51 protein-coding genes, 1 tRNA gene and 1 pseudogene (1 of these 53 cut by a window edge) are annotated in these 55,885 nt (G+C 66.2%); 36 read left to right on the top strand and 17 right to left on the bottom strand.

The features are described from left to right. Nucleotides 1-211, bottom strand: the beginning of a protein-coding gene (locus tag AC3WOS_RS07385) for a hypothetical protein (RefSeq protein ID WP_492715235.1). It extends 413 nt beyond the left edge of the window; the window shows 211 of its 624 coding nt (coding positions 1-211); its start codon is at nucleotides 209-211; its stop codon lies off the left edge, out of view. A gap of 203 nt (nucleotides 212-414) precedes the next feature. Continuing rightward, nucleotides 415-1,824 (bottom strand): metallophosphoesterase, encoded by a 1,410-nt coding sequence (locus tag AC3WOS_RS07380; protein WP_492715234.1) that lies wholly within the window; start codon nucleotides 1,822-1,824, stop codon nucleotides 415-417. 128 nt (nucleotides 1,825-1,952) lie between these two features. Here AC3WOS_RS07380 and AC3WOS_RS07375 point away from each other — a divergent pair, with 128 nt between their 5' ends. Continuing rightward, on the top strand, nucleotides 1,953-2,660 hold the full coding sequence (locus AC3WOS_RS07375; RefSeq protein WP_492715233.1) for an HAD family hydrolase: 708 nt from the start codon (nucleotides 1,953-1,955) through the stop codon (nucleotides 2,658-2,660). A gap of 77 nt (nucleotides 2,661-2,737) precedes the next feature. Beyond that, nucleotides 2,738-3,754 carry a heat-inducible transcriptional repressor HrcA gene (gene hrcA, locus AC3WOS_RS07370; RefSeq protein ID WP_492715232.1) on the top strand — a complete coding sequence of 339 codons (1,017 nt, stop codon included), beginning with the start codon at nucleotides 2,738-2,740 and terminating at the stop codon, nucleotides 3,752-3,754. Between the two features lie 87 nt (nucleotides 3,755-3,841). On the opposite strand, the gene fur is transcribed toward hrcA, so the two are convergent. Further along, nucleotides 3,842-4,270, bottom strand: a complete 429-nt coding sequence (gene fur / locus AC3WOS_RS07365) for a ferric iron uptake transcriptional regulator (protein WP_492715231.1) — start codon at nucleotides 4,268-4,270, stop codon at nucleotides 3,842-3,844. 78 nt (nucleotides 4,271-4,348) lie between these two features. Between fur and AC3WOS_RS07360 the strand changes: the two genes are divergently transcribed. Genes AC3WOS_RS07360 through AC3WOS_RS07340 form a run of 5 tightly spaced genes read left to right on the top strand, consistent with a single transcriptional unit; the run spans nucleotide 4,349 to nucleotide 7,286 of the window. Beyond that, nucleotides 4,349-4,918, top strand: a complete 570-nt coding sequence (locus AC3WOS_RS07360; protein ID WP_492715230.1) for an outer membrane protein assembly factor BamE — start codon at nucleotides 4,349-4,351, stop codon at nucleotides 4,916-4,918. A gap of 52 nt (nucleotides 4,919-4,970) precedes the next feature. Continuing rightward, on the top strand, nucleotides 4,971-5,780 hold the full coding sequence (gene dapB / locus AC3WOS_RS07355; protein WP_492715229.1) for a 4-hydroxy-tetrahydrodipicolinate reductase: 810 nt from the start codon (nucleotides 4,971-4,973) through the stop codon (nucleotides 5,778-5,780). A 19-nt stretch (nucleotides 5,781-5,799) separates the two neighbouring features. Further along, the gene (locus AC3WOS_RS07350; RefSeq protein ID WP_492715228.1) at nucleotides 5,800-6,486 is read left to right on the top strand and encodes a MotA/TolQ/ExbB proton channel family protein; all 687 of its coding nucleotides are present in this window, start codon (nucleotides 5,800-5,802) and stop codon (nucleotides 6,484-6,486) included. A 48-nt stretch (nucleotides 6,487-6,534) separates the two neighbouring features. Further along, nucleotides 6,535-6,960, top strand: a complete 426-nt coding sequence (locus AC3WOS_RS07345) for an ExbD/TolR family protein (protein ID WP_492715227.1) — start codon at nucleotides 6,535-6,537, stop codon at nucleotides 6,958-6,960. Continuing rightward, complete coding sequence (locus AC3WOS_RS07340) at nucleotides 6,960-7,286, top strand: barstar family protein (protein ID WP_492715226.1); 327 nt, start codon at nucleotides 6,960-6,962, stop codon at nucleotides 7,284-7,286. The genes AC3WOS_RS07345 and AC3WOS_RS07340 overlap by 1 nt, the downstream gene beginning before the upstream one ends. Before the next feature lie 123 nt (nucleotides 7,287-7,409). Here AC3WOS_RS07340 and map read toward each other — a convergent pair whose 3' ends face one another. From map to AC3WOS_RS07325, 3 genes are all read right to left on the bottom strand, one after another. After that, the gene (gene map / locus AC3WOS_RS07335; protein WP_492715225.1) at nucleotides 7,410-8,210 is read right to left on the bottom strand and encodes a type I methionyl aminopeptidase; all 801 of its coding nucleotides are present in this window, start codon (nucleotides 8,208-8,210) and stop codon (nucleotides 7,410-7,412) included. Beyond that, the gene (locus AC3WOS_RS07330; protein ID WP_492715224.1) at nucleotides 8,197-8,472 is read right to left on the bottom strand and encodes a ParD-like family protein; all 276 of its coding nucleotides are present in this window, start codon (nucleotides 8,470-8,472) and stop codon (nucleotides 8,197-8,199) included. Before AC3WOS_RS07330 ends, map begins: the two co-directional genes overlap by 14 nt. Nucleotides 8,473-8,597: 125 nt before the next feature. Then, a complete protein-coding gene (locus AC3WOS_RS07325) occupies nucleotides 8,598-9,497 on the bottom strand; it encodes a LysR family transcriptional regulator (RefSeq protein WP_492715223.1) in 900 nt (299 codons plus the stop codon). A gap of 79 nt (nucleotides 9,498-9,576) precedes the next feature. Between AC3WOS_RS07325 and AC3WOS_RS07320 the strand changes: the two genes are divergently transcribed. Beyond that, the gene (locus AC3WOS_RS07320) at nucleotides 9,577-10,569 is read left to right on the top strand and encodes a quinone oxidoreductase family protein (RefSeq protein ID WP_492715222.1); all 993 of its coding nucleotides are present in this window, start codon (nucleotides 9,577-9,579) and stop codon (nucleotides 10,567-10,569) included. 13 nt (nucleotides 10,570-10,582) lie between these two features. Here the strand turns inward: AC3WOS_RS07320 and AC3WOS_RS07315 are convergent, their stop codons facing one another. After that, nucleotides 10,583-10,948: a VOC family protein gene (locus tag AC3WOS_RS07315; protein ID WP_492715221.1), complete on the bottom strand. Its 366-nt coding sequence runs from the start codon at nucleotides 10,946-10,948 to the stop codon at nucleotides 10,583-10,585. A 138-nt stretch (nucleotides 10,949-11,086) separates the two neighbouring features. Between AC3WOS_RS07315 and leuS the strand changes: the two genes are divergently transcribed. The 20 genes from leuS to AC3WOS_RS07215 all read left to right on the top strand — a co-directional run bounded on the left by leuS (nucleotide 11,087) and on the right by AC3WOS_RS07215 (nucleotide 38,093). Continuing rightward, entirely contained in the window at nucleotides 11,087-13,729 is a 2,643-nt protein-coding gene (leuS, locus tag AC3WOS_RS07310) for a leucine--tRNA ligase (RefSeq protein ID WP_492715220.1), read from the top strand. Nucleotides 13,730-13,732: 3 nt separating this feature from the next. Then, nucleotides 13,733-14,311 (top strand): LPS-assembly lipoprotein LptE, encoded by a 579-nt coding sequence (locus AC3WOS_RS07305; protein ID WP_492715219.1) that lies wholly within the window; start codon nucleotides 13,733-13,735, stop codon nucleotides 14,309-14,311. Nucleotides 14,312-14,324: 13 nt separating this feature from the next. Continuing rightward, entirely contained in the window at nucleotides 14,325-15,341 is a 1,017-nt protein-coding gene (holA, locus tag AC3WOS_RS07300) for a DNA polymerase III subunit delta (protein ID WP_492715218.1), read from the top strand. Between the two features lie 109 nt (nucleotides 15,342-15,450). Then, nucleotides 15,451-16,716 carry a glutamate-5-semialdehyde dehydrogenase gene (locus tag AC3WOS_RS07295; RefSeq protein ID WP_492715217.1) on the top strand — a complete coding sequence of 422 codons (1,266 nt, stop codon included), beginning with the start codon at nucleotides 15,451-15,453 and terminating at the stop codon, nucleotides 16,714-16,716. Nucleotides 16,717-16,793: 77 nt separating this feature from the next. Further along, nucleotides 16,794-17,222 carry a CopD family protein gene (locus tag AC3WOS_RS07290; protein WP_492715216.1) on the top strand — a complete coding sequence of 143 codons (429 nt, stop codon included), beginning with the start codon at nucleotides 16,794-16,796 and terminating at the stop codon, nucleotides 17,220-17,222. A gap of 92 nt (nucleotides 17,223-17,314) precedes the next feature. After that, a complete protein-coding gene (locus AC3WOS_RS07285) occupies nucleotides 17,315-18,517 on the top strand; it encodes a THUMP domain-containing class I SAM-dependent RNA methyltransferase (protein ID WP_492715215.1) in 1,203 nt (400 codons plus the stop codon). 663 nt (nucleotides 18,518-19,180) lie between these two features. Next, nucleotides 19,181-21,274, top strand: coding sequence for an HDOD domain-containing protein (locus AC3WOS_RS07280; protein ID WP_492715342.1), 2,094 nt, complete (start codon nucleotides 19,181-19,183; stop codon nucleotides 21,272-21,274). A gap of 4 nt (nucleotides 21,275-21,278) precedes the next feature. Then, nucleotides 21,279-23,549: a putative bifunctional diguanylate cyclase/phosphodiesterase gene (locus AC3WOS_RS07275; protein WP_492715213.1), complete on the top strand. Its 2,271-nt coding sequence runs from the start codon at nucleotides 21,279-21,281 to the stop codon at nucleotides 23,547-23,549. Nucleotides 23,550-23,555: 6 nt separating this feature from the next. Continuing rightward, nucleotides 23,556-25,151 carry an SEL1-like repeat protein gene (locus AC3WOS_RS07270; protein WP_492715212.1) on the top strand — a complete coding sequence of 532 codons (1,596 nt, stop codon included), beginning with the start codon at nucleotides 23,556-23,558 and terminating at the stop codon, nucleotides 25,149-25,151. A gap of 102 nt (nucleotides 25,152-25,253) precedes the next feature. Continuing rightward, nucleotides 25,254-26,726 (top strand): flagellin N-terminal helical domain-containing protein, encoded by a 1,473-nt coding sequence (locus tag AC3WOS_RS07265; RefSeq protein WP_492715211.1) that lies wholly within the window; start codon nucleotides 25,254-25,256, stop codon nucleotides 26,724-26,726. A 229-nt stretch (nucleotides 26,727-26,955) separates the two neighbouring features. After that, the gene (locus tag AC3WOS_RS07260) at nucleotides 26,956-28,473 is read left to right on the top strand and encodes a sensor domain-containing diguanylate cyclase (RefSeq protein WP_492715341.1); all 1,518 of its coding nucleotides are present in this window, start codon (nucleotides 26,956-26,958) and stop codon (nucleotides 28,471-28,473) included. Nucleotides 28,474-28,577: 104 nt separating this feature from the next. After that, entirely contained in the window at nucleotides 28,578-29,252 is a 675-nt protein-coding gene (locus AC3WOS_RS07255; protein ID WP_492715340.1) for a CsgG/HfaB family protein, read from the top strand. 10 nt (nucleotides 29,253-29,262) lie between these two features. Continuing rightward, nucleotides 29,263-29,625 carry a DUF4810 domain-containing protein gene (locus AC3WOS_RS07250; protein ID WP_492715209.1) on the top strand — a complete coding sequence of 121 codons (363 nt, stop codon included), beginning with the start codon at nucleotides 29,263-29,265 and terminating at the stop codon, nucleotides 29,623-29,625. Nucleotide 29,626: 1 nt separating this feature from the next. After that, nucleotides 29,627-30,292 (top strand): DUF799 domain-containing protein, encoded by a 666-nt coding sequence (locus AC3WOS_RS07245; protein WP_492715208.1) that lies wholly within the window; start codon nucleotides 29,627-29,629, stop codon nucleotides 30,290-30,292. A 295-nt stretch (nucleotides 30,293-30,587) separates the two neighbouring features. Beyond that, nucleotides 30,588-30,977: a DUF2946 domain-containing protein gene (locus AC3WOS_RS07240; protein ID WP_492715207.1), complete on the top strand. Its 390-nt coding sequence runs from the start codon at nucleotides 30,588-30,590 to the stop codon at nucleotides 30,975-30,977. Nucleotides 30,978-31,099: 122 nt separating this feature from the next. Continuing rightward, nucleotides 31,100-33,298, top strand: coding sequence for a TonB-dependent receptor (locus AC3WOS_RS07235; protein ID WP_492715206.1), 2,199 nt, complete (start codon nucleotides 31,100-31,102; stop codon nucleotides 33,296-33,298). A 196-nt stretch (nucleotides 33,299-33,494) separates the two neighbouring features. Then, complete coding sequence (locus AC3WOS_RS07230; protein WP_492715205.1) at nucleotides 33,495-34,262, top strand: hypothetical protein; 768 nt, start codon at nucleotides 33,495-33,497, stop codon at nucleotides 34,260-34,262. Nucleotides 34,263-34,609: 347 nt separating this feature from the next. Next, nucleotides 34,610-34,683, top strand: a tRNA-Gly gene (locus AC3WOS_RS07225). An 85-nt stretch (nucleotides 34,684-34,768) separates the two neighbouring features. Continuing rightward, the gene (locus AC3WOS_RS07220) at nucleotides 34,769-35,788 is read left to right on the top strand and encodes an ABC transporter substrate-binding protein (protein WP_492715204.1); all 1,020 of its coding nucleotides are present in this window, start codon (nucleotides 34,769-34,771) and stop codon (nucleotides 35,786-35,788) included. A gap of 16 nt (nucleotides 35,789-35,804) precedes the next feature. After that, a complete protein-coding gene (locus AC3WOS_RS07215) occupies nucleotides 35,805-38,093 on the top strand; it encodes a heavy metal translocating P-type ATPase (RefSeq protein WP_492715203.1) in 2,289 nt (762 codons plus the stop codon). 39 nt (nucleotides 38,094-38,132) lie between these two features. On the opposite strand, the gene AC3WOS_RS07210 is transcribed toward AC3WOS_RS07215, so the two are convergent. Further along, nucleotides 38,133-39,023 carry an anti-sigma factor family protein gene (locus tag AC3WOS_RS07210; protein WP_492715202.1) on the bottom strand — a complete coding sequence of 297 codons (891 nt, stop codon included), beginning with the start codon at nucleotides 39,021-39,023 and terminating at the stop codon, nucleotides 38,133-38,135. Between the two features lies 1 nt (nucleotide 39,024). Then, a complete protein-coding gene (locus AC3WOS_RS07205; RefSeq protein WP_492715201.1) occupies nucleotides 39,025-39,582 on the bottom strand; it encodes a sigma-70 family RNA polymerase sigma factor in 558 nt (185 codons plus the stop codon). A gap of 184 nt (nucleotides 39,583-39,766) precedes the next feature. On the opposite strand from AC3WOS_RS07205, the gene AC3WOS_RS07200 reads away from it, so the two are divergent. The 3 genes from AC3WOS_RS07200 to trmB all read left to right on the top strand — a co-directional run bounded on the left by AC3WOS_RS07200 (nucleotide 39,767) and on the right by trmB (nucleotide 41,974). Then, nucleotides 39,767-40,651, top strand: coding sequence for a metallophosphoesterase family protein (locus AC3WOS_RS07200; RefSeq protein ID WP_492715200.1), 885 nt, complete (start codon nucleotides 39,767-39,769; stop codon nucleotides 40,649-40,651). 3 nt (nucleotides 40,652-40,654) lie between these two features. Beyond that, nucleotides 40,655-41,050, top strand: coding sequence for a cupredoxin domain-containing protein (locus tag AC3WOS_RS07195; protein WP_492715199.1), 396 nt, complete (start codon nucleotides 40,655-40,657; stop codon nucleotides 41,048-41,050). Between the two features lie 243 nt (nucleotides 41,051-41,293). Continuing rightward, a complete protein-coding gene (gene trmB / locus AC3WOS_RS07190; RefSeq protein ID WP_492715339.1) occupies nucleotides 41,294-41,974 on the top strand; it encodes a tRNA (guanosine(46)-N7)-methyltransferase TrmB in 681 nt (226 codons plus the stop codon). Nucleotides 41,975-42,038: 64 nt separating this feature from the next. Here trmB and AC3WOS_RS07185 read toward each other — a convergent pair whose 3' ends face one another. Next, a complete protein-coding gene (locus AC3WOS_RS07185) occupies nucleotides 42,039-42,545 on the bottom strand; it encodes a hypothetical protein (RefSeq protein WP_492715198.1) in 507 nt (168 codons plus the stop codon). Between the two features lie 344 nt (nucleotides 42,546-42,889). Here AC3WOS_RS07185 and AC3WOS_RS07180 point away from each other — a divergent pair, with 344 nt between their 5' ends. Continuing rightward, entirely contained in the window at nucleotides 42,890-43,357 is a 468-nt protein-coding gene (locus AC3WOS_RS07180; RefSeq protein WP_492715197.1) for a papain-like cysteine protease family protein, read from the top strand. A 48-nt stretch (nucleotides 43,358-43,405) separates the two neighbouring features. Here the strand turns inward: AC3WOS_RS07180 and recQ are convergent, their stop codons facing one another. Then, on the bottom strand, nucleotides 43,406-45,223 hold the full coding sequence (gene recQ, locus AC3WOS_RS07175) for a DNA helicase RecQ (RefSeq protein ID WP_492715196.1): 1,818 nt from the start codon (nucleotides 45,221-45,223) through the stop codon (nucleotides 43,406-43,408). Nucleotides 45,224-45,243: 20 nt separating this feature from the next. Next, entirely contained in the window at nucleotides 45,244-46,083 is an 840-nt protein-coding gene (locus AC3WOS_RS07170) for an undecaprenyl-diphosphate phosphatase (protein ID WP_492715195.1), read from the bottom strand. A 391-nt stretch (nucleotides 46,084-46,474) separates the two neighbouring features. Here AC3WOS_RS07170 and AC3WOS_RS07165 point away from each other — a divergent pair, with 391 nt between their 5' ends. Next, nucleotides 46,475-46,696 (top strand): hypothetical protein, encoded by a 222-nt coding sequence (locus tag AC3WOS_RS07165; protein ID WP_492715194.1) that lies wholly within the window; start codon nucleotides 46,475-46,477, stop codon nucleotides 46,694-46,696. 309 nt (nucleotides 46,697-47,005) lie between these two features. On the opposite strand, the gene AC3WOS_RS07160 is transcribed toward AC3WOS_RS07165, so the two are convergent. From AC3WOS_RS07160 to AC3WOS_RS07140, 5 genes are all read right to left on the bottom strand, one after another. Beyond that, nucleotides 47,006-47,239: a hypothetical protein gene (locus tag AC3WOS_RS07160; protein WP_492715193.1), complete on the bottom strand. Its 234-nt coding sequence runs from the start codon at nucleotides 47,237-47,239 to the stop codon at nucleotides 47,006-47,008. 148 nt (nucleotides 47,240-47,387) lie between these two features. Continuing rightward, nucleotides 47,388-47,666 carry a YkgJ family cysteine cluster protein gene (locus AC3WOS_RS07155; RefSeq protein WP_492715192.1) on the bottom strand — a complete coding sequence of 93 codons (279 nt, stop codon included), beginning with the start codon at nucleotides 47,664-47,666 and terminating at the stop codon, nucleotides 47,388-47,390. 51 nt (nucleotides 47,667-47,717) lie between these two features. Further along, on the bottom strand, nucleotides 47,718-48,509 hold the full coding sequence (locus tag AC3WOS_RS07150; RefSeq protein WP_492715191.1) for an alpha/beta fold hydrolase: 792 nt from the start codon (nucleotides 48,507-48,509) through the stop codon (nucleotides 47,718-47,720). After that, nucleotides 48,509-49,522 carry a M14 family zinc carboxypeptidase gene (locus AC3WOS_RS07145; protein WP_492715190.1) on the bottom strand — a complete coding sequence of 338 codons (1,014 nt, stop codon included), beginning with the start codon at nucleotides 49,520-49,522 and terminating at the stop codon, nucleotides 48,509-48,511. Before AC3WOS_RS07145 ends, AC3WOS_RS07150 begins: the two co-directional genes overlap by 1 nt. A 96-nt stretch (nucleotides 49,523-49,618) precedes the next feature. Continuing rightward, complete coding sequence (locus tag AC3WOS_RS07140; protein WP_492715189.1) at nucleotides 49,619-50,641, bottom strand: VOC family protein; 1,023 nt, start codon at nucleotides 50,639-50,641, stop codon at nucleotides 49,619-49,621. 234 nt (nucleotides 50,642-50,875) lie between these two features. On the opposite strand from AC3WOS_RS07140, the gene AC3WOS_RS07135 reads away from it, so the two are divergent. The 3 genes and pseudogenes from AC3WOS_RS07135 to AC3WOS_RS07125 all read left to right on the top strand — a co-directional run. Further along, the gene (locus tag AC3WOS_RS07135; RefSeq protein ID WP_492715188.1) at nucleotides 50,876-53,839 is read left to right on the top strand and encodes a molybdopterin-dependent oxidoreductase; all 2,964 of its coding nucleotides are present in this window, start codon (nucleotides 50,876-50,878) and stop codon (nucleotides 53,837-53,839) included. Between the two features lie 15 nt (nucleotides 53,840-53,854). Then, nucleotides 53,855-54,742 carry a 4Fe-4S dicluster domain-containing protein gene (locus AC3WOS_RS07130; RefSeq protein ID WP_492715187.1) on the top strand — a complete coding sequence of 296 codons (888 nt, stop codon included), beginning with the start codon at nucleotides 53,855-53,857 and terminating at the stop codon, nucleotides 54,740-54,742. A gap of 472 nt (nucleotides 54,743-55,214) precedes the next feature. Further along, a pseudogene (locus tag AC3WOS_RS07125) lies at nucleotides 55,215-55,885 on the top strand (hypothetical protein); the annotation flags it as partial.

Genomic DNA, 55,885 nt, shown 5'->3' with positions numbered 1-55,885 from the left:
AGGCGTCGCTTGCAATCAGGTCGGGGAAGGTGAAGCTGGTCAGGGTGGCATCCAGCGTAGCGGTCGAGCTGCCATTCGACAACACCAGGCCCTGCTTGGTCAGGCCGACAATGCTGCCGCCCAGTTGCATGCTGCCGGAACCGCCGCCGCAGCCGGCCAGGGTGGCGCCGCACAATACGGCCAGGCCGGCGCGCAGGTACAAACTTTTCATAAACACACTCTCCAAATCGAATAGGGCAGGGGCGGCATGCCTGGGCAGCGCGCAGGAAGGGCAACCGCGGCCCTGTCAGGGCGTCGCCGCGGCGCAAGGCGCCGGCGGGCAACACAGTGCGCATAGTACACGCGCGGGCCATATTTTAGTGCATTTGGTAACAGCGGCGGCCAAACCCTTGTAACAGCCTGTGTCCGCCGCCGCTAGCGCACCCGCGTGTGCTCGCACACGGAGCGCTTGCCTTGCACCTGGCAGGTATTGCGCACGGCGCCCTGCAGGTCATGCACCTGGACCAGCCACCGGTCCGGTCCGCGCCGTTCCATGGTCATGAAGCCGAAGCCGTCGATCCAGGCGCTGAGCTGTTCGATGACGGCGCCCGGCACCGGGCTGGTGCCCGGCGGCAGCGGATCGGGGATGGGTACGATGTCTTCCGCCGTGCCGGAAAAACCGGAGATGAACTGGCTGGGGTGGGCGCTGCTAAAGCTGACCTGCTGCCACAGGTGGACATGGCCCGACAGCATCAAGTCCACATTGTCGGGCAGCAGCAGCGGGTTGATGGCGCCGAAGCTCTGCACCAGGCCGGCGTCGCCCAGCAGCAGGCGGCGCTTGCCCTCGTCCTTCAGGTCGGCGCCGATGCCCAGCAGCGGGTGGTGGTCGATGCCGATGTTGTGGCGGGCCCGCTGCGCCAGCGCGGCCAGCTTGATGTAGTTGTCGCGGTAATGGGCCAGGCCCGCGTCGCCGGGCTGGAAGCCGCGCCATGTGGTGTTGGCCGTATCGAACACGAGCAGCTGGCTGTCCGCGTCCAGCGGCACGGCGTAGGGATCGCTGTAGTCGCCCAGGTCGTCGTCGGCCGCCCTGTCGCAGTCGCGTCCGGCCAGCAGGGGCCGGGGATCGAGGAAGCGCCACCAGCCCTGGCCGGCCCGGGCGCAGCTTTCATGGTTGCCGCGCGTGACCACCCACGGCGCGGCCCGCAGCAGGGCGGCGCCGGGATGGAACAGGTCGGCCTGCCAGGCATCCCAGCCGTAGCCCCAGGGGCTGCCGGCGCAGCCGTCAATGCCGGGAGGGCAAGCGTTTTCCCGGTAGTGGTAGTCGCCCACGTGGATCACGAGGTCGGGATGCCAGGCGGCGGCCAGCGCGGCCGCGGTGGCGAACGGGTACTGGGCCGCATCGTTGCAGGCCTGGAAACTGTCATCCTTTTTCAGCAGGCGGCAACCCGTGTCGCCCAGCACGACGATGCGCTGCGGATCGGCATGGGGAACGGGCAATGGTTGCCCCAGCACGCTGGCGCTGGACAGCCCGGCCGGCAGTGCCGCCTCGCAGGTACGCACGTCGAACACGGACGGCTTGGACAGCTCCGGCGGCGACACGGTGGGACGCTGAGCGATGGTGGCCGGCGCGGCGCGCAAGGTCATGGGCCGGGCCGCGCCGTCGAGCACAATGGCGGGGCAGGCGGGCGCCTGGGTCAGCACGCGCGCCACGGCCGCGCCATCCTCGCCCAGCACGACGAAGGACGTGAACGGTGTCCCGTCGCCGGACGGCGGCACGGCGGCGCAGGCGGCCAGCAGCAGGGGAACGGCCAACGCGGCCAAGCGGCGGGGGATGGTGAACGACACGGCGACTCCTGATTGATGAAGCGTGAATTTACCATGCCGATACTGGCAAGGGCAGAGCAAGAGCGCCGCGCCAGCACCTGACGCAATTGATGCGACAATAATGCTATCGCCACTGTCCCCGTCCCGTCATGCCCCTGATCCGCCCGCAAGCCCTGCTGTTCGACCTGGACGACACCCTGTGGCCGATCGCCCCCGTCATTGCCCAGGCCGAGCTGAGCTGGCACGCCTGGCTGGCCGAGCACGCGCCCCGCGTGGCCAGCCAGTTCACCATCGCCGCGCTGCGCGAGCGCCGCATGGCCCTGCTGGCGCAGCGTCCCGAGCTGATCGTCGACCTGGCCCGGCTGCGCCGCGTGGGGCTGGAGGAAGCGTTCGCGCTGGCCGGCGAGGATGCGCGCCACATCGACGGCGCCATCCGCCACTTCCTCGACGCCCGCAACGCCGTCACACCCTACGACGATGTGCTGCCGGCCCTGGCGCGGCTGCGCACGCGGCTACGGCTGGGCACCATCACCAACGGCAACGCCGACCTGGAAGCGATCGGCCTGGCCCACCATTTCGAGGCCACGCTGGCCGCGCCCCAGTTCGGCCGCGCCAAGCCGGATCCCGCCATCTTCCTGGCCGGCTGCGCCGCGCTGGGCGTGGCGCCCGAGGCGGCCGTCTACGTGGGCGACGACCTCAGGCTGGACGTGGCCGGCGCCCAGCAGGCCGGGCTGCGGGCCGTCTGGCTCAACCGCAGCGGCAGCGACGCCCACCTGGAACTGGGCATCACGCCGGACGCCATTTGCGCCACGCTCGACGAATTGGAGGACTGGCTGCATCAACTGGCCGCAGAATGATGGCCCAACCCTGCCGCGAGCGTGCATAATAAGCAGGTGACCCAGTTAGTGGCCGGCCCGCGCCGGCATAGAGAAATATGCAACTCGATACCCGCGCCCAAACCCTGCTCAAAGCCCTGATCGAGCGTTACATCGCCGACGGCCAGCCGGTCGGCTCGCGTGCGCTGTCCAAGATTTCCGGCCTCGACCTGTCGCCGGCCACCATCCGCAACATCATGGCCGATCTGGAAGAGCTCGGCTATGTGGCCAGTCCCCACACTTCGGCCGGGCGCGTGCCCACGCCGCGCGGCTACCGCATCTTCGTCGACACCCTGCTGACGGTGCAGCATCTGGACGAGCACGCCGTGGAAGCACGCATGAGCCTGCAGGCGCCCCAGCCCCAGAAAATGATTTCCAACGCGGCCCAGATGCTGTCGTCGCTGTCGCAATTCGCCGGCGTCGTGCTCAGCCCGCGGCGCGAGTCCGTGTTCCAGCAGATCGAATTTCTGCGCCTGTCGGAAAAGCGCATCCTGCTGGTGATCGTCGGCCCCACGGGCGACGTGCAGAACCGGCTGCTGCTGACGGACGCGGACTACACGCCGGCCCAGCTGATCCAGTCGGCCAACTACATCAACCAGAACTATGGCGGGCTGGCGTTCGACGAAGTGCACCACCGGCTGCAGGGCGAGCTGCGCCAGTTGCGTGACGACATGGGCCGGCTGATGCAGGCGGCCGTGGAAGCGGGCAGCGAAGCGATGGCCGACAGCTCGGACGACATGGTCATCGCCGGCGAGCGCAACTTGCTGTCGGTGAGCGACCTGTCCTCGAACATGACGTCGCTGCGCCAGATGTTCGACATGTTCGAGCAGAAGACGGGATTGATGCAGCTGCTTGACGTATCGAGCAAGGCCAGCGGGGTGCAGATCTACATCGGCGGCGAATCGAACCTGGTGCCGATGGACGAGATGAGCGTGGTGACGGCGCCTTACATGGCCAACGGCAAGATCGTCGGCACGCTGGGCGTGATCGGTCCCACGCGGATGGCCTATGAGCGCGTGATCCCCATCGTGGACATCACGGCCAAGCTGCTGTCGAACGCGCTCAGCCACCACTAAAGCAAAACGGGGACGGACTCCGGTTTTAGAAAACCTGGGACGGACTCCGGTTTTGGGAAAACCGGAGTCCGTCCCAGGTTTTTTTTGTCAGTGCTTGTGCGGGCAGGCCGTCTTGACGCAGTTGCCGTAGATGGCCAGCGCGTGCTCGGCGATCTTGAAGCCGCGCTCCTGGGCGATCGTCTGCTGGCGCTGCTCGATTTCAGCGTCGAAGAACTCTTCCACCCGGCCGCAGTCCAAACACACAAGGTGGTCGTGGTGGGAACCTTCATTGAGTTCGAAAATGGCCTTGCCCGTCTCGAAATGGTTGCGATTCAGTAATCCAGCCTGCTCGAACTGGGTCAGCACGCGGTAGACGGTGGCCAAGCCCACATCCATGTTGTCAGCCAGCAAGATTTTGTAGACGTCTTCTGCCGTCAGGTGACGCACGGGGCTGCTCTGAAAAATATCCAGGATCTTAAGGCGGGGCAGGGTCGCTTTCAGGCCGCTGGCCTTGAGGTCGGTAGGATTGTTACTCATGTTTGTTACTCGAATGTGGTTCATGTGCTTTATGATATAGCGTTTTGGCACTTCTGCTCAATCCAATTGAGGACACTTATGCGCGTCACCCAGGCTTTACCGCAGTCTTTGTTGCACCGAATTTCACGCCGCGCACCGCTGCTGGCCGCTGCCGCTTGCGTCGCGCTGGCCGCTGCCGGCTGCGCCAGCCGTACCCCGCTGGGCGAAAAGCTGAGCGAAGCCAAGCAGGAAAGCGCCCCCGTGTCGGCCGACGGCGCCCAGACGACGACCATCACCCAATTCCAGAAGTTCATGTGGTTCTTCTCGCCCTATCGTCCTGATATTCAGCAAGGCAACTTTGTTTCTGAGGAAATGTTGGCGCAACTGAAAATCGGCATGACGCGCGACCAGGTGCGTTTCATCTTCGGCACCTCGCTGGCGTCCGACATCTTCCACGCCGACCGCTGGGATTATCCATTCCGCTTGGCCAAGGGCAATGGCGAAATCACCACCAGCCGCGTGACCGTGTTCTTCAAGGACGGCAAGGTCGACCACTACGAAGGCGGCCATCTGCCCACCGAAAAAGAATACATCGCCCGCATCGCCGGCCCGGCGCCCGTCGTGAACAAGGACGCGCCCGTAGAAGCGAGCCCGGCAGCCAAACAGTAACGAACAGTAAAGCGCAGTAATCGACCCCGTTTTCACCGACAGAGCACACAGCATGAAACCATTGAATATCGCCATCGCCGGCGCCGGCGGCCGCATGGGCCACATCCTGATCGAAGCCATCCTGCAAGCACCGGACGCCCGCCTGGCCGGCGCGCTGGACCGGGCCGGCGGGCCCGGCATCGGGGCCGACGCGGCCGCCTTCCTGGGCCAGCACAGCGGCGTGCTGGTGGAGTCCGACCTGGCCAAGGGCCTGGCCGGCGCCGATTTCCTGATCGACTTCACCCGCCCGGAAGGCACGCTGGCCCACCTGGCCTATTGCGCCGAGCACGGCATCAAGATGATCATCGGCACCACCGGCTTCGATGAAGCGGGCAAGGCCGCCATCGCCGCCGCCGCCCAGAAGACGGCCATCGTGTTCGCCCCCAACATGAGCGTGGGCGTGAACGTCACGCTCAAGCTGCTGCAGCAGGCCGCCAAGGCGCTGGCCGTGGGCTACGACATCGAAGTGATCGAAGCGCACCACCGCCACAAGGTGGACGCGCCGTCCGGCACGGCCCTCAAGATGGGCGAAGTGATCGCCGAGGCCCTGGGCCGCGACCTGAAGGATTGCGCCGTCTACGCGCGTGAAGGCGTGACGGGCGAGCGCGATCCGTCCTCCATCGGTTTTGCCACCATCCGCGGCGGCGACATCGTGGGCGACCACACCGTGCTGTTCGCCGGCACGGGCGAGCGCATCGAGATCAGCCACAAATCCAGCAGCCGCGTCACCTATGCCCACGGCGCCCTGCGCGCGGCCAGCTTCCTGGCCGACAAGGCGACCGGTCTGTACGACATGAACGACGTGCTGTCGCTCAACGACTGACCGGGGAACCGCCGCGCCGATGACGCCCAACCTCGACCATACCTTCAGCCTGGCGCGTTACTGGGAGCAGGGCGACGCCGTCAGCCACGCCGTGGCTTATTTGCTGCTGGCCATGTCGCTGGCAAGCTGGTTCTGCATTCTGGCCAAGGGTTACGCGGCCTGGCGCATCCGCCGCAGCGCGCCGGCCGTGCCGGCGTTCTGGGACGCGCCCACCATGCACGACGGCGTGGCCGCCCTGACCCAGGCCGATCCCGAGCAAGTGTTCGCGCCGCTGGCGCAGCTGGGCGCGGCCCAGCTGAAAGTGGCGGGCCGGCCTTCATTGGGCGGCGAGATGGGCCATGCGGAACAGGTCACGCGCGTGCTGCGCGCGGCCGTCCAGCGCGCCACGGCCAGGCTGGAAGCGGGCTTGACGCTGCTGGCCTCGATCGGTTCCACCGCGCCCTTCGTGGGCTTGCTGGGCACCGTGTGGGGCATTTACCATGCGCTGGCGGCCGTCTCCACGGCCGGCACGGTGCAGATCGACAAGGTGGCCGGCCCCGTTGGCGAGGCGCTGGTCATGACGGCCATCGGCCTCACGGTTGCCATTCCCGCCGTACTGGCCTATAACGGCTTTAACCGGGTCAACCGCCTCACGCTGGCCGAGCTGGACGCCTTCGCCTTCGACCTGCATGCCTATCTGACCACGGGCGAGCGGGCCCGCACGTAAAACCGGGGCCGGCCCGTCCGGCCCTATTGAACCACGCCAGGAGTAGCGATGGCCTTTGGCTCATTCAACCACCACCGCCAGCAAGGCCCGATGGCCGACATCAACGTCACGCCCATGGTGGACGTGATGCTGGTGCTGCTGGTGATTTTCATCATCAGCGCGCCCATGTTCACGCACGCCGTCAAGCTCGACTTGCCGCGGGCCCAGGCCCAGGCCAATCCGCAGCAGCCGGCCAGCGTGTCGCTGGCGATCGACGCCAAAGGCCAGGTCTACTGGAACGACGAGGCCGTGGCGCCGACGGCGCTGGCGGCCCGCTTGGCCGAGGCCAGCAAGCTGGACCCGCAGCCGGAGTTGCAGCTGCGGGCCGACAAGAACACCCGCTACGAAGTGGTGGCCCAGGTGATGGCCGCCGCCCAGACGGCCGGCCTGGGCAAGCTGGGTTTCGTCACCGAACCTCCGAAAGAGAAAAAATAATGGCTACCGCAGAAATCAATGGCGCCGCGATCGTCGACTTCACCAGCTTCCACCGCGAATGCCAGGCCGCGCTGGGCTTCCCCGACAGCTACACCCACACCATGGACGGCTGGGTCGACTGCCTGAGCTACCTGCGCGACGAGGATGGCATGACGCGCTTTCGCCTGAAGCCGAACGAAATGCTGGAACTGGTCATCAAGGACGCCGCCACCATGGGCGCCCAGGTGCCCGACATCATGGAAGAAATCACCTACTGCGTGGCCGGCATCAACGAGCGCTACGAGGACTACGGCGAGAAGCCGGCGCTCAAGCTGGTGCTGCGCTAGGCGCGGCACGCGCAATACCCGCAATACACGCAACACCGGCGGCATGCGCTGGCGGCGCTCGTCGCACATAGCGCACATGGCGCGCATGCCGCGTGCGAGGCGCATGGCGCGCCCGCAGCCAGCTTATCCCGCCTGCCCGGCCAGTTCGGCCGGCGCCAGCGTCAGCACCTCATAGCCGCTGGCCGTCACCACCACCATGTGTTCCCACTGGGCCGACAGCGAGCCGTCGCGCGTTTCCACGGTCCAGCCGTCGTCCAGCTCCACGGTCGCGGCGCGGCCGGCGTTGACCATCGGCTCGATGGTAAACAGCATGCCCGGCTTGAGTACCATGCCGGTGGCCGGCTTGCCGTAGTGGCGCACTTCCGGATCTTCGTGGTACACCAGGCCGATGCCGTGGCCGCAATAGTCGCGCACCACGGAAAAGCCGGCCTTCTCGGCCACGGTCTGGATCGCATGGCCCACGTCGCCCAGGGTGGCGCCCGGACGCACGGCGCGGATGCCGGCCCACATGGCGTTGTAGGTCACGTCCACCAGCCGCTTGGCGGCCTTGGACGGCGTGCCCACGTAGTACATGCGGCTGGTGTCGCCATGCCAGCCGTCGCGGATCACGGCCACGTCGATGTTGATGATGTCGCCGTCCTTGAGCACTTCGTCCGGCGTGGGTATGCCGTGGCACACCACCTGGTTGACGGAGGTGCACACGGTGGCGGGAAAGCCGCTGTAGCCCACGTTGGCCGGTATGGCTTGCTGCACCTTGACGATGTACTCATTGCACAGCCGGTCCAGCTCGGCCGTGCTGACGCCGGGCTGCACGTGCGGTTCTATCATGGTCAGCACGTCGGCTGCCAGCCGGGCCGCCACGCGGGCCTGTTCGATCTGCTCCGGCGTCTTGACCAGGATGGCGAGGGATTTACGCTTGTTCATGCGCGCCTCCCAGTACGGCGATGGCGGCGGCCAGGGCCGGGCTGTCGGCGCCGTCGTCGGCGCGCGGCAGCGTCACGCCGCCCTCTTGCGCGGCCCGCAGCAGCAGGTGGCAGATGTCGCTGTAGCGCAGGTCGGGATTGGTTTCGGCCAGCAGGCCGATGCGCAGCCAGTGCTCGGCCTGCGCGTTGATGGAGCGGTTCAGGGCGCCGCTGGCGATGCGCAGGTTTTCGTGCATCTGGCTGGAAATCTTCACTATGCCCATGGGGGAATGCCTTTATACGTTTTATATACGAAACGTATATTATCACGGCGGCGCCGGATGTGCACAGGCCGCGCGCACATCGGGCGTCTTGCGTTGCGCGCAACGGGACCGAGGCGCGCCGGCGTTCAGCTGCCCGCCAGCAGCGCCTGCTCGCTGGCGATCAGCGCGGCCACCATGTCGGCCACCACCCGCACCCGCGGCGAGCGCCGCACGTCGGGATGCATGACCAGCCAGATCTGGCGCGGCGTCGGATGGCTGGGCGCGGCCAGCGCCACCAGGCCTTCGTCGACGCGTCCGATGAAGTGGGGCAGGGCGGCGATGCCCAGCCCGGCGCGGGCGGCCTGCCACAGTGCCGTCATGTCGTTGCTGCGCAGGACGAAGCGGCGTCCCGCCGCCACCGATTCCAGCCACTGCTGGTGCGGCACCAGGCGCAGGCTGTCGTCGTAGCCGAGAAATTCCCACTGCGCCGGCGCGCGCTGCGCGTAATGGGGCGCCGCGTACATGCCGTAGCCCAGCGTGCCCAGCGCCCGTGCCACCAGCCCCGGCGCGCTGGGACGCGAAAGGCGCAGCGCCAGGTCGGCCTCGCCGCGCGCCAGGTTGACCTCGCGCGTCTCGCCCATCACTTCCAGGTCGATGCCGGGCCAGTCCTGGCGCCGTGCGGCCAGCCGCGGCACCAGGAAATGGGCCGCCATGGCCGGCGGCACGGATAGCCGCACCGTGCCCTGCAGCGACGACACGCCCAGCGCCACGCGGGCGAAGGCCAGCGCCTCGTCTTCCAGCCGGCGGGCCTGGGTCGTCAGGGTTTCCCCTTCCGGCGTCAGGGCCCAGCCCCGCGGCAGGCGGTCGAACAGGCGCACGGCCAGCGTGTGTTCCAGCGCTTCCACCCGGCGCGCCACCGTGGAGTGTTCCACGCCCAGCTTGCGGGCGGCGGCCGACAGGCTGCCCAGCCGCGCCAGTGCCAGGAAATGGCGCACGTCGTCCCACTGCAGGGCGCTCGTCGTGACTGCTTGTTTTTGCACAGACATTGTGTAATTTTTGAGAATTGTGGGTGATTTGTGCCCAGTGTAACCTGATCCTGTCCTCTCAACTTCAAAGGAGAATTGCATGGACCAGGAAATGACAGGCAAGGCAGCCCAGGTGCTGATCCACGGTTACGGCGACGCCAGCGTGCTGGAGCACCGCAGCGTGATCTTGCCGCCGCCGGGCACGGGCGAGATCCGGGTGCGCCACACGGCCATCGGCGTCAATTTCGTCGACATCTACCACCGCAGCGGCCTGTATCCGCTGCCGGCCCTGCCGGGCGTGCTGGGGGTGGAGGCGGCCGGCGTGGTGGAGGCGCTCGGGGCCGGCGTGCAGGGACTGGCCGTGGGCCAGCGCATCGCCTACGCGGGGCCGCCGGCCGGCGCCTACAGCACGGCGCGCAACTTGCCGGCCGCGCAGGCCATCGCCTTGCCGGACGAGGTGGACGACGACACGGCGGCCGCGCTGCTGCTGCGCGGGATCACGGCCTATATGCTGTTCCATTACGTGCGGCCGCTGAAGGCTGGCGACACGGTGTTGGTGCAGGCCGCCGCCGGCGGGCTGGGCCTGGTGTTGGTGCAGTGGGCCAAGGCGCTGGGCGCCACCGTGTACGGCACTGTCAGCAGCGCCGCCAAGGCCGCGCTGGCGCGCGAGCATGGGCTGGACCACGCCATCAACTACCGCGAGCGTTCCGTGCTGGACGCGGTATGGGAGTTGACGGGCGGACGCGGCGTCGATTACGCCATCGATGGCATCGGCGGCCAGACGCTGGCCGATACGGCGCGCAGCGTGCGCCAGTTCGGCATGGTGGCCAGCGTGGGCCAGGTGAGCGGCGACGGCCAGCTCGACCAGTCATTGCTGGGCGGCGGCCGCAACGTGGCGTTCGCGCGGCCCAGCGTGTTCGGCTTGATGGCCGATGCGCAGCGCTACCGCGAAGGCGCGGCGGCCACGCTGGCGCAGCTGCGGGGCGGCCTGAGGGCCACGGTGGCCGAGGTGCTGCCGCTGGCGCAGGCGGCCGAGGCCCAGCGCCGGCTGGAGACGGGCGCCAACACGGGCGCCATCGTGCTGCGGCCCTGAGCGTTGGTGACGGTCAGCGCACGGCCTGCAGGTCGAAGTGGGGGTTCTGGATCAGGCCCAGCACGTTGCCGAACGGGTCGTTCAGCTCGGCCACCCTGATGCCGTCGCCCACGTCCTGCACGGCCGCGTGGACGGTGGCGCCCAGCGCGAGCAGGCGCGCCACTTCCGTTTCGATATCGTCCACGCCCCAGTAAGCCTTGCCGCCGGTGGGGCCGGGCTGGCCGTCCGGCACCAGGCCCAGTTCAAAGCCGCCCACGGCAAAGCCCACATAGAACGGCTGGTCGAAGTAGGGCGCCACGCCGGCGGCCTGGGCGTACCAGGCCTTGCCCTGTTCCAGGTCGGGCGTGGGGTAGATGACGGTGCGTAATCCTTTGAGCATGATTGCCTCCTGAGTGATATTGCAAAAATCTTATCATGCCACGTCCATGCCGCAGCGGGCGGCCGGCAGAGCACACGCTCAGCCGGGCCGTGAACCAGTATAATGTTCGGTTCATATTCACTTCTGGCCGCACACATCATGCAAGATAAATATAGTCCCGCCGACGTCGAAAAAGCTGCCCAATCCCACTGGAAGGCGATCGACGCCTATAAAGCAGTCGAAAACGACCCCCGTTTCCCCAAAGGCAAGTACTACGCTTGCTCGATGTTGCCTTACCCTTCGGGCAAGCTGCACATGGGGCACGTGCGCAACTATACGATCAACGACGTGATGTACCGCTACCTGCGCATGAACGGCTACAACGTGCTCATGCCCATGGGCTGGGATGCCTTCGGCATGCCGGCCGAGAATGCGGCCATGGCCAACAACGTGCCGCCGGCCCAGTGGACCTACTCCAACATCGCCCACATGCGCGAGCAGATGGAGTCCATGGGCCTGGCCATCGACTGGTCGCGCGAAATGACGGCCTGCAAGCCCGAGTACTACAAGTGGAACCAGTGGATGTTCCTCAAGATGCTGGAAAAAGGCATCATCTACAAGAAGACCGGTACCGTGAACTGGGACCCGATCGACCAGACCGTGCTGGCCAACGAGCAGGTGGTCGACGGCCGCGGCTGGCGTTCCGGCGCGCTGATCGAAAAGCGCGAAATCCCCATGTACTACGCCCGCATCACGGACTACGCCGATGAGCTGCTGGAATACGTGGACACCAAGCTGCCCGGCTGGCCCGAGCGCGTGCGCACCATGCAGACCAACTGGATCGGCAAGTCGACCGGCGTGCGCTTCGCCTTCCCGCACCAGATCAAGGATGCCGCCGGCGCCCTGATCGGCGACGGCAAGATGTACGTGTTCACCACCCGTCCCGACACGGTGATGGGCGTGACCTTCTGCGCCGTGGCCGCCGAGCACCCGCTGGCCGTGCACGCCGCCCAGACCAACGCCGCGCTGGCCGCCTTCAACGCCGAATGCAAGCTCGGTTCCGTGATCGAGGCCGACATGGCCACCATGGAGAAGAAGGGCATGCCGACCGGCCTGTTCGTCACCCATCCGCTGACGGGCGCCCAGGTGGAAGTCTGGGTCGGCAACTACGTGCTGATGACCTACGGCGACGGCGCCGTGATGGGCGTGCCGGCCCACGACGAGCGCGATTTCGCGTTCGCCAAGAAATACGCGCTGCCGATCAAGCAGGTGATCCGCGCCGAAGGCAAGGAGTTCTCGACCGACGCCTGGCAGGAATGGTACGGCGACAAGGATATCTCCATCGTCTGCAACTCGGCCCAGTTCGATGGCCTGAACTACGCCGACGCGGTGGAAGCGGTGGCCGCCGCCATGGCCGAAAAAGGCCTGGGCGAGAAGAAGGTCACGTTCCGCCTGCGCGACTGGGGCGTATCGCGCCAGCGCTACTGGGGCACGCCGATCCCCATGATCCACTGCGACGACTGCGGCTCGGTGCCGGTGCCGGAAAAGGACCTGCCCGTGGTGCTGCCGGAAGACTGCGTGCCGGACGGCAGCGGCAACCCGCTCAACAAGCATGAAGCCTTCCTCAAGTGCGACTGCCCCCAGTGCGGCAAGCCGGCCCGCCGCGAGACCGACACCATGGATACCTTCGTCGATTCGTCGTGGTACTACATGCGCTATACCTCGCCCGGCTCGAACGAGTCCATGGTCGACGCCCGCAACGATTACTGGATGCCGATGGACCAGTACATCGGCGGCATCGAGCACGCCGTGATGCACCTGCTGTACGCCCGCTTCTGGACCAAGATCATGCGCGACTTCGGCCTGGTCAAGTTCGACGAGCCGTTCGTCAACCTGCTGACCCAGGGCATGGTGCTCAACGAGACCTACTACCGCGAAGACGCGGCCGGCAAGAAGACCTGGTTCAACCCGGCCGACATCGACCTGACGCTGGACGACAAGGGCCGCCCGCAAGGCGCCGTCCTGAAGACGGACGGCCAGCCGGTGCACATCGGCGGCACCGAGAAGATGTCCAAGTCGAAGAACAACGGTATCGACCCGCAAGCCCAGATCGAGCAGTACGGCGCCGACACGGCCCGCCTGTTCACCATGTTCGCCTCGCCGCCGGAGCAGACGCTGGAATGGTCGGGCAGCGGCGTGGAAGGCGCCAACCGCTTCCTGCGCCGCGTGTGGGCCTATGGCTACGCGCAGGCCGCCCGCATCGGTGCCGCGCTGGCCGCGCCAGCCGCGCCGGCCGCCACCGAGCCGCAGAAAACCCTGCGCCGCGAACTGCACAAGATCCTGCAGCAGGCCGATTATGACCTCAAGCGCATCCAGTACAACACCGTGGTGTCGGCCTGCATGAAGATGCTCAACACGATGGAGTCGGCCAAGCTGGACGACAGCGCCGAGTCGAACGCGCTGGTGGCCGAAGGCTTCTCCATCTTCCTGCGCCTGCTCAATCCCGTGGCGCCCCACATCACCCACGTGCTGTGGCAAGAGCTGGGCTACGGCAAGGTGCACGGCGACCTGCTCAACGCGCCATGGCCGCAGGTCGACCCGGCCGCGCTGGAACAGGCCGAGATCGAGATGATGATCCAGGTGAACGGCAAGCTGCGTGGCAGCGTCACCGTGCCCAAGACGGCCGACAAGGCGGCCATCGAGGCCGCTGCGCTGGCCAACGAGGCGGTGCAGAAGTTCATCGAAGGCACGCCGAAGAAGGTCATCGTCGTGCCCGGCAAGCTGATCAACATCGTGGTGTAAGCGATGACTGCCACCTCTCCCGTGTTGTGGCGGCGCTGGGGCGCGCTGCTGGCGCTGTCCCTGTCGCTGACGGCCTGCGGCTTCCACCTGCGCGGGGAGGGTGGCCATTACACGCTGCCGTTCCCGTCGCTGTACGTGGGCTTGCCCGATTCGTCGCCGCTGGCGATCGACTTGAAGCGCAACATCCGCGCCAACGGCGGCACCACCGTGGCGGCCAGCGCCAAGGATGCGGACGGCGTGATCGAAGTGTTGAGCGATCCGGAAAAGACGCGCAGCAAGTCCATCCTGTCGCTCAACAACAATGGCCGGGTGCGCGAATACCTGCTGGCCTACACCATCGTATTCCGCGTGCACGACCGCCAGGGCAACGAGCTGCTGGGACCGACCACGATCGCGCTGAACCGCCCCATCACCTTCAACGAAACCCAGTTGCTGGCCAAGGAGCGCGAGGAGCAGCTGCTGTACAAGGACATGCAGACCGACCTGGTGCAGCAGATGATGCGCCGCCTGGCGGCCATCAAGCCGGTGCCGATGTCGGTGGCGCCGGCGCAGCCGGTGTCTGCGCCGGCCGGCCAGCAGTAAGCAGGGGACGCTTATGCAATTGCGGTTAGAGGCGCTGGACGGCCACCTGGGCAAGCAGCTGGCGCAGCTGTACGTGATCACCAGCGACGAGCATCTGCTGGCGCTGGAGGCGGCCGACAAGATCCGCCGCACCGCGCGTGCGCAAGGTTATTCCGAGCGCGACGTGCTGACGGTGGAGCGCACCTTCAAGTGGGGCGAACTGCTGGCGGCCAACCAGGCCCTGTCGCTGTTCGGCGACAAGAAGCTGATCGAGCTGCGCATCCCCACCGGCAAGCCGGGCAAGGATGGCGGCGCGGCGCTGCAAAGCTATGTGAAGGACCTCAGTCCGGACAACCTGACGCTGATTACCCTGCCCAAGCTGGACTGGCAGACGCAGAAGGCGGCCTGGGTGGCGAGCCTGCAGCAGGCCGCCGTCTACATCGACATTCCCCAGGTGGAGCGGCCGCAGCTGCCCAACTGGATAGGCCAGCGCCTGGCCGCGCAAGGCCAGAGCGCCGACCGCCAGAGCATCGAGTTCATTGCCGACCGGGTCGAGGGCAACCTGCTGGCGGCGCACCAGGAGATCCAGAAACTGGGCCTGCTGCACGAGCCGGGCCGCCTGAGCTACGAGCAGGTGCACGACGCCGTGCTCAATGTGGCGCGCTACGACGTGTTCAAGCTGAGCGAGGCGATGCTGGCCGGCGATCCGGCCCGCCTGGTACGCATGCTGGAAGGCCTGAAGGGCGAGGGCGAGGCCCTGCCGCTGGTTTTGTGGGCCGTGTCCGAGGAAATCCGGACGCTGTTAAAATTGAAAGCGGGGATGGCCCAGGGCCGCCCGCTGGGCGCATTGCTCAAGGAATACCGCATCTGGGGCCCGCGCGAGCGCATGATGGACCCGGCCCTGCGGCGCATTTCGCTGCCCACGCTGGAGGCGGCCATGAAGGATGCGGCGCAGGTGGACAAGATGATCAAGGGCCTGCGGGCCAAGGCGTTCTCCGGCGACGCCTGGGACGCCATGCTGCAGCTGGCGCTGAAGGTGGCGCGCGGCTAGTGCCGCCGCTGCAGTTATTGCGCCGGATGCGCCGGATGCGCTGGATGTGCCATGGCACACCGGCGGCATGCCGCATCGACGAATTTGTGACCGTACCAATGGGATGACTATGGATATCAAGCAGTACATGGAACAAGTGGGCCAGCAGGCGCGCGCAGCATCGCGCGCCATGGCCCGTGCCGACAGCGCCACCCGCAACCGCGCGCTGCTGTTGATCGCCGAGGCGATCGAGCGCGACGCGGCCCAGCTGCGCGCCGCCAACCAGCTGGACCTGGACGCGGCCCGCGCCGCCGGCCTGGCGCCGGCCATGGTGGACCGCCTGACGCTGTCCGAGTCCGCCATCGCCACCATGGTCGAAGGCCTGCGCCAGATCGTCGCGCTGCCCGACCCCATCGGCGAAATCTCGGGCATGAAGTTCCGCCCGTCCGGCATCCAGGTGGGCCAGATGCGCGTGCCGCTGGGCGTGATCGGCATCATCTACGAAGCGCGTCCCAACGTCACCGTGGACGCGGCCGGCCTGTGCATCAAGAGCGGCAACGCCACCATCCTGCGCGGCGGTTCGGAAGCGATCAACTGCAACCGCGCCCTGGCCAAGCTGGTCAAGGAAGGCTTGCTGGGCGCCGGCCTGCCGGAGAACGGCGTGCAGGTGGTCGACACCACCGACCGCGCCGCCGTGGGCGCCATGATCACCATGCCGCAGTACGTGGACGTGATCGTGCCGCGCGGCGGCAAGGGCCTGATCGCGCGCCTGATGGAAGAGGCGACGGTGCCCATGATTAAGCACCTGGACGGCATCTGCCACGTCTACATCGACGCCAAGGCCGACCTGCAGAAGGCGCTCGACATCGCCTTTAACGCCAAGTGCCAGCGCTACGGCACCTGCAACACCATGGAAACGCTGCTGGTGGCGCGCGCCATCGCGCCGCGCGTGCTGCCGGAACTGGCCAAGCTGTACGCCACCAAGCAGGTCGAGCTGCGCTGCGATCCGGAAGCGATGGCGATCCTGGCCGGCTACCCGCACCTGGCAGCCGCCACCGAGGAAGACTGGCAGACCGAATACCTGGCCGCCATCCTGTCGGTCAAGGTGGTCGAGGGCATCGACGAGGCGATGGATCACATCAACCGCTACTCGTCCAAGCACACCGAGTCCATCATCACCGAGGACTACACGGACGCCATGCGCTTCCTGCGCGAAGTCGATTCCGCCTCCGTGATGGTGAACGCCTCGACCCGTTTCGCGGACGGCTTCGAATACGGCCTGGGCGCCGAAATCGGCATCTCCAACGACAAGCTGCACGCGCGCGGCCCGGTCGGCCTGGAAGGCCTGACGTCGCTCAAGTACGTGGTGTTCGGCCACGGCGAAGTGCGCAAGTAAGAGTGCGACAATAAGACCCAACCGCCGGGCGGCAGCAAGCGCGCCGCCCGCCGCCCCATCAACCGCACAGGAGTCCCATGCTCTGGATTAAAGCGCTGCACATCTTCTTCGTCATTTCCTGGTTCGCCGGGATCTTTTACCTGCCGCGCATCTTCGTCAACCTGGCGCAGGAATCGGAGACGGTGGCCACCGAGCGTATGCTGATGATGGCGCGCAAGCTGTACCGCTTCATGACCATGCTGATGGTGCCGGCCGTCGTATTCGGCATGATCCTGCTGTACCTGCAGTATGCGGGCCCGGACGGCTTCCGCATTCCCGGCTGGATGCATGCCAAGCTGGCGCTGGTGGCGCTGGTGCTCGGCTACCACCATGCCTGCGGTTCGCTGTTGAAGAAGTTCGAGAACGGCGCCAACAAGCGCAGCCACGTCTGGTACCGCTGGTTCAACGAGGTGCCGGTGCTGGTGCTGCTGGCGATCGTGATGCTGGTGGTGGTCAAGCCGTTCTGACGGCGATAGAAGTAAGCAGTAGTTTTTTTGCAGCAAACGTAGCATCCGCAGTAAACGGTATGTTGATTTTTAACGGATAAAAGGTACACCTTATGACTTCCTATTTTTGCCCATGCCCGCGCGGCATGGAAGCGGCGTTGGCCGAAGAACTGGGCGAAATCGCCCAGCAAAGCCCCACCCTCAAGGTGCACAACCAGGTGCCCGGCGGCGTGCACTGCTCGGGCGACCTGTTTGACGCCTACCGCATCAACCTGCACTCGCGCATCGCTTCGCGCGTGCTGATGCGCATGGCCGTCATCGGCTACCAGAACGAAAACGATATCTACGACCTGGTGCTGGCCCAGCCCTGGGAAGACTGGTTCACCTACGACCACACGATCCGGGTCGACGTCACGGCCGTCAAGTCGCCTTTGAAGAGCCTGGAATTCACCACGCTCAAGATCAAGGACGCCATCTGCGACCGCTTCCGCGACCAGTTCGACAAGCGTCCTTCGGTCGACACCAAGACGCCGGACATGCGCATCGTCGGCTTCCTCGACGCGCGCCAGTTCATCATCTACCTCGACACCTCGGGCGAGGCGCTGTTCAAGCGCGGCTGGCGCGAGGAGACGGGCGACGCGCCGCTGCGCGAGAACCTGGCCGCCGGCCTGCTGCGCGTGTCGGGCTGGAAGCCGGGCGTGCCGCTGTTCGACCCCATGTGCGGCTCCGGCACCATCCTGTGCGAAGCGGCGCAGATGGTGCAGGGCATCCCGCCCGGCGCGCGCCGCCGTTTCGCCTTCGAGGCCTTCAACGGCTTCGATCCGGCGCCATGGCAGGCCATGAAGGCGGCCATCAAGCCCAATCCCCTGCCGGACACGCCGACCATCTTCGGCAGCGACATCTCGGGCGACATGGTGGCCATGACGCGCCACAACCTGCGCTGCGCCGGCATCCTGTTCGAGGTGCCGCTCAAGCAGATCGAGGCGCAGGAAGTGAAGGCGCCCACCGAGCAGCCGGGCATCGTGCTGACCAACCCGCCGTACGGCGAGCGTATCGGCGTGCGCGGTGACAGCTCGCTGCCCGAGGATGAACTGGCCGTGAGCTTCTATTCGGCGCTGGGCACCACGCTCAAGCAGCGCTTCGCCGGCTGGACCGTGTTCCTGTTCACGGCCGACCTCAAGCTGCCGCGCATGCTGCGCCTGAAAGAGGCGCGCAAGACGCCGTTCTTCAACGGCGCGCTGGAATGCCGCCTGTTCCGCTTCGACATGGTGGCCGGCTACAACCGGCGTGAAGAAGCCAAGCCGAAGACGGTTTAACCCCGGGGCGGGGCACCCGGCCCCGCCGTTGCGCTGGATTGCCGGCGGCGGGCGCAATGTCCGCCGCAAATATGTGCTGTTGCCGCAACAATCGGGGCGTGATGGTGCGGCGCAGCGCTAGCTGCGCAGGGCGCATTTGCGGCTTTGTCCAGATCACGGCATGGCTTTTTCGCGACACCTGCCGCCAGCCCACCGGCCCGCCATGCCGCCCCCTGTTTTCCCGCCTTGCCCGCCCTGCGGCACTGCTGCCACCAGCCAAATCCTGCCATTTTCAACATGTTTCGCCATGCCGCGATCTGCCGAACAGAGGGGTTTTAGTATGGCTACTCTTGCATTATGGTTGACGTCTCGCTATTAGCGGAGCATGCTACTACGCCAAACGGATCGATTAATATTTACGTCAGGAAACCAGTGCGGTTGAGCAGGAATTTTTATTGCTGACAAGTTATATTTTGTGAACTTTATGATAATATAACTTTCAGCAATATGGATGGCCGCCTCATAAGGGTGGCCGCAGGTGACGCAAAAGCAAAACAAAAACCGTGTGGCGTTGTACCCGAGAACGCCGCTCCCATTCGACGTCCATTGGCGGCAATGCTTGATACGATGCATCAATCAGACCAGGATATTCGCAATCGCTTGCTGATTGCCCGTCTGCCGGCCATGCCGCAGATACTCATCAAGTTGATCGAGCACTTGCAGGCCGACGACGCCGGCATGCCGGAGCTGGCCGCCCTGATCGCCAAGGACGCCGGCATGACGAGCAAGATCCTGACCGTCGCCAACAGCTCGGCCTACCACCGCAACTCGCGCGCCGTGGGCCTGGAGCAGTCGCTGGTGTCGCTGGGCACGGACATGATCAAGACGCTGGTCATCAGCGAATCGGTATTCCAGACCTTCAACAGCTTCCCCCATTCCGGCAGCACCGACCTGCGCAGCTTCTGGAAAAACTCGCTGACGACAGCCGTGCTGGCGCGCGACATCGCCCGCCAGATGGACTATCCCCACGTGGAAGAAGCCTACCTGGCCGGCCTGCTGCACAACGTGGGCCGGCTGGCCCTGCTGGCCACGGCGCCCAAGGAATACGCCTACAACTTCATGGCGCGCGACGACGAGGACCTGTGCGCCGTCGAGCAGCGCACGCTGCAGATCACGCACTCGGAAGCGGGCGCCTGGCTGATCGAGCGCTGGCACCTGGACTCCTTCCTGGCCGACAGCGTGCTGTATCACCATGAACCGATCGCGCGCCTGGAATCGGCCCATCCCCTGATCCGCATCGTGCGCCTGGCCCACCTGCTGGGCTGCCACCGCGAGGAGGAAGGCCAGGAGCTGGACGACGCGGCCCAGCTGTGCGGCCTCGATGGCGGCACGCTGGAGCAGGTGGCCAAGACGGCCGCCCGCCAGGTGGAAAAGTCGGCCGACCACCTGGGCATCGACCTGGCCGGCGCCGACGACGTGGCCACGCCGCCCGCCTACGCACCGCCGCCCGTGCTGGACCCGGTGCAGCAGCGCCTGTCCGAGGAAGTGCGCAACATGGTGCTGGTGTCCGAGATGGGCCAGACCTTCGCCCGCCAGCACGGCGAGGCGAGCCTGCTCGATTCGATGACGCGTTCGGCGCGCATCCTGTTCGATTTCGATACCACCGTGGTGCTGCTGGAAAACCCCACCGGCCACGCGCTGGTGGGCATGGCCGGCGGCGAGCAGCAGCGCCTGGCCGAGTTCTCCATCGCGCTCGGCAAGCCGGGCCTGGTGGCGCAGTCGGCCAACGACCGCAAGCTGGCCTACCTGGGCCGGCAGGACGCGGGCCTGAGCCTGGCCGAGGAGCAGCTGTTCCGCATCCTCGGCACCGAGAGCCTGGTGTGCCTGCCGCTGGTGGCCAACCAGCGCTGCCTCGGTGTGCTGATCGGCGGCGCGGCCAGCTGGCAGATGCCGGGCTTCCAGAAGCGCGAACGCTTCCTGCAGTCGTTCGGCACCCAGGCCGCCGCCGCGCTGGAGACGGCCATCAGCGAGCGCGGTCACGCCAAGCGCCAGATCGCCCACGTGGCCGAGGAATACCGCGAAGCGTCGCGCCGCGTGGTGCACGAAGTGAACAACCCGCTGTCCATCATCAAGAACTACCTGTCCGTGTTGGACGGCAAGCTGGCCAAGCGCGAGCCGGTGGTGGGCGAGATGTCGATCCTGAACGAGGAAATCGACCGTGTGGGCCAGCTGATCAACGGCCTGGCCGACCTGCAGCCGACCGAATCGTCGCGCGTGACGGACGTGGCGCGCGTGGTGGACGACGTGCTGCGCCTGTTCCGCGCCACCGATTTCGTGCCGGCCTCCGTGCAGATCGTGGTGCGCATGCAGGAGCAGCCGGCCGAGATCGACGGCGACGCCGACATGCTCAAGCAAATCCTCGTCAACCTGGTCAAGAACGCCGTCGAGGCGCTGCCCGACGGCGGCAAGATCGAGATCGCCAACCGCGGCTATGTCAACCGCGAACGCCGGCTGTACCTGGAACTGGTGGTGTCCGACAGCGGCCCGGGCCTGTCGCAGGAAGTGCTGGCCAACCTGTTCTCCGTGGTCCGCAGCAGCAAGGATGGCGCCAACCATGGCCTGGGCCTGTCCATCGTGCACGGCCTGGTCAAGAAGATGCAGGGCCAGATCACCTGCCGCTCCGGCAACACGGGCACCGCTTTTGAAATTCTGCTGCCCGCCCGTGGCAGCACCAGTCAAGTCGCCGGCGTGAACTCGCGGGCGATGGATTCCGTTTAAGGCCATGATGAACCTGCCTCCAGACAGCGCCGCCGCTGCCATCGACCCCAACCCGGCCACCGCCCAGATGGCCGTGGCCCTGGCCGGCGACAACTGGCCGCGCCTGCTGCTGGTGGACGACGAACCGCGCCTGCTGTCGTCGCTGTACGAACTGCTGCGCGACCGCGACTACCATCTGGTGACGGCCACCTGCGGCAGCGAAGCGCTGGCCCAGCTCAACAAGCTCAAGTTCGACCTGGTGCTGCTCGACCTGCGCCTGCCCGACATGAGCGGCCACGAGATCATGGACTTCATCAACGCCAAGGGCATAGACGGCGACGTGATCGTGATGAGCGGCGACGTGGGCATCGAGGCCGCCATCGGCGCCTTGAAGCGGGGCGCCTACGACTATCTGCGCAAGCCTTACAGCCGCGAGGAACTGCTCAAGACGGTGGAGAACGCGCTGCAGCAGCGCAAGCTGGCGCAGGACAATGCGCGCATCGCCTCCAAGCTGGAAAACTCGGAGAAGATGTACCGCTACCTGGTCGACAGCTCGCCCGACATCATCTACACCCTGAACCACGAGGGCAAGTTCACCTTCGTCAACGACCGCGCCCAGCAGCTGCTGGGCTTTACGCGCGATGAACTGATCGGCAGGCATTACTCGATCCTGGTGCACGACGAAGACCAGGAGCGGGCCCGCTACGTGTTCAACGAGCGCCGGGTGGACGAGCGGGCTTCGCGCAACGTCGAGCTGCGCCTCAAGTGCAACACGGGCAGCGGCGTCGAGCGCACCTTCAACAACACCCTGATGACGATCTCGCTCAATGCGATCGGCATGCACGTTCCCGACCAGGACATCAAGCAGCGCGAGTTCTTCGGCACCTACGGCGTGGCACGCGACATCACGGACCGCAAGCGGGCCGAGGAAGTGATTTCCTACCAGGCCTACCACGACATCCTGACCGACCTGCCCAACCGCATGCTGTTCAAGGACCGCCTGGGCCTGGCCGTGATCCAGGCCAAGCGCAAGCTGACGGAACTGGCCGTGATGTTCGTCGACCTGGACCGCTTCAAGCTGGTCAACGACACGCTGGGCCACGTCAAGGGCGACGAGCTGCTGCAGCAGGTGGCGCTGCGCCTGAAGGATTGCCTGCGCCGGGGCGACACGCTGGCGCGCCAGGGCGGCGACGAATTCACCATCGTGCTGCCCGAGCTGCGCGACCGCCAGGACGCCAAGTCCATCGCCGACAAGTTCCTGGAAAGCCTGCACAAGCCGTTCGACCTCGACGGGCATGAAGTGCACATCTCGGCCTCGATCGGCATCGCCATCTACCCCAGCGACGGCGAGACCATCGACGAACTGCTGCGCCACGCCGACATCGCCATGTACCAGGTCAAGGCGCTGGGCAAGAACGGCCACAGCTTCTATCACAACTCCATGCTCGACGTGTCGCACCAGAAGATCGCGCTCGAACAGAGCCTGCGCAAGGCGCTCGAGCAGAACGAGCTGGAAATGTACTACCAGCCGCAGGTGGACGTGGCCACCGGCCGCATCATCGGCGCCGAAGGCCTGATGCGCTGGAACCACCCGCAGCGCGGCCTGCTGTCGGCCGGCGAGTTCCTGCCGTTCGCCGAGGAGAACGGCCTGATGCTGCCGATCTCGGACTGGATGCTGGGCGCCCTGTGCCGCGACCTGCTGCTGTGGAACGCGGCCGGCGGCGACGCCATCCGCCTGTCGCTGAACCTGTCGCCCCAATACCTGGACCGGGGCGACTTTTTCGAGAAGATGCGCGGCGCGCTGACCCGCTACGGCATTTCGCCGGCCCAGATCGAAGTGGAGATCACGGAGAACATCTGCATCCGCAATCCGCAGTACGCCATCGAACAGTTGAACAAGCTGTGCCAGCTGGGCGTGTCGGTGGCGATCGACGATTTCGGCACCGGTTACTCCTCGCTGTCGTACCTGCACCGCTTCCCCATCCACACCATCAAGATCGACCAGTCCTTCGTCAAGGAGATCCACGACGAGCAGGGCCACTATCCGGTGATCCTGGCCATCATCTCGATCGCGCGCGGGCTGGGCCTGCACCTGGTGGCCGAGGGCGTGGAGACGGAGGTGCAGGCGCGCTATCTGGAAGCGAACGGCTGCACCACCATGCAGGGCTATCTGTACCACCGGCCCATCTCGCTGTCGCACTTCATCCACGTGCTGCAGGAGCAGAACCGCCTGAGCGTCTCGCCCAGCGTCGCCCCCATGATGCAGGCGCCGGCCATGATCGCCATCCAGGCCTGATCCACTATGCAGAAATACCGCCCGACCGAGGCCGACGCTTCCGCCGGCAGCACCTACACCGCCGAATACCTGCGGGTGCGGGCGCTGGCCGAACGGGGCGTGGCCAATGCCCAGCACAGCCTGGGCTTCATGTACTTCAACGGCCAGGGCGTGGAGCAGAGCTATGAGCTGGCCGTGGCCTGGTATCGCCAGGCCGCCAACGCGGGGCTGGAGCATGCCCAGTACAACCTGGGCGTGATGTACCAGAAGGGCCAGGGCGTGGAGCAGGATTACCTGGAGGCGGCGCGCTGGTACCAGCTGGCGGCCGAACAGGGCTACGCGGCGGCCCAGTACAACCTGGGCTGGCTGTACGCCAAGGGCCAAGGCATCGCGCAGGACAGCGCCCAGGCCATGCACTGGTTCAGCAAGGCGGCCGACCAGGGCGACGCCGGGGCCCAGAACAACCTGGGCATGATGTACGACACGGGCAAGGGCGTGCCGCAGGACTTTCGCCAGGCCATCTACTGGTACCGCAAGGCGGCCGAGCAGGGTTATGCCCGCGCCCAGTTCAATCTTGGCCTGCGCTATGACAATGGCCAGGGCGTGCCGCAGGACGTGGGCCAGGCCATGGCATGGTTCCGCAAGGCGGCCGACCAGGGCTACGCGCCGGCCCAGTTCAACCTGGCGCTGCGCTTCGACAAGGGCGACGGCATCGCCCAGGACAGCCAGAAGGCCATCCTGTGGTACCGCCGCGCGGCCGAACAGGAGCACGCCAGCTCCCAGTTCAACCTGGGCCTGATCTACGACAACGGCCAGGGCGTGCCGCGCGACGAGAGCAAGGCGCTGGACTGGTACCGCAAGGCGGCCGAGCAGGGCCACGCGGCGGCCCAGAACAACCTGGGCCTGCGCTACGACCACGGCCAGGGCGTGGACCAGGATTACGAACAGGCCCAGTTCTGGTACCGGAAGGCGGCCGAGCAGGGCTTCCCGGCCGCCCAATATCACCTGGCCATGCTGTACGACTGCGGTCATGGCGTGCTGCTGGACGCGCAGGAAGCCATCTTCTGGTATCGCAAGGCGGCCGACCAGGGCCACCTGCGGGCCCAGTTCGACCTCGGCCTGCGCTACGAGAACGGGCAAGGCGTGCCGCAGGACTTGCGCAAGGCGCTGTCCTGGTATCGCCGCGCCGCCGAGCAGGATTACGCGGCGGCCCAGTACATGCTGGGCCGGCTGCACGACAGCGACGACGGTCCCGCGCCCGACTGCGTGCAGGCCAGCGACTGGTACCGCAAGGCGGCCGAACAGGGCCACACGCTGGCCCAGTTCGCGCTGGCGCTGCGCTACGACACGGGGCATGGCCTGGCCCGCGACTATGCCCAGGCCCAGCACTGGTATCTGCAGGCGGCCCGCCAGGGGCACACCCGGGCCCAGCTCAACCTGGGTCTGATGCTGCTGGCCGGCCAGGGAGCGCCGGCCGACGCGGCCCAGGCCTGGATGTGGCTGTCGATGGCGGAGCGGGCCGGCGCACCGGCCGCCGCCAAATACCGCCAGGCCGCCGCCGCCCGCCTGGACCCGGCCGGCCTGGCCCGCGCCCGCGAACAGCTGGAGCTGCTGCCCGGCTGACCCCACGCTAAAGAGTTTGCTGTTTCCTGCCGTTAATTACGCGACAACCACGAAACCCCTGACGGCTCGCGGCGCTTGCGCGCGGCGGCCATATGCCCATCCATGCAGATCAACAGCAATCTGTCGGCCCTGTTTGCCCAGCGCAGTTATGCGCGGGCAGGGACGGCGCTGGGCACCACCTTGGAGCGGCTGGCCAGCGGGCAGCGCGTCAATTCGGCGCGCGACGACGCGGCCGGACTGGCCATCGGCGCGCGCCTGACGGCCGGCGTGCGCGGTGCGCAGCGGGCGGCCCAGAACGTCAACGACGGCATCGCCCTGCTGCAGGTGGCCGACGGTGCCATGGATCAGATCGTGAACAATTACCAGCGCATCCGCGAACTGGCGGTTCAGGCCGCCAACGATACCAACAGCGTGCTCGATCGCAAAGCCATCCAGCAAGAGGCCGACGCCCTGGTGAAGTCGAATCTCGACATTGCCAGCCGGGCAACGTACAACCAGTTGAACCTGCTGGACGGTTCCTACCGGACCCAGTTGCAGGTGGGGGGGCAGGCCGGCGACGTGATCAACGTGGACATCCCCGCCGCCTACCGCACCGGCCTGGAGGGGGCGGTGCAGGTCGACGTGCCGGAGCAGCAGGTCAAGCTGAGCGGCCAGGTGGCGACGGCCCTGCAAGCGGGCGACCTCACCCTGAACGGCACGGCCGTGGGGGCGGCCGTGGCCGGCGGCGCGCCGGGCCAGGGCGCCGCCAGCGCCTGGGCCGCGGCGGCCGCCATCAACGCCGCCACCGGCAACCTGGCACCGCCGGCGCAGAGCGTAACGGCCAGCGCCGTCACCACCGTCACGGGCAACGTGGCCGGCAGCGCCAATATCCCGGCCGGCGGGGTGTCGATCAACGGCGTGGGCCTGGGCCCCATCACGGGCGCCAACGCCGGCGCGCTGGCCGCCAGCGCGGCGGCCGCCATCGCGGGCGCGGCCGGCGCCACAGGCGTGACGGCCAGCGTCAGCGGCGGTACGCTGACACTGACGGCGGCCGACGGCCGCGACATCACCATCGCCTCCGCCGGCGGTCCGTACGCGGGCCTGCTGGGCCTGGCCAATGTCACCAATGCCGGCACCCTCACCGTGCAGGACGCGGCCAGCGGCAGCGCCCACAGCCTGCTGGTCGGGGGCGCCAATCCTGCCGCCGTGGGCTTGACGGCCGGCGCCCATGGTTCCACCACGACCGGCAACACGGTCACCGTGCTGGAATCGGCCGACGCCGGCGGCGACCCGCCGCTCGACCTGTCCAGTTTTTCCGGCGCCACCAGCGCCCTCGATTTCATCGACAGCAAGCTCGACAGCAGCAACGCCATCCGCGCCCAGCTCGGCGCGCTGGAGAACCGCCTGCAGCTGGCCTATGACGGCGCCATCGGCACCGGCACCAATCTGGCGGCGGCCCGTTCGCGCATCCTCGACACCGACTACGCCAGCGAGACGGCGCAGCTGACCCGCAGCCAGATCCTGCAACAGGCCGCCGCCTCCATGGTGGCGCAGGCCAACGCCACGCCGCAGCAGGCCCTGTTGCTGTTGCGCTAGGCGCCGCGGTCCGGGCCGGCCTGCGCGCCGCCTGTGCGCTGCCGCCACCCCGCCGGCGATGCGGCGCACGTGACTATTCGTGAGTATCCTGGCCGCGAAAGCGGACATACTGATGCAAGCGTCCAAGTGCTCACGGCGCCTACTTCGGGTGACTTCTATGATGCCAAGCAACTTGTCGGAACCTCAGTTCGGTTTGCCATCCCCCAGACTGCCGTTCCGCTTGCCGCTCATGTTGCTGGCCAGCGCCTTTGTCGTGCTGGTGTGCGTATCGTTGATCGCGGTGCAGGCCTGGCTCACGGTACGGGCCCGTACCGTGAAGTTGGACGAGTCCAGCGTGGCCGCGGCCAACCTGGCCGAAGCGGTGGCACAGCACGCCTACGATACGATCAAGGAGGCCGATACCGCCCTGGTCGGGCTGGTGGAGCGGCTCGAACACGACGGCCAACCGGAGCCGACACTGGCCCGCCTGCACCAACTGTTGGTGCATCGCGTCGCCGAACTGACGCAGCTGCATGGCATATTCGTCTATGGCGCCGACGGGAGCTGGCTGGTCAATTCCCAACCGACCCTGCAGCGCAACCTGAACAACGCGGACCGGGCCTATTTCATCCATCACCGCGAGCATGCGGACCGCAACGTGTACATCGGCCCGCCAGTGCGCAGCAAATCCACCGGGGACTGGATCATCACGGTCTCGCGCCGCTACAACCGGCCGGACGGCTCCTTTGGCGGGGTGGTGCTGGCCACGATCAGCATGGATTACTTCCTGCAGTACTTCCAGCGCTTCAAGATCGGGCACGACGGCGCCATCTTCCTGGCACTGGACAACGGCATCATGCTGGTAAGGCGCCCCTACAATGAAATATCGCTGGGCCGGGATATTTCCAAATTGCCCTTGTTCCACGACTATTTGCCGCGCGGGCCGGTGGGCACCGTCATGTTCACATCGGCGCAGGACGGTATTACCCGCATCAACAGCTATCGGCGCCTGGAGCATTACCCGCTGGTGGTCTCCGCCGCGCTGTCGAAGGACGAGGTGCTGGCCCAATGGCGCTCCGATGCCTATCTGCACAGCAGTGCCGTGCTGGTGGTGACGGCAGGGTTGGGGCTGCTCGGTTTCCGCCTCGTGCGCCAGATCCGGTTGCGGATGCAGGCGGAGGCCGAGCTGGTAAAGGCGCGCAATTCGCTCGAGACCCTCAATCAAACGCTGGAGCGGCTGGCCATGCAGGATGGCTTGACGGGATTGGCCAATCGCCGCCAGTTCGACCTGTCGCTGAAAGATGAGTTCAGCCGGGCGATGCGCAGCGCCAGTTCGCTGGCGCTGATCATGATCGATGTCGACTGCTTCAAGCAATACAACGACATTTACGGCCACGCGGCCGGCGATGAATGCTTGAAGGCGATAGGGAAAGTGGTGGCCGAAAAGCAATACCGGCCGGGCGATGTCGTGGCCCGCTACGGTGGTGAGGAACTGGTGGTGCTGTTGCCCGGCACCGATGTGGCCGGCGCGCTGGTGGTGGCCGAACACATCCGGGCGGCGATCGAGGATCTGGAACTGAACCATACCGGCAACGCCGCCGGCCACGTGACGGTCAGCGCCGGGGTCGAAGCGTTCGCCCCCGTGCGCCATGAGAGCGAGCCCGTCGACCTGATCAAGGCGGCCGATTCCGCCCTGTACCAGGCCAAGTCGCGGGGCCGCAACCGGGTCTATGCCACGGTGATTGATCTGGATCTGCATCCGGCTTGATTTTGCTCATAGAAATATTTCTTAGTGGAATTATTATTTATTTCTGGCATTGTTTCCCCTATATAATAGTTACACTATTTATATTTCGGGGGATCACGATGAAGATGAAGCAAGCAGGTGCGCTGGCGGCAGCGGCGTTGATGGTGGCGGCGCTGGCCGGATGTGCGACGGAAAGCTCGCAGGCGGTGGCGGTGCCCACGGTGGCCAGCGCGGCGCGGCCTTACACGGGCGTCCGTACGCTGGTGGCCGTCGGCAAGTTCGACAACCGCTCCAGCTTCATGCGCGGCATCTTCTCGGACGGCGTGGACCGTCTGGGCGGCCAGGCCAAGACCATCCTGATCGCCCACCTGCAGCAGACCAACCGCTTCAACGTGCTGGATCGCGACAACCTGCAGGAACTGAAGCAGGAAGCGGACTTCAAGAAGCAGGGCCAGGCCATCAAGGGCGCCGACTTCGTCGTCACGGGCGACGTGACCGAATTCGGCCGCAAGGAAGTGGGCGACCACCAGCTGTTCGGCATCATGGGCCGCGGCAAGACCCAGGTGGCCTATGCCAAGGTCACGCTCAACATCGTCAATATCGCCACCTCGGAAGTGGTGTACTCGACCCAGGGCGCGGGCGAATACAGCCTGTCCAACCGTGAAATCCTCGGCTTTGGCGGCACCGCCAGCTACGACGCCACGCTCAACGGCAAGGTGCTGGACCTGGCCATGCGCGAAGCGGTGGACCATCTGGTGGCCGGCGTGGAAGCGGGCGCCATGTCCGCCCATAAGCAATAAGGTGGGCGCCATGAAGCAAACCATGTTCAAGCCGCTGGCCGCGGCCCTGGCCGCCGCCGCCATCCTGAGCGGCTGCGCCTCGGCGCCCAAGACCATGTACCAGTGGGGCGGCTATCAGCCCCAGGTCTACGAGCACTTCAAGGGCGGCAGCCCGGACCAGCAGATCGCCGTGCTGGAGAAGGATTTGCAGACCATCGGCGCCAAGGGCAATATGCCGCCGCCGGGCTACCACGCCCATCTGGGCCTGCTGTACGCGCTGGCCGGCCGCCAGGACCAGGTGGCCACCGAGTTCGAGACGGAAAAGAAGCTGTTCCCGGAATCGGCCGCCTACATGGACTTCCTGCTGAAAAAAGCCAAGAAAGACGAGAAATAAGATGCTGAAACGAGTGATGAAACTGGCCGCCTGCCTGATGCCGGCCATGCTGGCCGTGGGCTGCGCGACGCACCAGGCCAAGCCCTACGACTACACGGCCTTCAAGGCGGCCAAGCCCCGTTCCATCGTGGTGCTGCCGCCGCTGAACACGTCGCCGGAAGTGACGGCCGGCTACACCGTCCTGTCGCAGGTGACCTATCCGCTGGCCGAGGCGGGCTACTACGTGCTGCCGGTGGCGCTGGTGGACGAGACCTTCAAGCAGAACGGCCTGAGCACGGCGGCCGACATCCACGCCGTCGACACGCAGAAGCTGCGCAGCATCTTCGGCGCCGACGCCGCGCTGTACGTGACGGTCACCAATTTCGGCGCCAGCTACACGGTGCTCGACAGCGTGGTGACGGTGGCGGCCAACGCCAGGCTGGTGGACCTGAAGACGGGCGCGACGCTGTGGACGGGCCAGGCTTCGGCCACCAACAACGAAGGCAACAACAACAACAGCGGCGGCCTGGTCGGCGCGCTGGTGGCGGCGGCCGTCAAGCAGATCATCAACAGCACGACGGATGCATCCTATCCCGTGGCCAACGTGGCCAGCCAGCGCCTGCTGGCGGCGGGGCAGAACAACGGCCTGCTGTATGGTCCCCGTTCGGCCCATTATACGCTGCAGTAAGTAAGCGCAGCAGCGGCGCCGGCCAGCGTGCCGGCGGCGCGTCGTCGCGGGCGCACGGCATCGTAATGCGGCCGTCCGCCTGCACGGCTTCGCCGCCGCCTGCACGGCGTCTCCCCGCCTGAGATCGGCTCCTGCCGTCGTCTGTTTCCTCCGCCTCCCCACGAAGTAACCTCCACCTCTTTCGTCCGTCCGCCTGGCATAGCTGCGGCAGATCAAGAAAGCCCTGGCACCCAACCGGCAATTGTTGACCGCGAGCAACTAAGACGGCGATAATTGTCAGATGTATATGAAACGGATGACACGGCACCTGGCCGCCTGGATTGCTGGCATGGCGATCCTGTTCGCCGTGCTGGCGCCCGCCGTGGGCTCGGCATTGTCGGCGCCGGCGCGCGACGGCGCGGGCGGCGGCTGGGCCGACGTCTGCCGCGCCGGCGGCGCCCGGGCCATGGCCGGGCCGGCCGGCGACGACGGGGCCTACCCGGCTCCCGTCCCGGCCATGCTGTCGCACCTGGAGCACTGCCCCTACTGCGGCAGTCACGGCCAGGGGCCGGCGCTGCCGCCACCGGCCGCCATCCTGATGGCCGTGCCTCGCGCACGGCCCGTTCACTTTCCCCGTTACCACTCAGTGCCGCGCGCCTTGCCGGTCTGGCCCGGCGCCCGCTCGCGCGCGCCGCCGCGCCACTAGTCCCCGGGCGGCCCGCCGCCGCCCGCCGTGTCCCCCGTCCGTTGCCGCCGCGCGGCGCCGCCCGACCTTGTTGGCGGCGCCGGCGTGCCGCTGCGCGCCTCAACATTTGCAAGGAAACAGCTGTGAAACGTACCGTTCTTTTTTGCGCCATCTCGGCGCTCCCCTATGCCGCCCTGGCCGACGAACTGCCGCTGGCCACCGTGATCATCACTGCCAAGGGCAGTGAAACGCCGGGCATGACCGCCGTGCCCGCCGGCGCCCTGCGCGCCCAGCAGGCCGCCACCAGCGACACGGCCAGCCTGCTGCGCGACGTGCCCGGCGTGAGCCTGTACGGCGCGGGCGGCGCCTCCAGCCTGCCCGTCATCCGCGGCCTGGCCGACGACCGCCTGCGCATCAAGGTCGATGGCATGGACTTGATCGCCTCCTGCCCCAACCACATGAACCCGGCCCTGTCCTACCTCGACCCCAGCAACGTGGCTCGGCTCAAAGTCTATGCCGGCATGACGCCCGTCAGCGTGGGCGGCGACAGCATCGGCGGCGCCATCGTGGCCGACACGCCGGCGCCCGTCTTCGCCGCCCCCGGCGCCGCCACCCTGGTCAAGGGCGAAGTGGGCGGCTTCTACCGCAGCAATGGCGACGCCACGGGCAGCAACTTGTCGGCCACGGTCGCCGGCGAAGCGCTGAGCGTGAGCTACGCCGGCTCGACGGCCAGGTCGCACAACTACCGGGCCGGCGGCGCCTTCCGCACCCAGGCCGCAACGGGCCGCGCCGGTCACGCGCTGGCGCTGGACGAAGTGGGTTCCAGCGCCTACGACACCCGCAACCACACGCTGGGCGTGGCCTGGCGCGGCGCCGGCCAGCTGCTGGAAGCGAAATTCGGCTACCAGGACTTGCCTGAGCAGCTCTATCCTAACCAGCGCATGGACATGCTGCAAAACACCCAGCGCCGCCTGAACCTGCGCTATACGGGCGAGTTCGGCTGGGGCGCGCTGGAGGCGCGGCTGTACCAGGAGAACGTCGAGCACTTCATGGACTTCGGCCCCGACAAGCAGCTGCTGTACGGCGGCCTGCCCGGCATGCCCATGCACACGGATGGCAAGACCACGGGCGGCCGGCTGGGCGCCACCATCGACCTGGACGGACGCGACCAGGCGCGCGCGGGCGTGGAATGGCAGCGCTACCGGCTCGACGACTGGTGGCCGGCCGTGCCGGGCAGCATGGGCATGGGGCCCAACACATTCTGGAACATCCACAACGGCGAGCGCGAACGCAAGGCCGTCTACGCGGAATGGGAAAAGCAGTGGCAGCCGCAGTGGACCGGGCTGCTGGGCGTGCGTTATGAACACGTGACGACCGATGCCGGCCCCGTGCACGGCTACAACCAGGCCGACTTCGGCGCGCCGCTGCCGGCGATGGACATGATGAACCAGGGCCGCGATGCGGCCGCCTTCAACGGCGCGTCGCGCGCCCGGACCGACCATAACTGGGACCTGGCGGCGCTGGGCCACTACCGCCCCGGCGCCGGCCAGGAGGTCGAATTCGGCCTGGCCCGCAAGGTGCGTTCGCCCAACCTGTACGAGCGCTACAGCTGGTCCAGCGCCGGCATGATGGCCGTCATGAACAACTATGTGGGCGACGGCAACGGCTACCTGGGCGACGTCCACCTCAAGCCCGAGACGGCCTACACGGCCAGCGTGGCGCTGGGCTGGAATGGGGCCGAACGCAGCTGGGAATTCCGGGTGGCGCCGTACTACACCCAGGTGCGCGACTATATCGACGCCGTGCCGGCCGGCCGCTACAGCGTCAACCGCTACAACGTGCTGCAGTATGCCAACCAGTCGGCCCGGCTGTACGGCGTGGACGTGTCCGGCCATATGCCGCTGGCGGCCACGGGCGCGGGCAGGTTCGGCCTCAAGGGATTGCTGAGCTACACGGATGGCCGCAACCGCGACACGGACAGCGGCCTGTACAACATCATGCCGCTCAACGGCAAGCTCACTCTCACCCATCAGCTGCAGGGCTGGGACAACAGCGCGGAACTGGTGATGGTGCGCGCCAAGCATCAGGTGTCGGCGGTGCGCAATGAGCTCGCCACGCCCGGCTACGCGCTGCTGCACCTGCGCACCAGCTACGGCTGGCAGCGGGCCAGCATCGATGTGGGCGTGGAGAACGTGTTCGACCGGCGCTACTTCCTGCCGCTGGGCGGCGCCTATCTGGGCCAGGGCAACACCATGAGCATCAACCCGGCCCTCATGCCGTGGGGGACGGCCGTGCCCGGCGCGGGCCGCTCCGTGTATGCGGGGTTCAAGCTGAAGTTCTGATGGCGGGGCTGGCGGTGGCGGTGCCACCGCTGCTTGGATGGCCCGGGGCTCGACGGCAGCATAGTGCTTGCATTGAATGTCGAGCATAGCAAAGGCCTTGCGTCCCGGGACGGCGCGCTTGCTGACGCACGAGGGGATTAGGCATAAGATATAGGCTACTTCATTGTCAAATTCGCTGTTTTCTCCTTATTAACTCGTGAACCCAATTGACCAGCTCCGTTTCTCAGTGCGCGATCTCATCAACGATGTTGAGGTTGGGCCGGCGCACGTTCCGTTAGCGCTGCTGGGGGAGTTCCAAAAGGATGTAGTTGATTTCTTGAGGGGGGCAAGCCGCGATGTGGATCCTATGCAAGTCCAAGTTTCGATTGAATCAGGTTCACTCGTGTTCGCCGCGTCAGGATTGCTTGCTGCAACAACATTATGGGCGGATCTGGCCCACATAACGTCGCCAGACGCGTTGAGCTTGATTGACCCCAAACGTGCCAGCGTATTGCAACGTTGGCACGCCGTCGCACTCGAAAATCCGAACCGAGCCTATACCATTGCGGACAAGGCAGGTCGGGCATTTTTCGTGGTGGATACCCGGACCAATTTGACGAAAATCGCCGCTATATGGGTGCAAGTTGAGAAGTATTTGCATGGGAAAATTGTCGATATAGGTGGGAAGACAAAGGCCAATGTCCACCTTGAACTTGAAAATGGCCAGACGCTGACTGTTAGCTCCAGTCATGATCTTTTGGCACAAGACGAACGAAATCGCCTTTATCGACCGGCGCTGCTACACGTAACCGCGGAGGAAAATTTGCATACGGGTGAGTTGCGCAATTTGCGCCTGTTGGCATTCGAAACCCATCAACCCAGCTATGACGACGAGGAATTCAGGCTGATGGTCGAACGAGGAACAAAGGCATGGGACGACGTAGCCAGCGCAACGGAATGGACTGACGCGCTGCGAGGCGGTTAAGCATGCTCGCCTCAGTGTTGCTGGATACGAGTTTCTTGATTTCGTTGGTTGGCAGCGGTCGCCCTAATCATCCTGTCGCGGCCAAATGCTATCGATTATTGTGAGAGGTTGCGAAACGCCGGGAGCGTGAAGGTTCGGGCCATTAAATTGGTTGATGGGTTTGATGTAAACGCCTTTCGCGTGGATGGTCAGCAAGGGCTCGATTTGGCCGACCCGAAGTGAAGTAAGCACGCCAGTCCGCTGACAAGCCATTACACCTTGGTGAGACCGGCCAACAAACTTTCGATCGCGGTAACTGGTTTGAGAAGTTGTCAACAGCATGCTATCCCGCGTAGAATGGCGGCAATGCGGGTGTAGCTCAATGGTAGAGCAGAAGCTTCCCAAGCTTACGACGAGGGTTCGATTCCCTTCACCCGCTCCAATCGATGTGACAACAAGCGAGTTGTTCCGGTTCACATGCTTCCTCTCGCCAAAGCGTCGGCCGCGCGCCCGATGCCTTTTCTTTCATGTTGACCGTGCCGGCGCCGGCCTGGCGCGCTGCCTGGTGCTGCCTGTGGGCGGCGTTGCTGTTGATGACGTTCTGCCTGCCCGCCCGCGCCGCCGACGAGACCATCCTGGTGGTGGAAAGCTACAACGCCGAAATGCAATGGGATGCCAACTACAAGGAGGCATTGCAGGAGGCGCTGGGTAAGAAATACCGGCTCGAATATTTTCAGATGGATACCAAGCGCCTGCCCAAGGAGCAGCACGCGGCCATGGCGGACAAGGCCTGGGCCGCCTACCTGGCCTTGCACCCGGTGCTCGTCATCCTGGGCGACGACGCGGCCCTCAAGCTGCTGGCGCCGCGCCTGGGCGCCACCACCACGCCCGTAGTCTATCTGGGCATCAACAACAATCCGCGCGAATACTTCGACGCCAAGCTCACCAGGAACATCACGGGTGTGCTGGAGCGGCCCATCCTGAAGCGCAACATCGCGCTCGTCACGGAACTGCTGCCCAAGACCAGGCGGGCGCTGGTGCTGTTCGATATGGACATCACGTCCCAGGTGGTGCGGCAGGAAACGTTTGAGGGCAAGTCCAGGCAGCTGATCGGCGGCACCACCGTCGAGCTCAAACTGGTGGGCCAGTGGGAGCAATGGCAGGCCGAAGTGCTGAACGCGAAAGACAACTACGACGTCATCTTCGTCGGCCTGTATCAGGCCTTGCACGACGGCGCCGGCAAGAGCGTTAACACGACGGACCAGGTGGCGCGCTGGACGGCGGCCCACACGCCGGTGCCCACCTTCGGCTTCTGGGACTGGGCCGTGGGTCCGGAAAAGACCATCGGCGGGCTGGTGCTGTATGGCCGCGACCAGGGCCGGGCCGCGGCCGAAATCGCGCTCAAGATCCTGTCCGGCACGCCGCCGGAACGGATCTATCCCGTCACGGCCGACCGCGGCAAATTCCTCTACAGCAAAAAGCAGCTGCAGCGCTACCACATCACCCTGCCGGAAAAGATCGCGGCCGAAGCCAGCTACACGGATTGAGAGGACGGTCGTATTCATGAACGTGTGCGATGGTAAGGACTGCTGCGGCGCGCAAGCGGCGCCGGGCGGGCCGGATAAGCCGGACAAGCCAGATAAGCCAGATACGCCGGATAGACCCGCTACGCCTCCGGCGCCCAGCGTTCCTGACGCCGCCGGCCCCGAGCAGGCCGTGTTCCTGATCCAGAACATGGATTGCCCCACCGAGGAAAAGCTGATCCGTGGCCGCCTGGGCCAGATGGCCGGCGTGGAGTCGCTGCAATTTAACTTGATGCGGCGCGAGCTGACCGTGGGCCACCGCCTGCCATCCATCGCTCCCCTGGTGGCGGCGCTGAGCGCGCTGGACATGGCGCCGGCCGTCGTCTCCAGTTCGCAGGACGGCGCCGCCACGCCCGCGCCTCCGCGGCCTGCCGATGGCACGCTGCCATTCGGCTTGCCGTCCTGGCTGCCGCTGGCCGTGTCCGGGGTGGCGGCGCTGGGCGCGGAGATCGCGGCCTGGAGCACAGGTGATGAACGTGGCTGGCCCGTGCTGGCACTGGCGCTGACGGCCATCGCCTGCGGCGGCCTGGGCACGCTGAAGAAGGGCTGGATCGCGCTGCGCAACCTGTCGCTGAACATGAACTTCCTGATGTCGCTGGCCATCCTGGGCGCGCTGGCCATCGGCCAGTGGCCGGAGGCGGCCATGGTGATCTTCCTGTTCTCGCTGGCAGAACTGATCGAGGCCCGTTCGCTCGACCGCGCCCGCCACGCGATCCGCAGCATGATGGCGCTCACGCCCGACGCGGCCACCGTGCAGGCGCCGTCGGGCGCGTGGCTGCGCGTGGCGGCGGCCGACGTGCAGCCGGGCGCGCTGGCGCGTGTGATGCCGGGCGAGCGCATCGCGCTGGACGGCGTGGTGGCGGCCGGCGAAAGCGCCGTCAACCAGGCGCCCATCACGGGCGAGAGCATGCCGGTGATCAAACTGCCCGGCGATACCGTGTTCGCCGGCACCATCAACGAACAGGGCACGTTCGACTACACGGTGACGGCGCCGCAAAGCGAGTCTACGCTGTCGCGCATCGTGCGCAGCGTGCAGCAGGCGCAGGGCGAGCGCGCCCCCACCCAGCGCTTTGTCGACCGTTTCGCGGCGACCTACATCCCGGTGGTGGTGGCGCTGGCCGTGCTGGTCGCCGTGGTGCCGCCCGTCGTGGCGGGCGCCGACGCCCATGCCTGGTTCTACAAGGCGCTGGTGCTGCTGGTGATCGCCTGCCCCTGTGCGCTCGTCATCTCCACCCCGGTGACGGTGGTCAGCGGCCTGGCCGCGGCGGCGCGCCAGGGCATCCTGGTCAAGGGTGGCATCTACCTGGAACTGGGGCGCAGCCTGAAGGCCGTTGCGCTGGACAAGACCGGTACGCTCACGCTGGGCACGCCGCAGGTGACCGATGTGGTGGTACTGCCCGGCGGCGAGCGGAGCGCGCCGCTGCGCGACGCGGCCAGCCTGGCGGCGCTGTCCACCCATCCCGTGTCGCGCGCGCTGGCGCAGCACTGGCACGGCGGGCAGCATGGCGCGGCGCTGGCGCCGGTCGTGCGTTTCGAGGCGCTGCAGGGACGCGGCATCCGGGGCGAGGTGGATGGCGCCATACTTTACCTGGGCAATGCGCGGCTGGTGCGGGAACTGGGCCTGCAAGATGAGGCGCTCGATACCACCCTGCGTGCGTTGGAGCGCGACGGCAAGAGTGTGGTCGTGCTGTGTTCCGCCACGGCAGCGCTGCTGGTGGTGGCGGTGGCCGACACGGTGCGCGCCACCAGCGCGGAGGCGGTGGCGCAGTTGTGCGCGCTGGGCGTGCGGGTGGTGATGCTGTCGGGCGATAACGTGGAGACGGCGCAGGCGGTCGGCGCCCGGCTTGGCATCGCCGACGTGCGCGCCGGCCTGCTGCCCGACGATAAGCTGCGCGTCATCGCCGCGCTGGCGGCGCAACACGGCGAGGTGGGCATGGTGGGCGACGGTGTGAACGATGCGCCGGCGCTGGCCAAGGCCGCCATCGGCTTCGCCATGGGCGCGGCCGGCACCGACACGGCAATGGAAACGGCCAACGTGGCGCTGATGGACGACGACCTGCGCAAGGTGGCGTACTTCATCCGCCTGAGCGCGCGCACGCACGCGATCCTGCTGCAGAACATCGTGCTGGCGCTGGCGATCAAGGCCGTGTTCCTGGTGCTGGCGGTGGCCGGCTATTCGACCTTGTGGATGGCCGTGTTCGCGGACATGGGCGTGAGCCTGATGGTGGTCGTCAACGGCCTGCGGCTGCTGCGCGGTCCCGCGCCCTAGTCCGCCTTCGCTCCCGCTTTCGGCCGGGGACGCAGTGCACTACGGTTCCTTGCCCGGTGCGCCCGATGCGCCCAGCAGCTGGGCAAATTGCACCAGGTCCGGGGCGGCCATGTCGGAGATGGCCGCGTACTGCATGCCGCCCTGCGTCCAGCGCAGCAGCTGGTAGCCCTGCCGTACGCTGGCCCGCGGCGGCTGGGCACTGGCGGCCGGCGCCGGCCATTCGTACAGGTTGAGCACATGCTTGCGGTGCCGGTAGGCCAGCGCCGCCACGGGCCGCTGGCGGATGTAGTCGAGCCGGCCGCCGATCAATGGGTAACCCTGCGCGGCCAGGTCGGTCACCGGCGGCGCGAAATCGAGTTTGCCCGTGAACCACGGCTTGACGGTGTGCTGGTCGGTCGATGCTACGTCCGTCAGGTGATCCGGCAGCAGCGAGCGGAAATGGCTGGCCACCAGTTCCTGTTCCAGCTGCTCGGCGGGCGATGGCTGCGCCAGGTACAGCCCCAGCGTGACGGCAAAGGCGGCCGTGCTGACGGCGGCGGCGCCCAGGTTGATCCAGGTCCACGGCCAGCGCGACAGGATGGCGGCGCGGCGCGGACGCGGTGGCGTCTGCCGTTGTCCCTGTACCTGCCGTTGCCCCTGGCTCTGCTGTTCCTGCTGACGCTCCCGTTCCCGATCCAACTTCTGCGCTTGCTCCTGCTCTTGCCCTCGCACTTGCTGCAAGGCGTTCTCGATGCGATGGCGCAGGTGCGGCGGCGCCGCGTAGCGCGTGGCTTGCTGCGCCAGCGTGCCGCGCAGCTCCGTCAGCTGCGCCAGCGTTGCGCGGCAGTCGGCGCAGCCGGCCAGGTGCGACTCCAGCTGCAGGGCGCCGGCCGGGTCCAGCTCGTCATCGAGCCAGGCCGGCATCCAGTGTTGCGATTGCGTGCATTCCATCCTAGTCTCCAGCCGTGTCGCGTTGCAGGTACGACAGCAGCAGCTTGCGCGCGCGCGCCAGGCGCGACATCACCGTGCCGATGGGGATGTCCGCCACTTCGGCTATCTGCTTGTATGACAGCTCGTCCATTTCCTTCAGCACCAGCACTTCCCGGAACGCCGGCGGCAGCTGGCGCAGCGCCTGGTTGACGCTGCGGCCCACGTCGCGGCTGGCCACGATGCCGGCCGGGTCGGTGCCCGCTTCCTGCACCAGCAGTTCGTCGCCGTCCGCGCCGTGCAGCGCTTCGTCGAAGCTGACGTCGCCCTGCTGCGGGCGGCGGTCGCGCAGCGCCGTGTAGAAGGTATTGCGCACGATGGTTAGCAGCCAGGCGCGCGCATCGCCGCCCCGGTAGCTGTCGGCAAAGCGGTAGGCGCGCAGGTAGGCGCTCTGCACCAGGTCGTCCGCATCGTGCGGATCGCGCGTGAGCCAGCGTGCCAGGTTGTAGGCCGCATCCAGGTGCGGCATGGCCAGCTTTTCAAACCGTGCCGCTTTGTCGTCGTCGCCCAAATGCTTGTCCATCGTAGTCGTCCCGCAGATGAAGACTCGGTGTGGTGCGCTTTTATTCCCGTGAAAAAAATATAGCGTCCGGCGGGAATAGGAACGGGGCGCGGCCGGTTTGATGTTGTGTGGGCCGCTTGCCTGGTTGCTCAGATTATCACAGGCAGGCGGACGCCGAATTTCAATCAACCAGATGGAGGACAACATGATCGATCGCAGGAGTTTCCTGAGGCTGGGCGCCGTGGGCGGGGGCGCCGTCTTCATGTCCGGCCTGTACGGCAAGGCATGGGCGGCAGGGCAGGGCAACGAGGACTTTTATTTTGTCCAGCTGTCCGATGCGCACTGGGGTTACCGCGGGCCGGCCAACCCGGAGTCGCAGAACACGCTGCGCCAGGCGGTGGCGGCCGTCAACGCGCTGCCGCACAAGCCGGACTTTATCGTCTTCACCGGCGACCTGACGCACAGCACGGACGACCCGGCCGAGCGCCGCAAGCGCATGACGGAGTTCAAGCAGATCGTGGCCGGGCTGGAAGTGAAGCAGGTACATTTCCTGCCGGGCGAGCACGATGCTTCGCTCGACCAGGGCGCCGCGTTCCAGGAGCTGTTCGGCCCAACCCATTACAGCTTCGACCACAAGGGCGTGCATTTCATCGCGCTCGACAACGTATCCGATCCGGGCGCCCGCATCGGCGAGGCCCAGCTGGCGTGGCTCAAGGCCGACCTGGCGGCCCGGCCGAAGGATGCGCCCATCGTCGTGCTGACGCACCGCCCGCTGTTCGACCTGGAGCCCAAGTGGGACTGGGCCACGCGCGACGGCGCGCAGGCGGTGGAGTTGCTGATGCCGTATCCGCAGGTGACCGTGTTCTATGGCCACATCCACCAGGAGCATCACCGGATGACGGGCCATATCGCCCACCATGCCGCCAAATCGCTGATCTTCCCGCTGCCGGCGCCCGGTTCGCAGGCGACGCGTACGCCGCTGCCATGGGACCCGGCGGCGCCAGGCAAGGGGCTGGGCTTCCGCGAGGTGGATGCCGAACCGCGCCAGGCGGCCTACCAGATCACCGAACTGCCGGTAACGAAAGGATGAATCATGCAAGCATCGGATAAGCAAACATCGGGCAGGCAGGCGGCAAGACGCCGCTTCCTGCTGGGCGCACCGCTGGCCGCGTCGGCGCTGCTGCTGGGCGCGGCCCAGGGCAAGGCGGTCAAGGAGAGGGTCATCAAGGTCGAGGCCCGCAAGTTCCGCTTCTCGCCCAACGTGATCGAGGTGCGCCAGGGCGAGGCCGTGGTGCTGGAATTGCGGGCGCTGGACTTTGCCCACGGCTTCAACATCCCGGAACTGCAGACGCGCATCGACCTGGTGCCGGGCAAGGCGGTCAAGCTTCGGCTGCAGCCGGCGCAGGCCGGCCGCTTCGGCTTCCTGTGCGATAACTTCTGCGGCGCCGGCCACGAGGAGATGGCCGGCACGCTGGTGGTGACGGCCTGACGGCGCGGCGGCATGATGGCGCGGCGCGCAGCGGCGCAGGGCGGAGCTGGCCGTCTGGCCGTCCGGCCGTCTGGTTGGTCGTCGCCGTGGACGCGGCTGATATAATGCCGGGTGAAAGCAGCCCGGCTGCCGGCCGTTGCGCCACCCGTACCGTTATATGCCCGTTCAGCGGGCATTCCTTTTTACCGATAGATTCCGCATCCCATGTCTTCTGATACGCCCAACAACGGCCCTGCACGGCCTATGCTGTACGACCCGACCGAACACCGCATCCGCAGCTTCGTCACCCGCGCCGGCCGCCTGTCGACCGCGCAGGCGCGCGCGCTGGAGGAACTGGGCCCGCAATTCATGATCGAGTACAGCAAGACGCCGCTCGACTACGAACAGGCCTTCGGCCGCAAGGCGCCGGTGGTGCTGGAAATCGGCTTCGGCATGGGCGGCACCACGGCCCACATTGCGCAGGCGATGCCGGACAAGGACTTCATCGGCGTGGAAGTGCATACGCCGGGCGTAGGCAGCCTGCTCAAGCTGATCGGCGAACAGGGCCTGACCAACCTGAAGGCGATCCAGCACGACGCGGTGGAAGTGCTGAACCAGATGATCCCGGACGGCTCGCTGCACGGCGTGCACATCTTCTTCCCCGACCCGTGGCACAAGGCGCGCCACAACAAGCGGCGCCTGATCCAGGGACCGTTCGTCAAGCTGCTGGTGCAGAAGCTGGCCGTGGGCGGCTACCTGCATTGCGCCACCGACTGGGAAGACTACGCGGTGCAGATGCTGGAAGTGCTGGGCGCGGAAGAGGGCCTGCAGAACACGGCCGACGGCTATGCACCGCAGCCGGCCTACCGTCCGCTCACCAAGTTCGAAAACCGCGGCCTGAAGCTGGGCCACGGCGTGTGGGACCTGGTCTTCACCAAGAAGTAAACGGGATAACGGCAGCATCGTTCCCGCGCGGCCGGGAGCGCATGCCTGCCGACGATAGCGCCGCTCAGTCCAGCGGCTCGATATCGAGCACCACCACATAGGCCAGGTGGCGGCCCTGCCACATGCTGCCGCCGCGCACCTGCGCATCGCAAGTGGTGGGCTGGCCTTCAATCTCCTTGAACTTCAGGCGCTGGCGGAATTGCAGCCCTTCCTTCGGCGCCAGATAGCCCGCCATGCGGCCATCGATAAACACCGCCACCGCCGTATTCTCATAAGCATTCTGATCGTCCGGCACCAGCGTGGCCAGGTAGGGGACGGCGGCCGCCTGTTCGCCATGGTCGCCGGCCAGTTCTTTCAGCGTGGCCTGGTAGCGCGATTCGTTCACCACCTCGACCAGGAAGCGGCCCTTGTCGGACCAGTGCAGGGCCGGCGCCGCCGCCGGCAGCTGGGGCACGTACGGCCCGGCCGCGCGCGCCGGCAGGGGCGCCGGCTTGGCGGGGTTGGTCTTGATGATGGCGTAGACCAGCAGCGCCGTCACGGCGACGATCAGCAGGGGGAGGGCGTATTCCATGGCGGGCTTGTTCGGGTAAAGGCCGTCATCTTAACGGAAGCGCGGTCTTCCTACCCGTTTTTCCCGTCAAGCCTATCCGCTCCGCGTTTCCCCTGTGGTTTTGTGTGAGGCTTGCGCGGGGCATGGCGCGCTATGATGTCGCCAGGTTAATTTCTTCATGAATTTTTTTCATGATCGCTACCCTGTTGTAATTGTCCGAGCGGAATCGGGCTATGGTTGAATTCAGGCCGCCGCTCGCATACCCTGAACGTCATCCGCTTTTTTCGTTGGCGGCCGATGTCGATGCTCCGTTCGCCGTGCCCGCGCCGATCCCTGGTCCGGCGCCCTAGCCCAAGGAGGTAGTCATGTCTGAACTTCGATTGGATGTTCCGTTGCTGGCGCAGGAAAAGTCCATGTGCTGCTGGCATACCAGCGCCATGATGATCTGGCTGTATTGGCAGGGCAAATCGGGCCGGCAAGGCCCCATGAACACCGTCATTCCCGTCTATAACGACAACACGGGTTTGGCCGTCTCGGCCCAGGCTTTTATTACGCTAGCGGGCAAGACGGGGTTGAATCGCCTGCCTTCCAAGAACACCTACAGCAACGACGACCTGCTGGCACTGCTGAAGGCCCAGGGGCCGCTGTGGTGCGCCGGCACCTGGTACGGATTCGGCCACGTGATCGTCCTCACGGGCGTGAGCAATGGCCAGGTGTACCTGAACGACCCCGATCGCGGCGTGCGCAAGACCGGCACGCTGACCTGGTTCAACCAGAAGCTGCTGAACGGGCTCGATGGCTGCATGATGGCCAAGGATCCCAACGCCTATTGATTGTCCGCGGGGCGCCGGCGCCGGGCGTCGGCGTCGGGTTGCTGACGCCTAGTCCATCTCCGAGATCATGGCGACCAGTTCCTCGCCATAGGAGGCCAGCTTCTTCTCGCCCACGCCCGACACCCCGCGCAGCTCGGCCAGCGAGGTGGGACGGGCCTTGGCGATCTCGCGCAGCGTGGCGTCGACGAAGATCACATAGGCCGGCACGTTGTGGGCGCGCGCCGTCTCCACCCGCCACCAGCGCAGCTTGTCGAAGATGGCCTGTTCGCGCGGCGACAGGTCGCTCTCCACGTAACCCTTGGAGGCCGTGGTGGGGCGCTTCTGCTTGACCGGCTTCTGGTACTGGCGCAGCTGCACCTTCTGGCCGCCCTTCAGCACGGGGCGCGCGGCGTCGGTCAGCTTGAGCGAACTGTATTGTTCGTGGTCCACCGTCACCAGCCCCAGCGCGATCACCTGGCGCAGGATGGCGCGCCATTCCTGCTCGCTGCGGTCGGCGCCGATGCCGAACACGGAAAGCGAGTCGTGGTGCCAGGTCTTGATGCGTTCCGTCTCCACCCCGCGCAGCACCTCGATCACATGGCCGGCCGCGAAGCGCTGGTCGACCCGGTAGATGGCCGACAGCAGCTTTTGCACCGGCACCGTGCCGTCGAACGACACGGGCGGGATCAAACAGGTGTCGCAGTTGCCGCACGGCGCCGAGCGCTCGCCGAAGTAGTCGAGCAGGCGCACCCGCCGGCAGCTCAGCGTTTCGCACAGGCCCAGCATGGCGTCGAGCTTCATGCCCAGCACCCGCTTGAAGGTCTCGTCGGCCTCCGACTCGTCGATCATGCGCCGCTGCAGCACCACGTCCTGCAGGCCGTAGGCCATCCAGGCGCTGGCGGGCATGCCGTCGCGGCCGGCGCGGCCCGTCTCCTGGTAATAGCCCTCGATGCTCTTGGGCAGGTCGAGGTGGCACACGAAGCGCACGTCCGGCTTGTCGATACCCATGCCGAAGGCGATGGTGGCCACCATCACGATGTTTTCCTCGCGCAGGAAGCGGGCCTGGTTGGCGGCGCGCTTGGTGTGCTCCATGCCGGCGTGGTAGGCCATGGCCCGCACCCCGTTCTCGTTGAGGAATTCGGCCGTCTCCTCCACCTTCTTGCGCGACAGGCAGTAGACGATGCCGCTGTCGCCGCCATGCTCGCCGGTGATGAAGTCCAGCAGCTGCTTGCGGCCGTTGGCCTTCTCGACGATCTGGTAGCGGATGTTGGGCCGGTCGAACGAGGACACGAACTGCATCGCGTCCTCCAGCTGCAGCCGGTGCACGATCTCGTCGCGGGTCTGCTGGTCGGCCGTGGCCGTGAGGGCGATGCGCGGCACGTTGGGGAACTGCTCGTGCAGCACCGACAGCTTGATGTACTCTGGCCGGAAGTCGTGGCCCCATTGCGATACGCAGTGCGCCTCGTCGATGGCGAACAAGGCGATGTTCGAATCCTGGAGCAGGTTCAGGCAGCGCTCCGTCATCAGCCGTTCCGGTGCCACGTACACCAGGTCGATCTGGCCGGTGCGCACCAGGCGCTCGATGCGGTTCGCTTCCTCGTAGGTCTGGGTCGAGTTGAGGAAGGCGGCGCGCACGCCCACCTCGGCCAGCGCGTCGACCTGGTCCTGCATCAGCGCGATCAGCGGCGAGATCACCACGCCCACGCCGTCGCGTACCAGCGCCGGGATCTGGTAGCACAGCGACTTGCCGCCGCCGGTGGGCATCAGTACCAGCGCGTCGCCGCCCGTGCTCACGTGTTCCACAATCTCGGCCTGCTGGCCGCGGAAGGCCGGATAGCCGAAAACGGTCTGCAGCAGTTGCAGGGCGTGGGTGCTGGTGTCAGTCATGATGCTTGCCTCGGTCTGGCTTAGTCCACCCACTGCACCAGGCCGTAGTGGGCGGTGGCGATGACCACCAGGCCGAACACGATGCGGTACCAGGCAAAGAAGGTGAAGGTGTGGGTACTGATGTAGCGCAGCAGCCAGCGCACGCACAGGAAGGCCGACACGAAGGCGGCCACCGAACCGATGCCGAACAGCGGCAGGTCGGCCGCCGACAGCAGCGCGCGTTCCTTGTAGAGCGAATAGACGGTGGCGCCCAGCAGCGTGGGAATGGCGAGGAAGAACGAGAATTCGGTGGCCACCTGGCGCGACAGGCCGAACATCATGCTGCCCATGATGGTGGCGCCGGAGCGGCTGGTGCCGGGAATGAGGGCGAAGGCCTGGGCGATGCCGATCTTGATGGCGTCGAGCGGCGTCATGTCATCGACCGACGTGATGCGGGCCATGCCGGGGTTCTTCGCTTCGCTGCGCTCGACCAGCAGGATCACCAGGCCGCCGACGATGAAGGCCAGCGCCACCGGCACCGGCTTGAACAGGGCGGCCTTGATGGCCTTGTTGAACGCCACGCCCAGCACGGCGGCCGGCAGGAAGGCGATGCAGACGTTGATGGCGAAGCGCTGCTGCTTGCGGTCGCTGAACAGGCCGCTGAGCACGGCGGCGATGCGGGCCCGGTATTCCCAGCAGACGGCGAAGATGGCGCCGGCCTGGATCACGATCTCGAACACTTTCATCTTCTCTTCCATGCCGGTGAAGTTGAGCAGGCTGTCGGCCAGGATCAGGTGGCCGGTGGAGGAAATGGGCAGAAACTCGGTAAAACCTTCAACCAGGCCCATGACGAGGGCTTTGAGCGCGAGAATGATATCCATGAATGTTGGTGCTGTTTCGAATTAGTTTGATGGAGGAAACGGTGTCCGGCGCGGGCGCCTGCGCTGCGCGGGGTCGAAGCTTACCATGCCGGGGCGCCGCCATTCTGAATCGGGCGCAAGGAGGATGGATTTTTTTGGTTCTTCACGGATTACCGGGAGCGCCTTTGGGGTGCATGTCAGGTTTCGGCACTCCCGCCCTATGGTCTAATTCGGTCCAGTGCGATCCGCTTGCGGCTAATTCGGCCTTGAATTTCCAAGCGCCAGTCCAGAACCGTCCATGAAATATGGGCCCGGAGTCTAGTCGGGTCGCGTATTTTGATGAAAAAGTCTAAAGCGAACCAACTTCCGATGCCGCTGTCCAATTTATAGACTCATCTAATTGGAGCGAATCATGACATACGAAGCCAAACAAGCTGTCTACCTGCCCGTAGCGGATTTCCTGAACCTGGAATTCCATTTGATGGATACGCGCCCCGGCGTCAAGCCCGATGTCTTCGTGACCGAGCTCGTGCCCAAGGACGCAATGCGTGGCGCTTCATCTGGCTACGTTTTCCTGGGGACGATTACTGGATCCGTGCCGCCAATTGCAGGGCGCGGTCTGAGGAAAGGCTAAGCAGGCTATAAGTTGCCTGTGCCTCTCCACATAGGTCTAAGCCGAAGGGCAGAAAAGTCTAAACCACTCCCAGTGTTGCTTTGCGGAGGCGATTACGGTCTACAGAATTTGGCGCCCCGGAAATTCTGGACGCCATTAGCGGGGATTTGCATAGTTTCGACCGAATTAGACAGCGGGACGAAAACGAAGACCGGTACCTCGAGCTCCGTGCAGTCTCCCGCTAATCCGTGAAGAACCATTTTTTTGTCCGTGGCGGCACGTGCGAGGGCGGTGGCCGCCGTGCATGGCCCCATGGGCCGGCCGCCGCGCTCAGCGCACGGTGCGCATGCCCGGATTGCGGGCCTGGGCGGCCGTGGTCAACACTTCCAGCTGGCCGGCCTTGAACACTTGCTGGTGTTCGCCGTCGCTGTCGAGCCAGCGGCACAGCACCTCGTCATCGTCGCCCATGCCGGTGTGGCCCGGTGTTGTCTTTACCACCAGCATCTTGCGATGCCAGCCGATCGGCCGTACCGCATCGCCAGCCTTTGCCCGTTCGCGTTCCATGATGGCCTCCATCGTCTGCTAACGGCAATGATACGCCGGCCGGGCCGGGACGGGCGCCGGGCTGTGGCATGGATGCCGCGCCGCGGGCGGCCATGGCCAGGCGGCCGGTAGGGGCGGGCCAGTGCCGTGACCATGCGGGCGGGCAGGATCAGGCCGGCGCCGTGGCCCGTTCCAGCTCGGCCAGCCACAGCATGGCCTGTTCACGCGTCGCGCCGCACATCTCGGCCGACGGTTGCAATCCGGCGCAAAAAGCGGGGCGCTCGGGGTGGCCGAAGATCAGGCAGCGGTTGTCCTCGGCCAGCTGGATGCAACGCACGCCGGCCGGCTTGCCGTTGGGCATGCCGGGGATGGGGCTGGTGATCGAGGGCGCGGTGCAGCAGGCGCCGCAGCCGGGGCGGCAGGCGAGGGCGGGAGAGGACAGATTCATTTGGTGCGATGGAGTAATGGTCCGGCGCTTGGCGCGGACCGGGCCGCTATTTTACCCGGCTTTGGCCGGCGTGCCTTGGGCGGCGGCGTCACCGGACGCCGCACGCAGCCACTGCACCACGGCCTGCGCCACCCACGGCCCGTCGTCCAACGGCAAGTCGTGGCCGGCGTCCGGGTGCACCCGGTGCGGCGCCACCCACGCCTGCGCCAGCCGCAGCGAGCACGACGGCGACACCAGCCGGTCGCCCGCGCTCGACAGGATCAGGACGGGCACCTCCGGCGGCTTGGCCGGGGCCCGGTAGCGGGCCGCCGCCCACAGCTGGCGCAGGGCGTTGGCGCGGCGCACGGGACGTTCGTGCTGGTAGGCCAGCCAGCGCTGCAGCAGGTCGTCGCCGCCATGGTCGTCGCGGCTGGTCAGGCGCAGGATCAGGCTTTCCTGGCGCGCCACGCCGCCGCGCAGCAGCAGGCCGGCGATGGCCGGGTAGTTGCGCCAGCGCAGGCGCTGGTGGAAGCGGCTGTAGGGCCGCATGCTGGTGTTGATCAGCACGCAAGCGTCCACCTCGTCCGGATAGCGGCTGGCCCATTCCACAGCCGCCATGCCGCCCAGCGACAGGGCCAGCAGGCGGTAGGGCGGCAGCTGGCCGTCGGCCCGCAGCCGGGCGCGGCAGGCGTCGACCATGGCGGCCACGGAAACGGGACTGGGCTCGGCGTGGCGGCTGCCGTTGCCGGGCAGGTCGGGCGTGACGATGGCGGCGCCGTCCAGCGCCCGGGCCAGCTGGGCGGGAAAATCGCCCCAGTGGCGCTGTTCGCGCATCAGGCCGCGCAGCAGGACCCAGGTGCCCATCAGTCGTACCAGCGCGCCAGCGCGCGCCGCTGCTGGGCCTTGCGGGCCAGGCCTTGCGGTTGCCAGTGGCCGTGGCTGGCCGCGGCCCGCATCAGGAAATCGAACCACACCAGGTGACGCCGCAAGACCCGCTGCAGCCGGTGGGTGGCCGTGGGGTTGAAGATGCCGAGCCGGTTGAACAGCTGGCGCGGGTTCTTCTTGACCCAGGCCCAGGAGCCCATTTCCAGCGTCAGCGGTAAAAACGTGCGCTCGCCGCTGCCCGTCCCGCTCAGGTACAGGTAATCCCACAGGTCGCCATGGGTCAGGTACTGGCGGCTTTGCGGTTCGAACACGTAGTTGTGGTTGGGATAGCTCTGGCTGAACAGTTCTTCCAGCGCCCCGATCTCGGCCAGGTGCGGGATGGGGGTGGCCGTGTGGGCGTGGGGAAACCAGATGCGGTCGCGCAGGCCGAAGCCGGAATGGCAGTCGAGCGCCATGCTGAACGGACGCGACAGCAACTCCCGTTCTACAAGCCCGCACACGGCGCTGCTTTCCGGTTCCATGGGCGCGTCCGGCGCGCCCCGGTACCACGGCAGGTGCGGACTGTAGCGCTGGCCGCCCAGCAGGAAGGGCACTTTTTCCAGCGCGTTGACGGGCGCGTTGCGCATCAGGTCCACGCCTTGCGGGTTGCAGCGGGTGGCGCGCCACATGCCGCCCGGGTTCACCAGCGGCATGAACACCAGGCGCATGTGGGCCAGCTGGTGGTGCAGCGTGCGGTCCCAGCGCAGGCGGGTGAGCAGGCTTTCCAGGAACGACAGCACGACCTGGGTGCCGATGCGCTCCAGGCCGTGGATGCCGCCGAAAAAACCCAGCGCCGGCACGTCCGGCGACGGATTGCCGATGGCCAGCGTGTAGACGGGGAACTGGCGGCCGTCGATGTCGACCGCGCACGGCGCCGCCACCTCGAAGTGCTGCCCGCCTTCGTCGATCAGGCGCTTGAGGGCGATCAGTTCTGGCAGGTTCTTCGCGATCATCGGGATGGCCGTCACAGGTGTGTCGGACAGTGTAGCGCAGCCGGAGGGAAGGCGGCGCAACGGCGCGGAAAAATCGGCGATCCGGCACCGGCCCGCTCAGAACCCGGCCGGCAGGTATTCCTTGCGTAGCAGTGATGCCACGCCACGGCTTAGCTGGCCGATGCGGCCGGCCAGGGTCTGCCCGTCGAAATGGTGGCCCCAGGTGCTGATGTGCTTCCAGATGGCGGGGCTCCAGCTGGCCTCGTCCACCACCAGCGGATTCCAGCCGAACTCGATGTCGAAGCCGGACGGCGTGGCCACGTAGAACGAGACGGCCTTGTCGTTCGCATGCTGGCCCACGCCCATGGCGATCTTCAGCCCCAGCGCGCGGCAACGGTCCCAGGCGGCGCTCAGGTCGTCCAGCGTGGCGGCCTGGACTTCGAGGTGCTGGATGCGGGTGCGGATCGGGTCCAGCCTGATTTTGGGCGTGTAGACGAAGGCGATCGAATGGTGGCGCTCGTTAAAGCGCATGAACTCGAACAGCATCGGCACCCCGCTGATGGTGTAGTGCACGTCGTCCGTATGGCGGATGTCGAAGATTTCGCGCCAGAACTGCTTCATCTGGTCGGGCCGGCGGGTGGACATGGCGACGTGGCCGAAGCCCTGGTCGCCCGTGACGAAGGCGCTGGTGGCCATGCGCGGCGGCGTGTCGGCCAGCATGGCCTGGCAATACAGTTCCAGCTTCAGTCCCTTGGGGCCGGTGAAGTGCCAGAAGTTCCGCACGCCCCGCTGTTGCGCCGCCGCGGCCGTGGCTTGCTTGACGTCGATGCCGCGCCGGGTCAGCCGTTGCAGCACGATGGACAGCGCCTGCTCGTCGGCCAGTTCCATGCCAAGCGCCACCAGGTCTTCCGCCGGGCCGGGCACGACGATCAGCCTGCGTTCATGGTCATCCATGCGGGCCGCCACGCTGTGGTCGGGCAGGGTGGCGACCTGCATGCCGAGCGCCTCGCCCAGCAGCTGCTGCCAGGCGCCCGCCTGGCGCGATTCGATGACCGCGTACCCCATGCGTACCCGATTGAACACGCTGTCCTGCGCCGCCGTCGTTTGCGCCTGGTCCGTCTTCTGCAATTTCCTGTCCATGCCTGTCTCCTTGTCAGTGATCGTTGTCCGGGGCGGGCGCCGCAGACCGGCCGCTGCCGGTTAGCCGTCACACATCGCTTCCCATTGGCTGAATCATCTGTCATACTGACGACTGCGTCAATATGAATACCTGACTCAGATCAAGCAAATGGAAAACCCGCCCGCCCGGCAAGCAGATACAAAGCTGTTCCGTGCCGGGCACGTTCAATGTCAAACAAACAACACGGAGACAAGATGAAAAAGCTCACGCTCAGGGCCATCCTCTATTCCCTCACGCACGTGCTGCGGCTGACGGCACTGCGCAGTACGGCCATGGCGGCGTTCATGGGCCGCCGCAACTGCGTGGCCCAGATCCGGCTGCGCGACGGCAGCATTGCCCGGCATTACGTATTCCGGGGCGGCCGCGTCACCTCGCGCGCCGGCCAGCATCCCAAGCCGGACGTGACGATGACCTTCCGCGACCTGGCCACGGCACTGATGTTCATGGTGCCGCCGGTCAGGCAAGCCGATGTCGTGCACGCGGCCAAGACTTTCAAGGTGGTGGTCGATGGCCGCGACGAACTGGTGGTCTGGTTCATGCAAATGCTGAACATGATCCAGACGGCCGGGCTGCAGGCGGGCCGCAAGATGGCCGACGGCACCATGCGCTACACCACCAACACCAACGGCGGCCCCTTGTTCGTGTACGTCAAGGACGGGCGCATCGTGCGCACCACGCCGATCGACCTCGATGGGGACGACGCGGCCAGCTGGACGCTGCGCGCGCGCGGCCGCAGTTTCACGCCGCGCCGCCAGGCCACCGTCAGCGCCCATGCGCTGAGCCTGAAGTCGCTGGTGTATTCCGAGCGGCGCTTGCTGTATCCGATGAAGCGGGTGGACTTCGACGTCAACGGCGAGCGCAACGTCCACAACCGCGGCATCTCGGACTACGTGCGCATCAGCTGGGACGAGGCGCTCGACATCGTGTCGGGCGAAATCAAGCGCATGAAGCGCCAGTACGGCCCCGGCGCCATGGCCATCTACCAGAGCTCGCACCACTCGTGGGGCAACGTGGGCTACTACCTGAGCGCGATGCTGCGCTTTGGCAACCTGCTCGGCTTCACGCGGGTCCACCCCAACCCCGACTCGTGGGAAGGCTGGTACTGGGGCGCCATGCACCATTTCGGCAACAGCTTGCGGGTGGGCAGCCCCGGCCCCTACGGCGTGGCGGAAGACTGCCTCAAGCACGCCGAACTGCTGGTCTACTGGTCCAGCGACCCCGAAAAGACCAGCGGCGCCTACGCCGGCTCCGAGGGCACGGAGCGGCGCCTGTGGACCCGGGACCTGGGCATTCCGTCGGTGCATATCGACCCCGTGTTCAATGCCACCGCCCAGCTGCTGGGCGGCAAGTGGATCGCGCCGCGCCCCGCCACCGATCCCGCGCTGGCGCAGGCCATCATGTACGTATGGGTGGAAGAAGGCCTGTACGACAAGGAATACGTACGCACCCGCACCACCGGCTTCGACGAATGGCACGATTACCTGCTGGGCAAGACAGACGGCGTCGCCAAGACCCCGGAATGGCAGGAACCCGAGACGGGCGTACCGGCCGCCACGGTCAGGGCGCTGGCCCGGCTGTGGGGCACGCGCAAGACCCATTTGATGCCTGGCGGCGCGGGCCTGGGCGGCGCCGGCCGCAACGCCACCGGCGGCCAGTGGGCGCGCTGCATGATCATGATGGCGGCCATGCAGGGCTGGGGCAAGCCGGGCAGCAACATCGGCGGCATGCAGATCGGCACGCCGCTGGACTTCTCGTTCTACTTCCCCGGCTACGCGGACGGCGGCATTTCGGGCGAACTGAACTGGACCGCCTCGGCGCTCTACAACTACACCCGCATGCCGCACGTGCTGACGGCCAATCCCGTCAAGCAGATGATCCCGCGCCAGCGCTTCCCGGAGGCCATCATCGACGGCCACTGCGAAGGCCACCTGTGGGACGGCATGACGCTCGAAGCGCAATTCGCGCCGTACAGCTATCCGATGCCGGGCTATTCCAAGGTGCATATGCTGTACCGCTACGGCGGCTCGTCGTTCGGCACCATTGCCCGTTCCGGACGCTTCGTGGCGGCGTACCGCCATCCTTCGCTCGAGTTCGTCGTCAACCAGTCGGTCTGGTTCGAGGGCGAAGCCAAGTTCGCCGACGTGATCCTGCCGGCCTGCACGGCGTTGGAGCGGTGGGACATCGGCGAATGGGCCGGCGCCGGCGGCTATGCCCACGACTCGCAGGCGCAGCTCAACCACCGCATGATGGTGATGCAGCACAAGTGCATCGAACCGATGGGCGAATCGAAGTCCGACTACCAGATCTTCCTCGACATCCTGAGCCGCATGGGCCTGGGCGCCGTGTTCTCCGAAGGTTGCAGCGAGCTGGACTGGTGCAAGCGGGTGTTCGACTCGTCGGACCTGCCGAAAAAAATCTCATGGAAGAAATTCCTGGAGAAGGGTTACTACGTGGTGCCGCCGGCCGCCTCGGAAGCGCTGCACGAACCGGCGTACATGCGATGGTACGCGGAAGGGCGCAAGAAGGATGTGCCCGAGCCCAGCCCGTTGCCGTCGCAATATGCGGAGGAATTTGGCGTCGGCCTGCAAACGCCGTCCGGCAAGATCGAATTCGTGCCCGAGTCCCTCAAGCGCAATTGTCCCGACAGCGAGGAGCGGCCGCCGCTGAACCGCTACATCCCCTCGTGGGAAGGCTTGCAGACCAAGGAACTGGTGGCGCGCTTCCCGCTGCAGATGGTGTCGTCGCACTCGCGCTACAGCTTCCACACGCACCACGACGGCAAGGATGGCTTCCTCAACGCCGTGGCCGAGCACCGGGTGCGGGTCAACGGCTATCCCTACTGGGTCATCAACCTGAATCCGGAGGACGCGGCGCAACGCGGCATTGCCCAGCACGACCTGGTGCGCCTGTACAACGACCGCGGCGCCGTCATCTGCGTGGCCGACTTGCTGCCTGCCGTGCGGCCGGGCGTGATCAAGGGTTATGAATCGAGCGCCGAAGTGGACTTCATCCAGACCGCCAAAGGCATGGTGGACCGCGGCGGCTGCCTGAACCTGCTGACGTCGGACCGCCGCATGATGAAAGGCACGGAGGGCATGGCAACGTCATGCCTGGTTGAGGTGGAACGTTGGGATGAGGCCGGCTTCGCCGCCGCCTAAAAAGGGAGAACTATCATGGAAAAATGGAATCTGATCGTCGATGTAGGCCAGTGCAACAACTGCGCCAACTGCACCCTGGCCTCGCTCGATGAACACGTGGGCAACGATTTTCCCGGCTATGCGGCGGCCCAGGGCAAGCAGGCCAAGCCGCTGATTGACATCCGCCGCAACGTGCGCGGTACGGACGAGCATATGGATATTTCCTACATGCCGACCATGTGCAACCACTGCGACCACCCGCGCTGCGCGGAGGACGCCGATGGCGCCGTCACCAAGCGCGCCGACGGCATCGTGCTGATCGACCCGTTCAAGGCGGCCGGCCGGCGCGACCTGGTGGACAAGTGCCCCCATGGCGCGATCCAGTGGAACGAGGAAAAGCAGCTGCCGCAGATCTGGATTTTCGACGCCCACCTGCTCGACGCGGGCTGGAAGGAGCCGCGCTGCCAGCAGGCTTGCCCGACGGGCGCCTTCCGCGCCCTGAAGGTGAGCGATGCGCACATGCAGGCCGTGGTGCGCGAGGAAGGGCTGGAAGTTTCGCGGCCCGAGTTCGGCACCGCGCCGCGCGTCTACTACAAGAACCTGCACCGCATGAACCGGCGCTTCGTCGCCGGCAGCGTGGTCCAGCTCGACGGCGGCAAGCCGGACTGCCTGCCAGGCTGCACGGTGACGCTGCTGCGCAACGGGGCGCAGGTGGCGCAGGCGGTGACGGACTGGTTCGGCGACTTCAAGCTCGACGCCTTGCCGGATGAAGCGCGGTCCTACACGCTGGTGTTCGAGCATCCGGGCCTGGCATCGTTGCAGATGACGGTGCAGACGGATGTGAGCGGCACGAGCGTCGGCGTGGTCACGCTCATGCCGGCGGCCCGGCAGGCGGTGGCGGCGGCTGCAGCGGCAGCGGGTTGACGGCGCGTCCGGAACCTGGCGGTGCGGTTCCGGACGCTGTTCTTTGCCGTAAGGTGGCACGGCCGGCGCTGCCCTGGCGCAGGTAAGCGGCGTAACTAAGCGATAGGCTGTGTCCGGTTATATGGGGGCAAAATCGGACAGCTTGCCGGTAAGGCTTAAATTGTCCGATCTGGCCGTCGAGGCGCGTAACTGGATCCGATCAGATGTTTCCGGGTTTCGACGCAAGGCCGGTTTCGCAATCCAGTCAACAGGTTTGTAACTAACATGTGGTAATTGCGCAATGTTACAAAGTGTGTACATATGGCGCGAATACAAGACTATCCTGAATTTCATTCAAGTATTGCAAATTGATTGAATGTAATCGCCGATCATCGTTAGCTGTGGATCGCCAGCTTCACCTATGATGCCATCGGTCGCCGCTTGACAAGGAGACTGTACATGCGGTCGCTGATTAAGCCTAGGGGCAGAGATTTTGTCGCGTTGGGGATATGTTCCTGTTTATGTTGCCGGCGTCACTTCGACCACTTACGACCCCAATGGCAACGTGACGCAGGTGAGCGACGCCAGGGGAGCTATCCATGCGTTCACATTCGATGCGCGCAATGCCGTCCAGTCCTACACAGACCCGCTCCAGCAAGCGGAAACGTACACGTACGACGCGAACCACAACCTGGCGACTGTCACAGACAGGAATGGCAAGACCCGTTCGTATGCCTACGACCACCGCGACAGGCTGGCTTCGATTACCTACGCCGACGGCAGTTCCGTAGCGTACACGTATGATGTCGCGGGACGCCTGACGCGCGCGCAGGACTCCCAGACTGGTGCGCTGACGTTCGCCTATGACGACTTCGACCGCCTGATTACCGCTGGCTCAACCAAGGGCACGGTTTCCTACACTTACTATTCGAACGGCTTGCGCAAGACGACCACCGTGTCTGGCCAGCCGGTGATCCGGTACACCTACGACGACGGCAACCGGCTGACACGCATCGATCAGGACGCGGGGCCGGCCAATAACAACGTGGCGCAAGCCGTGCAGTTTTCCTACGACGACGATGGCAAACGGACGCTCGTTATTCTGCCGAACAACATCGCAGTGAGATATGCCTACGATGTGGTCGGGCGCCTTGCTGCGATGAC

Source organism: Rugamonas sp. FW305-51 (genome assembly GCF_058786935.1).
The sequence above is the reverse complement of the archived record's forward strand: the minus strand, read 5'-3'. Positions and strand labels throughout refer to the sequence as shown.

What these genes read in the sequence shown, in the direction of transcription:
- AC3WOS_RS07265 (WP_492715211.1), top strand. Translation starts at nt 25,254, where the DNA reads ATGCAGATCAACAGCAATCTGTCGGCCCTGTTTGCCCAGCGCAGTTAT.
- AC3WOS_RS07285 (WP_492715215.1), top strand. Translation starts at nt 17,315, where the DNA reads ATGACTTCCTATTTTTGCCCATGCCCGCGCGGCATGGAAGCGGCGTTG.
- AC3WOS_RS07350 (WP_492715228.1), top strand. Translation starts at nt 5,800, where the DNA reads ATGACGCCCAACCTCGACCATACCTTCAGCCTGGCGCGTTACTGGGAG.
- AC3WOS_RS07305 (WP_492715219.1), top strand. Translation starts at nt 13,733, where the DNA reads ATGACTGCCACCTCTCCCGTGTTGTGGCGGCGCTGGGGCGCGCTGCTG.
- dapB (WP_492715229.1), top strand. Translation starts at nt 4,971, where the DNA reads ATGAAACCATTGAATATCGCCATCGCCGGCGCCGGCGGCCGCATGGGC.
- leuS (WP_492715220.1), top strand. Translation starts at nt 11,087, where the DNA reads ATGCAAGATAAATATAGTCCCGCCGACGTCGAAAAAGCTGCCCAATCC.
- AC3WOS_RS07160 (WP_492715193.1), bottom strand. Translation starts at nt 47,239, where the DNA reads ATGGAACGCGAACGGGCAAAGGCTGGCGATGCGGTACGGCCGATCGGC.
- AC3WOS_RS07220 (WP_492715204.1), top strand. Translation starts at nt 34,769, where the DNA reads ATGTTGACCGTGCCGGCGCCGGCCTGGCGCGCTGCCTGGTGCTGCCTG.
- map (WP_492715225.1), bottom strand. Translation starts at nt 8,210, where the DNA reads ATGAACAAGCGTAAATCCCTCGCCATCCTGGTCAAGACGCCGGAGCAG.
- AC3WOS_RS07345 (WP_492715227.1), top strand. Translation starts at nt 6,535, where the DNA reads ATGGCCTTTGGCTCATTCAACCACCACCGCCAGCAAGGCCCGATGGCC.
- AC3WOS_RS07135 (WP_492715188.1), top strand. Translation starts at nt 50,876, where the DNA reads ATGAAAAAGCTCACGCTCAGGGCCATCCTCTATTCCCTCACGCACGTG.
- AC3WOS_RS07375 (WP_492715233.1), top strand. Translation starts at nt 1,953, where the DNA reads ATGCCCCTGATCCGCCCGCAAGCCCTGCTGTTCGACCTGGACGACACC.
- AC3WOS_RS07295 (WP_492715217.1), top strand. Translation starts at nt 15,451, where the DNA reads ATGGATATCAAGCAGTACATGGAACAAGTGGGCCAGCAGGCGCGCGCA.
- AC3WOS_RS07270 (WP_492715212.1), top strand. Translation starts at nt 23,556, where the DNA reads ATGCAGAAATACCGCCCGACCGAGGCCGACGCTTCCGCCGGCAGCACC.
- AC3WOS_RS07180 (WP_492715197.1), top strand. Translation starts at nt 42,890, where the DNA reads ATGTCTGAACTTCGATTGGATGTTCCGTTGCTGGCGCAGGAAAAGTCC.
- AC3WOS_RS07325 (WP_492715223.1), bottom strand. Translation starts at nt 9,497, where the DNA reads ATGTCTGTGCAAAAACAAGCAGTCACGACGAGCGCCCTGCAGTGGGAC.
- AC3WOS_RS07200 (WP_492715200.1), top strand. Translation starts at nt 39,767, where the DNA reads ATGATCGATCGCAGGAGTTTCCTGAGGCTGGGCGCCGTGGGCGGGGGC.
- AC3WOS_RS07255 (WP_492715340.1), top strand. Translation starts at nt 28,578, where the DNA reads ATGAAGCAAGCAGGTGCGCTGGCGGCAGCGGCGTTGATGGTGGCGGCG.
- AC3WOS_RS07240 (WP_492715207.1), top strand. Translation starts at nt 30,588, where the DNA reads ATGACACGGCACCTGGCCGCCTGGATTGCTGGCATGGCGATCCTGTTC.
- AC3WOS_RS07170 (WP_492715195.1), bottom strand. Translation starts at nt 46,083, where the DNA reads ATGGATATCATTCTCGCGCTCAAAGCCCTCGTCATGGGCCTGGTTGAA.
- AC3WOS_RS07155 (WP_492715192.1), bottom strand. Translation starts at nt 47,666, where the DNA reads ATGAATCTGTCCTCTCCCGCCCTCGCCTGCCGCCCCGGCTGCGGCGCC.
- AC3WOS_RS07320 (WP_492715222.1), top strand. Translation starts at nt 9,577, where the DNA reads ATGGACCAGGAAATGACAGGCAAGGCAGCCCAGGTGCTGATCCACGGT.
- AC3WOS_RS07130 (WP_492715187.1), top strand. Translation starts at nt 53,855, where the DNA reads ATGGAAAAATGGAATCTGATCGTCGATGTAGGCCAGTGCAACAACTGC.
- AC3WOS_RS07205 (WP_492715201.1), bottom strand. Translation starts at nt 39,582, where the DNA reads ATGGACAAGCATTTGGGCGACGACGACAAAGCGGCACGGTTTGAAAAG.
- fur (WP_492715231.1), bottom strand. Translation starts at nt 4,270, where the DNA reads ATGAGTAACAATCCTACCGACCTCAAGGCCAGCGGCCTGAAAGCGACC.
- hrcA (WP_492715232.1), top strand. Translation starts at nt 2,738, where the DNA reads ATGCAACTCGATACCCGCGCCCAAACCCTGCTCAAAGCCCTGATCGAG.
- AC3WOS_RS07185 (WP_492715198.1), bottom strand. Translation starts at nt 42,545, where the DNA reads ATGGAATACGCCCTCCCCCTGCTGATCGTCGCCGTGACGGCGCTGCTG.
- AC3WOS_RS07245 (WP_492715208.1), top strand. Translation starts at nt 29,627, where the DNA reads ATGCTGAAACGAGTGATGAAACTGGCCGCCTGCCTGATGCCGGCCATG.
- AC3WOS_RS07165 (WP_492715194.1), top strand. Translation starts at nt 46,475, where the DNA reads ATGACATACGAAGCCAAACAAGCTGTCTACCTGCCCGTAGCGGATTTC.
- holA (WP_492715218.1), top strand. Translation starts at nt 14,325, where the DNA reads ATGCAATTGCGGTTAGAGGCGCTGGACGGCCACCTGGGCAAGCAGCTG.
- AC3WOS_RS07145 (WP_492715190.1), bottom strand. Translation starts at nt 49,522, where the DNA reads ATGATCGCGAAGAACCTGCCAGAACTGATCGCCCTCAAGCGCCTGATC.
- AC3WOS_RS07215 (WP_492715203.1), top strand. Translation starts at nt 35,805, where the DNA reads ATGAACGTGTGCGATGGTAAGGACTGCTGCGGCGCGCAAGCGGCGCCG.
- AC3WOS_RS07275 (WP_492715213.1), top strand. Translation starts at nt 21,279, where the DNA reads ATGATGAACCTGCCTCCAGACAGCGCCGCCGCTGCCATCGACCCCAAC.
- AC3WOS_RS07280 (WP_492715342.1), top strand. Translation starts at nt 19,181, where the DNA reads ATGCCGCAGATACTCATCAAGTTGATCGAGCACTTGCAGGCCGACGAC.
- AC3WOS_RS07150 (WP_492715191.1), bottom strand. Translation starts at nt 48,509, where the DNA reads ATGGGCACCTGGGTCCTGCTGCGCGGCCTGATGCGCGAACAGCGCCAC.
- AC3WOS_RS07195 (WP_492715199.1), top strand. Translation starts at nt 40,655, where the DNA reads ATGCAAGCATCGGATAAGCAAACATCGGGCAGGCAGGCGGCAAGACGC.
- AC3WOS_RS07330 (WP_492715224.1), bottom strand. Translation starts at nt 8,472, where the DNA reads ATGGGCATAGTGAAGATTTCCAGCCAGATGCACGAAAACCTGCGCATC.
- AC3WOS_RS07210 (WP_492715202.1), bottom strand. Translation starts at nt 39,023, where the DNA reads ATGGAATGCACGCAATCGCAACACTGGATGCCGGCCTGGCTCGATGAC.
- AC3WOS_RS07140 (WP_492715189.1), bottom strand. Translation starts at nt 50,641, where the DNA reads ATGGACAGGAAATTGCAGAAGACGGACCAGGCGCAAACGACGGCGGCG.
- trmB (WP_492715339.1), top strand. Translation starts at nt 41,294, where the DNA reads ATGCTGTACGACCCGACCGAACACCGCATCCGCAGCTTCGTCACCCGC.
- AC3WOS_RS07260 (WP_492715341.1), top strand. Translation starts at nt 26,956, where the DNA reads ATGTTGCTGGCCAGCGCCTTTGTCGTGCTGGTGTGCGTATCGTTGATC.
- recQ (WP_492715196.1), bottom strand. Translation starts at nt 45,223, where the DNA reads ATGACTGACACCAGCACCCACGCCCTGCAACTGCTGCAGACCGTTTTC.
- AC3WOS_RS07360 (WP_492715230.1), top strand. Translation starts at nt 4,349, where the DNA reads ATGCGCGTCACCCAGGCTTTACCGCAGTCTTTGTTGCACCGAATTTCA.
- AC3WOS_RS07315 (WP_492715221.1), bottom strand. Translation starts at nt 10,948, where the DNA reads ATGCTCAAAGGATTACGCACCGTCATCTACCCCACGCCCGACCTGGAA.
- AC3WOS_RS07340 (WP_492715226.1), top strand. Translation starts at nt 6,960, where the DNA reads ATGGCTACCGCAGAAATCAATGGCGCCGCGATCGTCGACTTCACCAGC.
- AC3WOS_RS07290 (WP_492715216.1), top strand. Translation starts at nt 16,794, where the DNA reads ATGCTCTGGATTAAAGCGCTGCACATCTTCTTCGTCATTTCCTGGTTC.
- AC3WOS_RS07250 (WP_492715209.1), top strand. Translation starts at nt 29,263, where the DNA reads ATGAAGCAAACCATGTTCAAGCCGCTGGCCGCGGCCCTGGCCGCCGCC.